The organism is Pseudomonas sp. 8(2025) (assembly GCF_052665325.1).
In genome coordinates this window covers 1-57,671 of the sequence record NZ_JBQOIE010000017.1, presented here as the reverse complement: position 1 = coordinate 57,671, position 57,671 = coordinate 1, and the positions used below count along the sequence as shown (strand labels likewise).

Annotated in this window: 47 protein-coding genes and 2 riboswitches (1 of these 49 running past the window's edge); of the genes, 29 read left to right on the top strand and 18 right to left on the bottom strand. The window is 65.3% G+C overall.

Going from position 1 to position 57,671, the window contains the following annotated elements; all coding sequences use genetic code 11:
- The 4 genes in view from ACUXVH_RS26515 to ACUXVH_RS26500 are tightly spaced (at most 57 nt apart) and all read left to right on the top strand, a layout consistent with a single transcriptional unit that may run on beyond the window.
- Positions 1-76, top strand: the 3' end of a protein-coding gene (locus ACUXVH_RS26515; RefSeq protein ID WP_065364334.1) for a hybrid sensor histidine kinase/response regulator. It extends 2,762 nt beyond the left edge of the window; the window shows 76 of its 2,838 coding nt (coding positions 2,763-2,838); the start codon falls outside the window, past its left edge; the stop codon is at positions 74-76.
- Between the two features lie 2 nt (positions 77-78).
- Positions 79-1,353: an EAL domain-containing response regulator gene (locus ACUXVH_RS26510; protein ID WP_065364335.1), complete on the top strand. Its 1,275-nt coding sequence runs from the start codon at positions 79-81 to the stop codon at positions 1,351-1,353.
- A 5-nt stretch (positions 1,354-1,358) separates the two neighbouring features.
- Positions 1,359-4,511: a hybrid sensor histidine kinase/response regulator gene (locus tag ACUXVH_RS26505; RefSeq protein WP_259699542.1), complete on the top strand. Its 3,153-nt coding sequence runs from the start codon at positions 1,359-1,361 to the stop codon at positions 4,509-4,511.
- A 57-nt stretch (positions 4,512-4,568) separates the two neighbouring features.
- On the top strand, positions 4,569-5,222 hold the full coding sequence (locus tag ACUXVH_RS26500; protein ID WP_011061914.1) for a response regulator transcription factor: 654 nt from the start codon (positions 4,569-4,571) through the stop codon (positions 5,220-5,222).
- Between the two features lie 172 nt (positions 5,223-5,394).
- On the opposite strand, the gene ACUXVH_RS26495 is transcribed toward ACUXVH_RS26500, so the two are convergent.
- The gene (locus tag ACUXVH_RS26495) at positions 5,395-5,892 is read right to left on the bottom strand and encodes an Lrp/AsnC family transcriptional regulator (RefSeq protein WP_065364336.1); all 498 of its coding nucleotides are present in this window, start codon (positions 5,890-5,892) and stop codon (positions 5,395-5,397) included.
- A 124-nt stretch (positions 5,893-6,016) separates the two neighbouring features.
- Between ACUXVH_RS26495 and ACUXVH_RS26490 the strand changes: the two genes are divergently transcribed.
- The 4 genes from ACUXVH_RS26490 (at position 6,017) to ACUXVH_RS26475 (ending at position 11,016) form a co-directional block, all read left to right on the top strand.
- Complete coding sequence (locus ACUXVH_RS26490) at positions 6,017-7,045, top strand: histone deacetylase family protein (RefSeq protein ID WP_176707093.1); 1,029 nt, start codon at positions 6,017-6,019, stop codon at positions 7,043-7,045.
- Positions 7,046-7,103: 58 nt separating this feature from the next.
- Positions 7,104-8,165, top strand: a complete 1,062-nt coding sequence (locus tag ACUXVH_RS26485; protein ID WP_053152469.1) for an ornithine cyclodeaminase — start codon at positions 7,104-7,106, stop codon at positions 8,163-8,165.
- A 160-nt stretch (positions 8,166-8,325) separates the two neighbouring features.
- A complete protein-coding gene (locus tag ACUXVH_RS26480; protein WP_015636067.1) occupies positions 8,326-9,738 on the top strand; it encodes an amino acid permease in 1,413 nt (470 codons plus the stop codon).
- A gap of 117 nt (positions 9,739-9,855) precedes the next feature.
- The gene (locus ACUXVH_RS26475) at positions 9,856-11,016 is read left to right on the top strand and encodes a hypothetical protein (RefSeq protein WP_065364338.1); all 1,161 of its coding nucleotides are present in this window, start codon (positions 9,856-9,858) and stop codon (positions 11,014-11,016) included.
- Positions 11,017-11,019: 3 nt separating this feature from the next.
- On the opposite strand, the gene ACUXVH_RS26470 is transcribed toward ACUXVH_RS26475, so the two are convergent.
- The 8 genes from ACUXVH_RS26470 to ACUXVH_RS26435 all read right to left on the bottom strand — a co-directional run bounded on the left by ACUXVH_RS26470 (position 11,020) and on the right by ACUXVH_RS26435 (position 20,235).
- Complete coding sequence (locus ACUXVH_RS26470) at positions 11,020-12,195, bottom strand: acetyl-CoA acetyltransferase (protein ID WP_011061920.1); 1,176 nt, start codon at positions 12,193-12,195, stop codon at positions 11,020-11,022.
- Between the two features lie 110 nt (positions 12,196-12,305).
- A complete protein-coding gene (locus tag ACUXVH_RS26465; protein WP_047337179.1) occupies positions 12,306-12,818 on the bottom strand; it encodes a hypothetical protein in 513 nt (170 codons plus the stop codon).
- Between the two features lie 81 nt (positions 12,819-12,899).
- Positions 12,900-13,874: a cyclase family protein gene (locus ACUXVH_RS26460; RefSeq protein ID WP_026020115.1), complete on the bottom strand. Its 975-nt coding sequence runs from the start codon at positions 13,872-13,874 to the stop codon at positions 12,900-12,902.
- A 193-nt stretch (positions 13,875-14,067) separates the two neighbouring features.
- Positions 14,068-14,826 (bottom strand): SDR family oxidoreductase, encoded by a 759-nt coding sequence (locus tag ACUXVH_RS26455; RefSeq protein WP_011061923.1) that lies wholly within the window; start codon positions 14,824-14,826, stop codon positions 14,068-14,070.
- Between the two features lie 48 nt (positions 14,827-14,874).
- Complete coding sequence (locus ACUXVH_RS26450) at positions 14,875-16,323, bottom strand: aldehyde dehydrogenase family protein (protein WP_065364339.1); 1,449 nt, start codon at positions 16,321-16,323, stop codon at positions 14,875-14,877.
- 4 nt (positions 16,324-16,327) lie between these two features.
- On the bottom strand, positions 16,328-17,440 hold the full coding sequence (locus tag ACUXVH_RS26445) for a tartrate dehydrogenase (protein WP_041118883.1): 1,113 nt from the start codon (positions 17,438-17,440) through the stop codon (positions 16,328-16,330).
- A 161-nt stretch (positions 17,441-17,601) separates the two neighbouring features.
- Complete coding sequence (locus ACUXVH_RS26440; RefSeq protein ID WP_065364340.1) at positions 17,602-18,504, bottom strand: LysR family transcriptional regulator; 903 nt, start codon at positions 18,502-18,504, stop codon at positions 17,602-17,604.
- Between the two features lie 84 nt (positions 18,505-18,588).
- Positions 18,589-20,235, bottom strand: coding sequence for a phospholipase D-like domain-containing protein (locus tag ACUXVH_RS26435; RefSeq protein ID WP_065364341.1), 1,647 nt, complete (start codon positions 20,233-20,235; stop codon positions 18,589-18,591).
- A gap of 107 nt (positions 20,236-20,342) precedes the next feature.
- Here ACUXVH_RS26435 and ACUXVH_RS26430 point away from each other — a divergent pair, with 107 nt between their 5' ends.
- Positions 20,343-20,435, top strand: a complete 93-nt coding sequence (locus tag ACUXVH_RS26430) for a hypothetical protein (protein ID WP_370505793.1) — start codon at positions 20,343-20,345, stop codon at positions 20,433-20,435.
- Here the strand turns inward: ACUXVH_RS26430 and ACUXVH_RS26425 are convergent.
- From ACUXVH_RS26425 to cobW, 4 genes are all read right to left on the bottom strand, one after another.
- Positions 20,417-21,013, bottom strand: a complete 597-nt coding sequence (locus tag ACUXVH_RS26425; RefSeq protein ID WP_073698944.1) for a vWA domain-containing protein — start codon at positions 21,011-21,013, stop codon at positions 20,417-20,419. The two genes, ACUXVH_RS26430 and ACUXVH_RS26425, sit on opposite strands and share 19 nt — an antisense overlap.
- A gap of 53 nt (positions 21,014-21,066) precedes the next feature.
- A complete protein-coding gene (locus ACUXVH_RS26420; RefSeq protein ID WP_065364343.1) occupies positions 21,067-22,074 on the bottom strand; it encodes an ATP-binding protein in 1,008 nt (335 codons plus the stop codon).
- A gap of 131 nt (positions 22,075-22,205) precedes the next feature.
- The gene (gene cobN, locus ACUXVH_RS26415; RefSeq protein WP_065364344.1) at positions 22,206-25,979 is read right to left on the bottom strand and encodes a cobaltochelatase subunit CobN; all 3,774 of its coding nucleotides are present in this window, start codon (positions 25,977-25,979) and stop codon (positions 22,206-22,208) included.
- Positions 25,980-25,982: 3 nt separating this feature from the next.
- Positions 25,983-27,053: a cobalamin biosynthesis protein CobW gene (cobW, locus tag ACUXVH_RS26410; protein WP_011061931.1), complete on the bottom strand. Its 1,071-nt coding sequence runs from the start codon at positions 27,051-27,053 to the stop codon at positions 25,983-25,985.
- A gap of 98 nt (positions 27,054-27,151) precedes the next feature.
- Positions 27,152-27,363, bottom strand: a riboswitch (cobalamin riboswitch).
- 141 nt (positions 27,364-27,504) lie between these two features.
- A riboswitch (cobalamin riboswitch) is annotated at positions 27,505-27,730 on the top strand.
- Between the two features lie 96 nt (positions 27,731-27,826).
- On the opposite strand from cobW, the gene ACUXVH_RS26405 reads away from it, so the two are divergent.
- From ACUXVH_RS26405 to cobM, 4 genes are all read left to right on the top strand, one after another.
- Positions 27,827-28,015 carry a CbtB domain-containing protein gene (locus ACUXVH_RS26405; protein ID WP_011061932.1) on the top strand — a complete coding sequence of 63 codons (189 nt, stop codon included), beginning with the start codon at positions 27,827-27,829 and terminating at the stop codon, positions 28,013-28,015.
- A gap of 11 nt (positions 28,016-28,026) precedes the next feature.
- Positions 28,027-28,728 carry a CbtA family protein gene (locus ACUXVH_RS26400; protein ID WP_065364346.1) on the top strand — a complete coding sequence of 234 codons (702 nt, stop codon included), beginning with the start codon at positions 28,027-28,029 and terminating at the stop codon, positions 28,726-28,728.
- A complete protein-coding gene (locus ACUXVH_RS26395) occupies positions 28,725-29,138 on the top strand; it encodes a cobalamin biosynthesis protein (RefSeq protein ID WP_011061934.1) in 414 nt (137 codons plus the stop codon). Before ACUXVH_RS26400 ends, ACUXVH_RS26395 begins: the two co-directional genes overlap by 4 nt.
- Positions 29,139-29,220: 82 nt before the next feature.
- On the top strand, positions 29,221-29,967 hold the full coding sequence (cobM, locus tag ACUXVH_RS26390; RefSeq protein WP_019094335.1) for a precorrin-4 C(11)-methyltransferase: 747 nt from the start codon (positions 29,221-29,223) through the stop codon (positions 29,965-29,967).
- A 202-nt stretch (positions 29,968-30,169) separates the two neighbouring features.
- On the opposite strand, the gene nfuA is transcribed toward cobM, so the two are convergent.
- Both nfuA and ACUXVH_RS26380 read right to left on the bottom strand, forming a co-directional pair.
- On the bottom strand, positions 30,170-30,754 hold the full coding sequence (nfuA, locus tag ACUXVH_RS26385) for a Fe-S biogenesis protein NfuA (RefSeq protein WP_011061936.1): 585 nt from the start codon (positions 30,752-30,754) through the stop codon (positions 30,170-30,172).
- Between the two features lie 142 nt (positions 30,755-30,896).
- Positions 30,897-33,188 carry a fatty acid cis/trans isomerase gene (locus tag ACUXVH_RS26380; protein WP_065364347.1) on the bottom strand — a complete coding sequence of 764 codons (2,292 nt, stop codon included), beginning with the start codon at positions 33,186-33,188 and terminating at the stop codon, positions 30,897-30,899.
- Between the two features lie 154 nt (positions 33,189-33,342).
- Here ACUXVH_RS26380 and metH point away from each other — a divergent pair, with 154 nt between their 5' ends.
- Together metH and ACUXVH_RS26370 are read left to right on the top strand one after the other, a co-directional pair.
- A complete protein-coding gene (metH, locus tag ACUXVH_RS26375; RefSeq protein WP_065364348.1) occupies positions 33,343-37,053 on the top strand; it encodes a methionine synthase in 3,711 nt (1,236 codons plus the stop codon).
- 139 nt (positions 37,054-37,192) lie between these two features.
- Positions 37,193-37,414, top strand: a complete 222-nt coding sequence (locus ACUXVH_RS26370; protein WP_015636084.1) for a DUF2970 domain-containing protein — start codon at positions 37,193-37,195, stop codon at positions 37,412-37,414.
- 7 nt (positions 37,415-37,421) lie between these two features.
- On the opposite strand, the gene ACUXVH_RS26365 is transcribed toward ACUXVH_RS26370, so the two are convergent.
- Complete coding sequence (locus ACUXVH_RS26365; protein ID WP_011061940.1) at positions 37,422-38,507, bottom strand: ABC transporter substrate-binding protein; 1,086 nt, start codon at positions 38,505-38,507, stop codon at positions 37,422-37,424.
- Between the two features lie 596 nt (positions 38,508-39,103).
- Here ACUXVH_RS26365 and ACUXVH_RS26360 point away from each other — a divergent pair.
- Both ACUXVH_RS26360 and ACUXVH_RS26355 read left to right on the top strand, forming a co-directional pair.
- Positions 39,104-40,762: a nitrite/sulfite reductase gene (locus tag ACUXVH_RS26360; protein ID WP_011061941.1), complete on the top strand. Its 1,659-nt coding sequence runs from the start codon at positions 39,104-39,106 to the stop codon at positions 40,760-40,762.
- Positions 40,746-41,240, top strand: a complete 495-nt coding sequence (locus ACUXVH_RS26355) for a DUF934 domain-containing protein (RefSeq protein WP_065364350.1) — start codon at positions 40,746-40,748, stop codon at positions 41,238-41,240. Before ACUXVH_RS26360 ends, ACUXVH_RS26355 begins: the two co-directional genes overlap by 17 nt.
- A 309-nt stretch (positions 41,241-41,549) precedes the next feature.
- On the opposite strand, the gene sohB is transcribed toward ACUXVH_RS26355, so the two are convergent.
- Entirely contained in the window at positions 41,550-42,584 is a 1,035-nt protein-coding gene (gene sohB, locus ACUXVH_RS26350; RefSeq protein WP_065364351.1) for a protease SohB, read from the bottom strand.
- 203 nt (positions 42,585-42,787) lie between these two features.
- On the opposite strand from sohB, the gene ACUXVH_RS26345 reads away from it, so the two are divergent.
- From ACUXVH_RS26345 to ACUXVH_RS26335, 3 genes are all read left to right on the top strand, one after another.
- Complete coding sequence (locus tag ACUXVH_RS26345; protein ID WP_019094330.1) at positions 42,788-43,498, top strand: histidine phosphatase family protein; 711 nt, start codon at positions 42,788-42,790, stop codon at positions 43,496-43,498.
- A gap of 51 nt (positions 43,499-43,549) precedes the next feature.
- Complete coding sequence (locus ACUXVH_RS26340; protein ID WP_011061945.1) at positions 43,550-43,864, top strand: SCP2 sterol-binding domain-containing protein; 315 nt, start codon at positions 43,550-43,552, stop codon at positions 43,862-43,864.
- Positions 43,865-44,125: 261 nt separating this feature from the next.
- The gene (locus tag ACUXVH_RS26335) at positions 44,126-45,844 is read left to right on the top strand and encodes a hydrogenase maturation protein (RefSeq protein ID WP_065364352.1); all 1,719 of its coding nucleotides are present in this window, start codon (positions 44,126-44,128) and stop codon (positions 45,842-45,844) included.
- Between the two features lie 49 nt (positions 45,845-45,893).
- Here ACUXVH_RS26335 and ACUXVH_RS26330 read toward each other — a convergent pair whose 3' ends face one another.
- A complete protein-coding gene (locus ACUXVH_RS26330; protein ID WP_065364353.1) occupies positions 45,894-48,527 on the bottom strand; it encodes an MGH1-like glycoside hydrolase domain-containing protein in 2,634 nt (877 codons plus the stop codon).
- Positions 48,528-48,727: 200 nt separating this feature from the next.
- Between ACUXVH_RS26330 and ACUXVH_RS26325 the strand changes: the two genes are divergently transcribed.
- From ACUXVH_RS26325 to ACUXVH_RS26285, 9 genes are all read left to right on the top strand, one after another.
- Complete coding sequence (locus ACUXVH_RS26325) at positions 48,728-49,003, top strand: hypothetical protein (protein ID WP_176707092.1); 276 nt, start codon at positions 48,728-48,730, stop codon at positions 49,001-49,003.
- Between the two features lie 398 nt (positions 49,004-49,401).
- On the top strand, positions 49,402-50,172 hold the full coding sequence (locus ACUXVH_RS26320) for a FadR/GntR family transcriptional regulator (RefSeq protein ID WP_065364355.1): 771 nt from the start codon (positions 49,402-49,404) through the stop codon (positions 50,170-50,172).
- A 102-nt stretch (positions 50,173-50,274) separates the two neighbouring features.
- Positions 50,275-51,477 (top strand): ABC transporter substrate-binding protein, encoded by a 1,203-nt coding sequence (locus ACUXVH_RS26315; RefSeq protein ID WP_015636094.1) that lies wholly within the window; start codon positions 50,275-50,277, stop codon positions 51,475-51,477.
- A gap of 70 nt (positions 51,478-51,547) precedes the next feature.
- Positions 51,548-52,408: a branched-chain amino acid ABC transporter permease gene (locus ACUXVH_RS26310; protein ID WP_011061951.1), complete on the top strand. Its 861-nt coding sequence runs from the start codon at positions 51,548-51,550 to the stop codon at positions 52,406-52,408.
- Between the two features lie 2 nt (positions 52,409-52,410).
- On the top strand, positions 52,411-53,421 hold the full coding sequence (locus ACUXVH_RS26305) for a branched-chain amino acid ABC transporter permease (RefSeq protein WP_011061952.1): 1,011 nt from the start codon (positions 52,411-52,413) through the stop codon (positions 53,419-53,421).
- On the top strand, positions 53,418-54,179 hold the full coding sequence (locus ACUXVH_RS26300; RefSeq protein WP_011061953.1) for an ABC transporter ATP-binding protein: 762 nt from the start codon (positions 53,418-53,420) through the stop codon (positions 54,177-54,179). The genes ACUXVH_RS26305 and ACUXVH_RS26300 overlap by 4 nt, the downstream gene beginning before the upstream one ends.
- Positions 54,179-54,874 (top strand): ABC transporter ATP-binding protein, encoded by a 696-nt coding sequence (locus tag ACUXVH_RS26295; RefSeq protein WP_065364357.1) that lies wholly within the window; start codon positions 54,179-54,181, stop codon positions 54,872-54,874. The genes ACUXVH_RS26300 and ACUXVH_RS26295 overlap by 1 nt, the downstream gene beginning before the upstream one ends.
- A gap of 13 nt (positions 54,875-54,887) precedes the next feature.
- Positions 54,888-56,168: a Zn-dependent hydrolase gene (locus ACUXVH_RS26290; protein ID WP_065364358.1), complete on the top strand. Its 1,281-nt coding sequence runs from the start codon at positions 54,888-54,890 to the stop codon at positions 56,166-56,168.
- Complete coding sequence (locus ACUXVH_RS26285) at positions 56,165-57,577, top strand: amidase (RefSeq protein WP_065364359.1); 1,413 nt, start codon at positions 56,165-56,167, stop codon at positions 57,575-57,577. The genes ACUXVH_RS26290 and ACUXVH_RS26285 overlap by 4 nt, the downstream gene beginning before the upstream one ends.
- Positions 57,578-57,671: the final 94 nt, after the last annotated feature.

Sequence of the window (57,671 nt, the reverse complement as noted above, 5' to 3'; positions counted from 1 at the left end):
TCATTTGCTGATCAAGCCGGTACCCCTGGACGCCTTGAGCGAGGTACTGCAATCCATCAAGAGGAAAGTCATTTGAGCATGCTCAAGCCCCTGCGAGTCCTGGTGCTGGACGACCATCCGATCCACTGCCTGCAGGCCCGGCACCTGTTGCAGGCGGCCGGGTTCGGCCGGGTGGACAGCGCCCTCGATGCGCGCCAGGCCCTGGCCATGCTGCACCGGCAGGTCTACGACCTGGTGCTGGTGGACCTGCACATGCCGGAAATGGATGGAGTGCAGTTCATCCATGCCCTGACCGGTGTCGACCAGGTGCCGATCCTGGCCATCGTCTCGTCCTGCTCGCGGCGGTTGATGAACAGCGTCAGCCTGATGGCCAAGGAGAAGGGCCTGGCGGTACTCGGCACCTTCCCCAAGCCCCTGGAAGCGATCCACGTCGAGCAGATCAGCGCCATCATCGGCAACAGCCAGGACCCGGTGCTGGCAGCCCGGCCCGAGCACGAGGCGGTGTTCGACCGCCAGGTCCTGGAGCGGGCCATCGAACGCCGCGAGCTCAAGGCCCGGTTCCAGCCCCGGCGCTCGCTGAGCACTGGCCGGATCGTCGGCGCCGAGGCCCTGGTGCGCTGGAACAGTCCGTCCTTCGGGCTGCTGATGCCGGACTCGTTCCTTGCCTCCATCAGCCGCTGCCAGCTGGACCATGCGCTGTTGCTGCTGATGCTCGACGACGCCCTCCAGGCGCAGCAGCACTGGCAACGCCTGGGCCACCGCCTCAGCGTATCGGTGAACCTGCCCACCGGTCTGCTGGACGACCCCGGCCTGCCCGACCAGTTGCAGCAGCTCACCCTCGCCTCGGGGCTGGCCACCAGCGATATCTGCTTCGAGCTGCTGGAAACCGAGCGGCCACTGTCCCCCGGGCAGTATCATATGGGCGCCAGCCGCCTGCGCCTCAAAGGCTTCGGCCTGGCACAGGACGACTTCGGCATGGGCTACAGTTCCATGTACAGCCTGATCTCCACGCCCTTTACCGAGATGAAGATCGACCGCCACTTCGTGCATGGCGCCGCAGCCGACGATGCCCGCGCCGCAGCCCTGGTGGCCGCGGTGCAACTGGGCCGGCAACTGGGCCTGGAAGTGGTGGCCGAGGGCGTGGAATCGGCCCGTGACCTGGAATTTCTGCGCCAGATTGGCTGCGACAGTGCCCAGGGGTATCTTATTTCCGCCGCATTGGAGCTGGACGCCTTCACACAACTGCTGGGATGCATTGTTACTCCACCCTTTTCGTCACCTACCCGGCCCGCCTCCTCTCTCCCATGCCAGACATCCCGCTACGCCGCATCGCGAAAAACTTCCGACGATTGAATCTCGTGCTGTTCCTCATTCTGCCGTTGCTGCTGGTCATGGGCGGCGCGCTGTTCTGGGGCGGCCAGCGGATCATCCGCCAGGAACAGGAACGGATTGCCGTGGACTTCCAACTGCTGACCCGCTACATGAGCGAGCAGCAAGCCCTGCTCCAGCGGCTGGCCGGCGAGAAGCGCCTGCAATACAAAGACGCGGACCAGGATCCGGCGCAGCTCTTCCACCTCATGGAGCAACAGGAGGCGGTGGGCGCGACCCTGTTCCAGGGCAACCCCTCCTCGGTGGAAACCCCCTTCACCCTGGTCTGCCAGGACCTGGCCCAATGCCCCCACCAGAGCGCCGCAGCAGCCGGCCTTGGGCGCTACCTGGCCGATCTCTACTCCAGCTTCTGGGTGCGCTCGAGCTTTCCCGCTTCGGCCCTGCTGGTGGTGGACGCCGGTGCCGGCAGCAGCTTTACCGTGCCCACCATCGGCAGCCGCTGGCCGCGGCTGACCACCCCCCTGGTCCTGGCAGGCCTGCATGCGGTGCGCGCCAGCGCTACCAGCAGCGACAGCGACGCGATCCGCTGGATCCGTCTCAAGGACTTTCCCCAGCACATGATCGCCTTCACCGCCCTGCACAACCTTGCCCCCGGCAGCGGCCTGCAGAGTTCCGGCACCTATGCTGCCTGCCTCACCTACAGGGACCGCATCAACGTCTTCACCACGCCGCAGCGGCGGCACTTCTACGACAAGTTCTGGCTGCAGGGCCGGCTCGACGGCCTGCTGCTGGGGGATGAACCGGCGCCCCTGGCGCTGCACGAGGGGGCCAACGTGCGCAGCGACGGCCTGCTGTTCCGGATCAACGACGCCAGTGGCCACTGGAGCGGTTACTACCTGTTGAGCTACCGCACCCTGTTCCTCGGCCACTCCTGGTCCCTGGCGGCGATCTTCCTGCTGCTGTTGCTCAGCCCCCTGGCCGCCAGGGTCTATGCGCGCTGGTACCAGCGCCGGGTCATAGCGCCGGCGCAACAGGCTCACGCCGAGCTGGTGGAAAACCATCAGTTCAGCCGCACCCTGCTGGAGACCACGCCAGTGGCCCTGTGCGTGCTCAGCCGCGAAGACCGGCGGATCGTCTTCGCCAACAACCTGGCCCTCAAATGGTTCACCACCCAGGTCGGCCAGAGCCTGGACGCCAGCGGTCTGGACCCGGCATTGCTGGAGCGCATCGCCCGGGCCCGGGAGCCGGGGGAGATCGAAAACTTCCAGAGCTTCGACGGACGCTCGTTCTACATCGCCTTCGCCCCCACCCGCTACCGCAACCAGGATGTGCTGATCTGCGCCTTTGCCGACCTCAGTGCGCGGGCCCAGATGGAGCAGCAACTGACCCAGGCGAAACAGGCGGCCGACAAGGCCAACGGCGCCAAGTCGGTGTTCCTCGCCACCATGAGCCACGAGATCCGCACGCCGCTGTACGGGGTGCTCGGTTCCCTGGAACTGATGGGCCTGACCGACCTGGACCGCGAACAGCGCCAGTTGCTCGAACGCATCCAGGTGTCGTCCGGGCTGCTGCTGCAGATCATCAGCGACATCCTCGACATCACCCGCATCGAATCCGGCCAGCTGTCCCTGGGGGATCAGCTGTTCGATCCCAGGGCCCTGGTCCAGCGCTGCACCGCAAGCTTTGTCGACAGTGCCCGGAACAAGGGCCTGCTGCTGTTTTCCTGGGTCGATCCAGAACTGCCTCCAGCCCTGCTCGGCGATCCGGGGCGGATCAGCCAGATCCTCACCAACCTGATCAGCAACGCGGTCAAGTTCACCCACTCGGGCCAGGTGATAGTGCGCGCCCGGGCCGAGCCCGGCAGCCAGGGACGGGTGCTGCTGTCGCTGCAGGTGGCGGACACCGGTATCGGTATCGGCAAGGAAGAACAGCAGCAGCTGTTCATCCCCTTCTATCAGATCGACGCCCACTCCCACACAGTGCACGGCGCGGGGCTGGGCCTGTCGATCTGCGCCAAGCTGGCGGCGCTGATGGGCAGCCAGATCCACCTCACCAGCGAGCTGGGCCTGGGCAGCAGTTTCTCCATGCAGCTGGAACTGCCGGTGGCCAGCGACCCCGACGCCGAGCGCCAGCCCGACCTGGGCGGCGCGCGAATCTACGTGCAAAGCCCGCACCACGAACTCACCGACAACCTCTGCCAGTGGCTGCAGAAGTGGCACGCCCAGGCCACCCCGGTGGACGCTACGGCCCCACCTCCCCAGGGCCAGGGCGTTCTCCTGCGGCTGTTCGATGACCGCCCCGAAGCGTCCGAGGCCCTGCCCCCCGGGCTGCTGCGCATCGACCTGGGCGGCCAGCAACGCACCCCCGGTGCGGGCCTGGCCGAGGCCGGCGACTACTATGCCATCGGCCGCTTGCTGGAACGCACCCTGGGCGGCGCGCCCGACGCTCCTGCCGAACCGGAACTGCCGGCCCGGGACATCGCCACTCTGGCCCCCCTGGGCCTGAGCGTGCTGGTGGCCGAGGACAACCCGATCAACCAGGCGACCCTGAGCCATCAGCTGCAGCAACTGGGCTGCCGCAATACCCTGGCCGCCGATGGTGCGGAAGCCCTGGACCTGTGGCGCATCGGCGACTACGACCTGTTGCTGACCGACGTCAACATGCCGCGCATGAACGGCTACGAACTCACCTGCATCCTGCGCGCCGCCGGGGACGACCGGCCGATCATCGGCATCACCGCCAATGCCATGTGCGACGAAGAGGCCCGCTGCCAGGCCTGCGGGATGGACGCCTGGCTGGTCAAGCCAGTGCCGTTGCAGACCCTGCGGGCCAGCCTGGCACGGCTCACCAGCCTCGCCCCGGAGCCGCCCGCCGAGCCTGCAGCCGCGCCTGGCAACGCGCCAGTTGATGGCCTGCCGCCGAACCTGCGGGAACTGTTTGCCCGCACCATGGGCCAGGACGTGGAACACCTGCGCCAGGCCCTGGACGAGGAGGATTACGAGCGCATCTTCCAGTTGCTGCACCGGGTGCGCGGGTCGCTGGCGGTGGCTGGCCAGGAAGCGCTGATCCTGCAGGTCCACGACTTGGGGCAGAGCCTGCGCCAGAGCGGTTTGACGGCTACCACGCGCACGCATAGCCTGATGCTGCTGCACGCCTTGCAAGACATCAGCCAGCTCGAATGAACGCTCCTAGTACCCGCATTTCTGCGCATTCCCTTTTGACAATGGATCGTGTCCACCATGAAAAAAATACGCGTTGCCCTGGCCGACGATCATCCCCTGGTGCTCGCTGCCGTCAGCGACCTGTTGAAAAAGACCCGCCAGTACGAGGTGGTGGCGGCTGTCACCACCCCCAGTGCCCTGGTCCAGCAACTTTCGGATGACCCGCGGATCGACGTGGTCATCACCGACTACTTCATGGAGGGCGACCCGACCTTCGGCGATGGCATACGCCTGGTGACCTACCTGATCCGGCACTTCCCCAGGGTCCAGGTGCTGGTGCTGACCATGATGTCCAACCCGATGATCGTGGCCGCGCTGTATGACATCGGCGTGCGCTCGGTACTGCCCAAGCGCCATGACATGAGCGAGCTGCTCAGCGCCCTGGAGAACGTCCGCCAGGGGCGCATCCACCACCCGCCGAGCCTGGTGCAGAACGAGCTCAACAGCAGCCCGCTGCGCTCCATGGCCGACGGCCTGAGCAGCCTTACGCCCAAGGAATACGAAGTGCTGCGGCATTTCGTGCGCGGCGAATCAATGATGCAGATCGCCGCCAACCTCAAGCGCAGCGTGAAGACCGTCAGTGCGCAGAAGATCTCGGCGATCCGCAAGCTCAACCTGGACAGCGACCAGGCCCTGGTCGCCTTCTGCCTGGAGTCCGGCGAATTTCAGTAGGCCCTGGGGCCGGGGCGGCGCCGCGGCCAGGCGCTGCTGCTTCTGCATCCATGGCCTGCTCAACACTGCTGTTGCCTGCCTCGCTGGAACGCGAGCGCACGACCGCGCCGAAAGTACCTGCAGGGCAATCATTGAATAGCCCGGCACAAAAAATCGGAAATCTGATGCCGCCCTACCTGGGTAGCGGCTGGGGAATCGCCAGGCGGCTGGTGGCCTTGACCTCGCGCAGCGCCAGGCTGGACTGGATCGAGGCAATGCCCGGCTGGCGCCTGAGCACGTGCTCGACAAAGTCGCTGTAGCTGTCCAGGTCTCGGGCCAGCACCTGCAGCAGGTAGTCGGCGTCGCCGGTGATCTTGTGGCAGGCCTGGACCTCGGGCAGGCGCATGATCACCGTCTCGAAATCGTCCGGGGTCTGGTCGGAGTGGGTGGCGAACCGCACATGGACGAAGGCCAGGATGTCCAGCCCCAGCAGGCGCCGGTCGAGGTTGGCCTGGTAGTCCCTGATCACCCCCTCCTCCTCCAGGCGCTTGCGCCGCCGCCAGCAGGGGGTAAGGCTCAGGGACAGGCGCTCGCTGAGCTCGGCGTTGGAAATGCTCGCGTCCTGCTGCAACAGCGCAAGAATCGCCAGGTCGGTGTCGTCGAGGTTAACGCTGCGAGTCTTTTTTTTCACAATCAGCCACCAGCGGGGAAAATATTACCCAAAACTCTAATTGCACCCGAACAAAAAGCAAAGAATTCGCAGCCATGCCGGAACAAACTATTTGCACCGGACAATAACAATGGATGCGTTCAGCATGCTTACCGTCTTCAGCGAATCCCACCGCCTGCACCATGGCACCGAATTGAAGGATGGCGTGCTCAAGCCCTCCTTCGAGCAACCCAGCCGCGCCGACACGGTGCGAGACCGGGTGCGCCACGTGGGGCTTGGCGAGATCATCGGCCCGCGGCGCTTCGACCGCGCCTGCTACGTGGCCGCCCACAGCGAACGTTACGTCAGCTTCCTGGAAAACGCCTGGAGCGAATGGACCGCCACCGGCCGCAGCCACGACGCCCTGCCCCTGGTGTGGCCGGTGCGCGACCTGGCCAACCAGCAGGTGCCCGAATTCATCGACGGCAAGCTGGGTTTCTTCGCCATGGACGCCGGCTCGCCGATCACCGCCACCACCTGGGATGCGGTGCGCACCAGCGCCGATATCGCCCTCACCGCCCTGGCCCTGATCGATGAAGGCCAGGACAGCGCCTTCGCCCTGTGCCGCCCGCCGGGGCATCACGCCGCACGGGAATACATGGGCGGCTACTGCTACCTGAACAACGCCGCCATCGCCGCGCAGCACGCCATCACCCAGGGCGCCAGGCGGGTGGCGGTGCTGGACGTGGACTTCCACCACGGCAATGGCACCCAGAACATTTTCTATGACCGTGGCGACGTGCTCTTCGTCTCGCTGCACGGCGACCCGGCCGTGTCCTACCCCTACTTCTCGGGCCATGCCAGCGAGCGCGGCAGCGGGGCCGGCGAAGGCTGCAACCTGAACCTGCCCCTGCCGAAGAACACCACCTGGCAACACTACCGCCAAGCGCTGGAGCTGGCCTGCAAACAGTTGCGGGCCTTCGCTCCCGAACTGCTGGTGGTGTCCCTGGGCGTGGACACGTTCAAGGACGACCCCATCAGCCACTTCCTGCTGGAAAGCGAAGACTTTCTCGGCATGGGCCAGATCATCGCCACGGTGGGCACGCCCACCCTGTTCGTGATGGAAGGCGGCTACATGGTGGATGAGATCGGCATCAATGCGGTCAATGTGCTGCACGGCCATGCCAACCGATAGCGCGCGCCAGGCGCGCTCCCCCGCAGTGTTCAACGTTCCGACCGAGAGGGAAATCATCATGACCTTGTTTATCGATGTGGATCAGGCAGCGGCGCTGTACAAGCGCCTGGGTGTCGCCAGGGCGATCCGTGAAATGGCCGGTTATATCCAGGCCGACTACCTGCGCTGGCAAGCCTTCGAAAAGTCCCCGCGCACCGCCAACCACTCGCCCACCGGAGTCATCGAACTGATGCCCGCCGACGATGGCCAGCAGTACGCCTTCAAGTACGTCAACGGCCACCCTGGCAATCCGGCCCGGCAGTTGCTCACGGTCATGGCCTTCGGTGTGCTGGCCGAGGTGGACAGCGGTTACCCGGTGCTGCTCAGCGAACTGACCCTGACCACCGCGGTACGCACCGCCGCCACCTCGGCCCTGGTGGCCCGTGCCCTGGCGCGCCCGGACAGCCGAACCATGGCGCTGATCGGCAATGGCGCCCAGAGCGAGTTCCAGGCCATCGCCTTCCACGACATGCTCGGCATCGACGAGCTGCGGATCTTCGACATCGACCCGGCCGCCTCCCGCAAGCTCAAGCACAACCTGCAAGCCTGGCCGGGCCTGAAGGTGCGCATCGCCGAGTCGGTGGCCGATGCGGTCAAGGGCGCCGACATCGTCACCACGGTGACCGCGGACAAGGCCTACGCCACCATCCTCACCCCGGAGCTGATCGAGCCCGGCATGCACCTCAATGCGGTGGGCGGCGACTGCCCGGGCAAGACCGAGCTGCACGCAGAGATCCTGCGCAATGCCCGGGTGATCGTCGAGTTCGAGCCGCAAACGCGCATCGAGGGTGATATCCAGCAGTTGCCGGCGGACTTTGCGGTGACCGAATACTTCCGCATCGCCCAGGGCCTGGAACCGGGCCGCGAGCATGCCCGGCAGGTCACGGTGTTCGACTCGGTGGGCTTTGCCCTGGAGGACTTCTCGTCCCTGCGCTACCTGCACGACCAGGCGCGCGAACACGGCATTGGCGAGCAGATCCACCTGGTGCCGACCCCGGCCAACATCAAGGACCTGTACCAACTGATCGGCCAGGGCCCCGACGCCGCCACAGGCGCCCCGCGCCGGCTGGCCAGCGGCTGAGGCAATACCCCCATGGCCGCTGCACGGGAAAACGCCCCGTGCCCCTGTGCAGCGGCCCAACCCGAACCGGTTGCGCCACCCCGACCTACAACCACAGCGCGCAGCCCCAGCCACCCTGCACTGCCAAAACTCGACAACTATAAAATCAAGAGGTTTTGTGATGACTCCAGATACCCTCGGGGCCCCTGCGCGCCCCGTGCTGCAACGCACCCTGCATAACCGTCATATCCAGCTCATGGCCATGGGCGGCGCCATCGGCACCGGGCTGTTCATGGGCTCGGGCAAGATCATCGCCATGTCCGGTACCTCGATCATCCTGATCTACATGATCATCGGCCTGTTCGTGTACCTGGTGATGCGCGCCATGGGCGAGCTGCTGCTGTCGAACCTGCAATTCAAGAGCTTCGCCGACTTTGCCGGCGCCTACCTGGGGCCGCGCGCGGCGTTTTTTCTCGGCTGGTCCTACTGGCTGAGCTGGAGCGTGGCGGTGGTGGGCGACGCCGTGGTGGTGGGCGGTTTCTTCCAGTACTGGTTCCCCGGGGTGCCGGCCTGGATGCCCGCGGTCAGCATGATGCTGACGCTGTTCGCCCTCAACGTGCTCACGGTGCGGCTGTTCGGCGAAGTGGAGTTCTGGTTCGCCATCATCAAGATCATCGCCGTGGTCACCCTGATCGGCGTCAGCCTGGTGCTGATCGCCAGTTCGTTCGTCTCGCCCTCGGGCGTGACCGCCTCGCTGGGCCACCTGCTGGACCGGCAAGCGGCCTTTCCCCACGGCCTGCTGGGCTTCTTCGCCGGGTTCCAGATGGCGATCTTCTCCTTCGCCGGCACCGAGCTGATCGGCACCGCCGCCGCGGAAACCCGCGACCCTCACAGCACCCTGCCCAAGGCCATCAACGCCATACCGCTGCGGATCATCCTGTTCTACGTGCTGGCCCTGGCCTGCATCATCGCCGTGACCTCCTGGCAGCAGGTGTCGCCGAACAAGAGTCCGTTCGTCGAGCTGTTCCTGATTGCCGGCTTCCCGGCGGCGGCGGGCATCGTCAACTTCGTGGTGCTGACCTCCGCCGCTTCCTCGGCCAACAGCGGCGTGTTCTCGGCCAGCCGCATGCTCTTCGGCCTCGCCGACCAGGGCAATGCGCCGCGCCTGTTCAAGCGCCTGTCGGGCCAGAGCGTGCCGGTCATCAGCCTGAGCTTCACCACCCTGCTGATGCTGCTGGGGGTGTTGCTGCTGTACGTGGTTCCCGAGGTGATGACCGCCTTCACCCTGGTGTCCACGGTGTCGGCGATCCTGGTGATCTTCACCTGGTCGACCATCCTCGCGTCCTACATCGCCTACCGCAAAAAGCACCCGCAACTGCACGCCCGTTCGCGCTACAAGATGCCCGGCGGCGTGCCCATGGCCTGGTTTGCCCTGGCCTTCCTGCTGTTTGTCCTGTGCCTGCTGGCCCTGCGCCCGGACACCCGCCTGGCGCTGTGCGTGATGCCGGCGTGGTTTGTCTGGCTGGGCATTGCCTATCGCCTGACGGCGGGGCGCAAGGGGCGGGTTCATGGCCGGGCGGCATACCCGCGCTGAAGCGCAACAGTGCCAGGGATGGCACTCCCGACTGCGGCTCAAAACGTAAAAACATCGACACACCCCCTGCGGTCTTGGTCTACTCGCGCGCCATCAACGTAGCCAGGGAGTGCTCACATGCAAGTCGCAGGCCCCACCTTTGAAGAGGTGTTAAGGAAGAATTTCAAGCGCGTGCTGACCTATTGGAGCCAGATCGGCACGGTCATGGGCTTGAGCGCCGTCGGGTTGGGGTTGATCAGCCTGTACATGTACACCCGGGCGATTGGCCGCACCGACCTGTTCATGGCTTCGATCGATGCAAAGTCGGCGCTGATGATCTGGCTGGTCATAGTGCTGGTGCTCATGAGCGCGTTTCTGTTTCTGCTGACCGTCACCACTCTGCTGTTCTGGCTGTCCGCCAGCCTGTTTCACAGAACCCCGGGGCGCCTGAAGGATGTAGTGGTGTGGCTGACACTCCCGTTCCTGGTGGGGTTCCTGGGATATGTCGTTGTCATTTACTACACCTCAGGCTGGCTGCCGGTAGGGCAATCCCTGCTTGGGCTGCTAGTGCTGTTTCTGCTCAGTTGCTGGGGGGTACTGTCACGCCCGGCATTCAAAAAGGTAATTGAGGAAAACCTGACACCCACCAGGGACAAAATGGACTTTCTGCTTGTGTTGCTGACCTGCCTGCTTGGCACGCTCTGCGCAGCGCTCTTCCCCAGCCTGGTGACACTCAATGCCTATGTGAGTGAAGTCAGCAGCGACTCCCCGCACTATGTGGCGGCATTGAATCTGCTGATCCTGATCCTTACGTTGCTACCGGTCGTGATTTTCTACCACAAGGCCGGAAGCCTCAATAAACGCATCCTGTATTCGATATTGTCGGTGGCACTGTTTGCCCTGGCGTTTCTGTTTGTACTGCCCGGGGCCATGAGCAAGGTCACCTACAAGGCCGCAGGAGGGCTGGATGTACGCCAGGACGAAATCGAACGCTTCGTCCTGCTGGACGATCTCGAACTGCATGACCTGGACCCGCTGATGTGGAATACCCGCCTGACCTCGCAGCGCCACCTGGAGGTCCAGGGTTTTCAGCTGTTCTCTTTCGGTGAAACGCTGTTGATCTGTCCCAAGGGGCTACGCAACTTGCGGCTCAACCAGATGCACACCTATACCCGCCACTGCATCAAGACCCGCAACAGCTCGGTGACCCGTAAACCGCCAGGACCGCTGTACATCTCTCAACCGGCCTGTGCCAGCCTGGCGCCCCCTGCGACATGCTGGAAGCCGCAGGGCTCCTGACGCTTACACCCTGACGGCCTGCAACACCGAGGCGTAGTTGGCCACCGCCATGCCGCCCATGTTGAACAGCAGGCCGAACTCCGGCGAGCGCGCGGCGAGGCCAATGGGCTCGCCGGTCAACTGGCGAAAGCCCAGGGCATGCATCGACACACCGGTGGCGCCCACCGGATGTCCCTTGGCCTTGAGCCCGCCGGAGAGGTTCACCGGCAGGCGTCCGTCGGCATTCACCCAGCCTTCGTCCAGGGCTCGATGGCCTTCGCCCTTGGGCGCCAGGCCCATGGCTTCGTAGATCAGCAGTTCGGCGATGGTGAAGCAGTCGTGGACTTCGGCGAACGCCAGGTCGTCCAGGCCCAGGCCGGCTTCGTGCAAGGCGCCCTGGATCGCCAGTTGCGGGCCTTCGAAGGCCAGCACGTCGCGGCGCGCCATGGGCAGGAAGTCGTTCACCTGGCTCAGGGCGCGGATCGCCACTTCACGGCGGAACTCCCGGGCCCGGCGCGGCGACGCAAGGAGGATCGCCGCCGCGCCGTCGCTGATCAGCGAACAGTCGGTCAGGCGCAGGGGCTCGGCGATCAGCGGGTTGCCGGGCGAAACGCTGTTGCAGTGGGCAAAATCCATGGCCCGATGCATCTGCGCCAGGGGGTTGGCCATGGCGTTGGCGTGGTTCTTCACGGCAATCGCCGCCATGGCAGCCAGGGGGCTCTGGTAGCGCTCGGTGTAGCGCTGGGCCACTTGGCCGAACAGTTGGGCAAAGCTCAGGCCGGCCTCTTGCGGGTCGTTCTGGTAGCCGGCCCCGGCCAGGGCCCGGGTGACCTCGGCGGTGCTGTTGCCGGTCATCTTTTCCGCCCCCACCACCAACACCAGTTCGGCGGCGCCGCTGCGGATCGCGTTGATCCCGGCCTGGATCGCCGCCGAGCCGGAAGCACAGGCGTTTTCGCAGCGGGTGGCCGGCTTGAAGCGCAACTGCGGGTCGGCCTGGAGCATCAGGGACGCGGGAAAACCATCAGGCACCAGCCCGGAGTTGAACTGGCCGAGAAACAGCGCATCGATCGCCCCGGCGTCAATGGCGGCGTCCACCAGCACGTCGCGGGTGACCTGGACAACCAGGTCTTCCAGGCTGCCATCGAGGCGGCCAAAGCGGGTGTGGGCCGCCGCGACGATGCAAACGGATTCATGGTTCATGGGGGGTTCTCCTGTACTGAAGGCGGGTGGTCCCGGCCAGCGGCCTGCGTGCGCAAGGGCCCTCGGCCGGGGTGACTGCCCATCAGTGTAGGTAGTGTTGCGCCAGGTGCTCAGGTCAGCGCGGCCTGGGCATCCAGGCGCAGCAGTTGCAAGGGTTCCAGCGTGGAACCCTGCAAAGATTCCCCGGCATACAGCGCCTCGTTGGCCATGGCCATTTCAGCGCTGCGGCCAGCAACCATTTCGTAGGTCTTGCGCGGCAGGACCTCGCTCCAGCCGTTTTCAAAGGTGTTGTAGGCCAGGGTCAGCGCGGCGGTGAAATAGTGCTGGCCGGCCACTGGAATCCGGACCTCCTGGCCCGCCTCATCCAGGGCGATGAAGTGATTGGGCAAGTGCTCCACCCCCAGGCGCTTGAGCACTATCCAGGAGAAGGCCGACGGCACGAAGACGTTGAGTTTTTCTGCGGCGATGGCCGAGTAGCCACGCTCCTGCAGCAGTTGGACGATGTCGTCTTCACTGGCCTCGGGGTGGCCGGCCATCAATTCCAGGGTATCGAGCACACCCTGATGGGCACTGGCATGATCCAGGCAGCAACTGCAGTCCGGCGAATGTGAATCGTCATGCATGATCGGTCGATGATCCCTATCGGTCTTGGTGAGGGGGCGCAGGATAAACCCTGCGCCCGCCTCGCCACCAGCAAACAGCGGTTACTTGATGACGATGGGGTTCACCGGCGCTCCGCTGCCGCCGACGATCTTCAGCGGCGCGGCGGTGTAGAGGAAGGTCCACTGGCCATCGGCGGCGCAATCCTCGGCCAGTTCTTCAAGCAGCACGATCTCGGTGAAGGCGATCCCCAGGTTGCGCATCAGCGCGCAATGCAGGGGAATCTGCACCCCGGACACCGGGTCGGTGATCACCTCGTTGGCGATGGTGTCGGTGACCAGATTGGGGATCTCCATCTGGTTGAACCAGTCCACCAGTTCCCGGCTGTAGGTCAGCCCGGGTTCCACCAGGTCCTTGAAGAACTCGGTCTTGCCGTACTCGTAGAAGGCGCCCATGGAACCGGTGCGGATGATGAGGATGTCGCGCTTCTCGATGGCCACGCCCTGGGCCTGGGCAGCGGCCAGCAGGTCCAGGTGGTTGAAGGTCTCGCCGCGCCCCAGGTACTTCTTGCCGCGGTGCCGGGCCATGTCGATCAGCACCGCACGGCCCACCACCCCGCGCTCGGCAATCGGCAACACACTGGCCTTGGCCATGCCGCCGACAGTGCTGCTGGCGTCGTAGCCGTTCCACAGCTGGTTGTCGTACCAGGCATGGCCCAGGGCGTCGTACTGGGTCGAGCCCTGCAGCTGCATGAAGATCACGTCGTCGCAGTACTCGGCGCCACCGGTCATGGAGGGCTGCTTGCCGGCCTGATAGTGGCTGCGGTCCAAGGTATTGAAACGCATCGACGGGTTGCGTGCCGGCCACATCGGGTCGCCGCCGGGATGGCCGATCTGCACTTGCAGGGTGAAGGTCTTGCCCTGGCGCACGGCGGCCACGCCCCGCAGTACCTCGGCCTGTTGCAGGTAGTTGAGGGCACCGACTTCGTCGTCCGGGCCCCACTTGCCCCAGTTCTTGGGCAGGCCTTCAAGCAGTTGCCGGGTATTGGGGTGGTTCTTGTTGTTCTCGATCCCACACATGTCGAATGCACTCCATTGATTGGGTTGAAACGGGCGAAAATGCTCGCGTGGCCTTGCCTGGCGATCAACCGTCAAGCCCCGGCGCCCCCTGGAACCTTGCGGCCCTGCGGGCCGTTCGCAGCCTGCGGCAGCGGCTACACGAAGCGCGGATCACGCGCGCCGGGGGCTCTGGCCTGGAGGGTTTTACAGATCATCAGACGCAACGTCCACCATCCACTTCCAGACAGGTGCCGGTGATGAAGGCCGCCTCGTCAGAGGCCAGGTACAGGCAGGCGTTGGCCACATCCTGGGGGGTGGAGAAGCGCCCCAGGGGAATGGTGGCCATGAACTTCTGGCGGTTTTCCGGGGTGTCCGGCACCCCCATGAACTCGCTGAGCAGGGCCGTGGCGCCCACCACCGGGTTGACGCAGTTGACGCGGATGTTGTCCGGCCCCAGCTCGGCGGCCATGGTCTTGCTCATCACCACCACCGCGCCCTTGCTGCCGTTGTACCAGACCAGCCCCGGACGCGGCCGGATCGCCGCCGTGGAGGCGATGTTGATGAACACCCCGCCGCCCTGGCCACGGAAATGCGGCACGAAGTGCTTGGCGCTGAGGAAGATGCTTTTGACGTTGACCGCGAACACCCGGTCGAACTCGGCCTCGTCCACTTCCAGCATCGGCCGGTTGCGGTGGGTGGTGCCGGCGTTGTTGACCACGATGTCCAGGCCGCCGTATTGCTCCAGGGTGTTGCGCAGCAGCGCGGCAACGCTGGCGTCCTGGGCCACGTTGACCTCGATGAAGTGGGCCTGGCCGCCGGCATCGCGGATTTCCTGCGCCACCCGCTGGCCGCCCGTGGCGTTCATGTCGGCGATTACAACCCGGGCGCCCTGCTGGGCGAAGGTCTTGGCGATGCCTTCACCAAAGCCGGAACCGGCGCCGGTGACGATGGCAGTTTTATGGGCTAGACGCATGCTAGTGACTCCTGTTTTTGTTGTTATTGGCCGCCGTAGTGGCGGCCCTCAGTCGTGACGAATGGCGATGGTCTTCAAGGCGGTAAAACCCAGCAGCGCCTCGAAGCCCTTCTCCCGGCCATAACCGCTGGCCTTGACCCCGCCAAAGGGCAGTTCGACGCCGCCACCGGCGCCGTAGTTGTTGATGAACACCTGGCCACAGCGCAGCTTGTGAGCCATGCGCAACTGACGCGCACCGTCCCGGGTCCAGACCCCGGCCACCAGTCCGAAGGCGCTGTCGTTGGCCAGGCCAATGGCCTCGGCCTCGTCCTCGAAGGGCATCACCGCCAGCACCGGGCCGAACACTTCCTCCCGGGCCAGGCGACTGTCTGGCGGCACATCGCGAAACAGCACCGCTTCGTGGAAGTAGCCGCCGCTGCCGGCCTCGGCCACCACCTGCCCACGCGCCGCCACCGGGATACCAGCGGCCTCGGCCTCGCGGACGAACTCCCGGACCTGGCGCAGCTGTTTCTGGTTGATCAGCGGGCCCATGTCCAGGTCCAGCTCCGAGGGCCCGGCGCGCAGTTGGCCAAAGCACTGGGCCAGGCGTTCCAGCAGCGGTTCATACAGGCTGCGCTGCACCAGCAGGCGGCTGCCGGCGGAACAGGTCTGGCCGCAGTTCTGCACGATGGCGTTGATCAGCACGGGCAGCGCCCGCTCCACATCGGCATCGGCGAAGACGATCTGCGGCGACTTGCCGCCCAGCTCCAGGGTTACCGGGCAATGCCGTTCGGCCGCCGCCTTGGCCACCAGGGCGCCGGTGCCGGTGGAACCGGTGAACGAGATATGCGCGACGCCAGGATGGGCGCACAACGCGGCACCGGCTTCGTGGCCATAGCCGCTGACCACATTCAGGCTGCCCGCCGGGAAGCCGACCTGGGCCGCCAGCTCCGCCAGCCGCAGCAGCGACAGGCTGGCGTCCTCGGCGGGCTTGACCACGCAGGCATTGCCCGCCGCCAGGGCGGCGCCGACGCTGCGGCCGAAGATCTGCATCGGGTAGTTCCAGGGAATGATGTGCCCGGTAACGCCATGGGGCTCGCGCACCGTGAGCACGGTATAGCCGGCCTGATAGGGCAAGGTCTCACCGTGGAGCTTGTCGGCGGCCCCGGCGTAGTACTCGAAATAGCGCGCCAGGGCGGTGGCGTCGGCGCGGGCTACCTTGAGTGCCTTGCCGGTGTCCCGGGCTTCGATCTGCGCCAGCTCTTCGTGGTGCTCCAGCACTGCATGACTCAGGCGCGCCAGCAGACGCCCGCGCTCCAGGGCCGAGAGGCTGCCCCAGGGGCCGTCGAAATTGTCCCCCAGGGCCCGTTGCGCGGCCTGCACCGCCAGGTCGATATCGTCGGCAGTGCCCCGGGCGATCCGCGCGTAGCTGATGCCGGTGCTGGGGTCCTGCACCGGAATGTCTTCGGCCCAGGATGAGGCTTGCCATTGGTTGTCGATGTAGTGTTCGAGGGTCATCTGTTCAGCTCCTGTTTCCAGCCAGACACTCGGCAATCGCCCGCCCGACTTCCACGGTGCTGGCGGTGCCGCCCATTTCCCGGGTGCGCGGCCCTTCGGCGAGCACCGTCTCGATGCTTTCGACAATCGCCGCCGCGGCCCGCTGGTAAAGTTCATCGCCCTGCCCCAGGTGTTCGATCATCAGGGCCGCCGACCAGATCTGGCCGATGGGGTTGGCCACGCCGAGACCGGCGATATCCGGCGCCGAACCATGCACCGGCTCGAACAGCGAGGGGTACAGGCGCTCCGGGTTGAGGTTGGCCGAGGGCGCAATGCCGATGGTGCCGGTGCAGGCCGGGCCCAGGTCGGAGAGGATGTCGCCGAACAGGTTGGAGGCCACCACCACGTCGAACCAGTCCGGGTGCTGGACGAAGTGCGCGCAGAGAATGTCGATGTGGAACTTGCGGGTCGCGACCTGAGGGTAGGCCTGGGCCAGCGCCTCCACCCGTTCGTCCCAGAACGGCATGGTGATGGCGATGCCGTTGGACTTGGTGGCCGCCACCAGGTTGCGCCGGGGCCGGCGGCTGGCGAGTTCGAAGGCGTAGTTCACCACCCGGTCCACACCATGGCGGGAAAACACCGACTCCTGCAGGGCAATCTCCCGCGGGGTACCCTCCCACATGCGCCCGCCGACGCTGGAATACTCGCCCTCGGTATTTTCCCGCACCACGATGAAATCGATGTCCCCGGGCGCCCGGCCGGCCAGCGGGCACGGCACCCCGGGCATCAGCCGCACCGGGCGGATGTTCACGTACTGGTCGAACTGGCGGCGGATCTTCAGCAGCGAATCCCAGACCGCAATATGGTCGGGCACGATGTCCGGCGCGCCCACGGCGCCGAAGAAGATCGCCTCGTGGCCACCGATCTGCTGCGCCCAGTCGTCGGGCATCATGCTGCCATGGGCCTGGTAGTGCTCGCTGCACCAGTTGAAATGATCGAATTGCAAGGCGATGCCGAAGCGCCGGCTGACGGCTTCCAGCACACGCAGGCCTTCGGGGACCACTTCGCGGCCGATGCCGTCACCGGCGATCACCGCAATGCGATGGGGAGGTTTTACAGCGGGATTGATCCTGGACAAGCCGTCTCTCCTGGTCTGACGTGTTGTTGTTATGGAGGCAGGTCAAGCGCACGGGCGAGCCCATTCTGGCCACAGCGCGGGGCCAGTGGGAATTGCTCATTATGGAAACCGCCTTCGCAAAATTCGAAGGCGCGCGGGAAGAGTCCTGCTATGACCGGCGGCTAGCCCGCAGCTGCCGCGGCCTGCTCGCAACCGGCCAGGTAGTCGAACAGCTCGCGGCTGGCCAGGGACGGCTGTTCCTGGCGCCGGCAGAGGTACATCTGGCGGTCGGCCCAGGGGTCGTCGATTTCGATAAAACGCAAGGCCATCTCCTTGCGAAAGATCTGCACCGCCCCCTGGGGCAGCACCCCCACGCCCTGCCCTGCGGCGATCAGCCGGCACACGGCCTCGAAGCTGCGCACCTGCACCCGCAGGCGCAAGGGCATGCTCACCGCCGCGGCCGCCTCGCTGATCAGGGGAGTGATCGCGGCGTTGTCCTCCAGGCCGACGAAGTCATAGCCCAACAGGTCCTGAAAGCGCGCGCGGCTCATCTTGAACGGGTGGTCCTGGGGCACGATCAGGCACAACCGGTCGCGGCAATAAGGGATGAAATGCAGGTCCTGGCCCCGTGGCCGGGTGGTGACGATGCCCACATCGGCCACGCCGTCACGCACCGCCAGGAGGATCTCGCGGCTGCGCTCCTCGCGGATGTCCACGCGAATGCCCGGGTGCAGGTCGCTCCACTGGGTCAATTGCCGGGGCAGTTCCTGGCTCATGGCCGAACTGTTGGCGTACAGGCTGACCCGGCCGGTGGCGCCCTTGGCGAAGTCGGCCAGGTCGGCGTGCATCACATCCACCGCCCGCAACAGCGAGCGGGCGTGCTCGGCCAGGGCCTGCCCCGCCGCCGTCGGCAATACCCCGGTGGAGGTGCGGGTCAGCAGCGCCACCTTGAAATGCTGCTCCAGCAGCGACAGGCGCCGGCTCGCGGCGGACAGCGACAGGTGCGACTGCTCGGCGGCCCGGGACAGGTTGCCCAGGGTCAGGGCCTTGAGAAACAGCTCGATGGAGGTCAGGTCCGGGGCCATGGCAGGGTCCTTGTGCGCGGTCCGTGAAAACTACCCAGTCGGGCGCGCCCTGTCCAACCTTGTGGCGGCTGCTCGCAGCCCCGGTCAGCGCCCGGAAAAACGCAGCCGCGACAGCTGGCGCAGATCCCCTTCCAGGTAGTAGGCGTTGCTCCAGCTGTCGTCCACCGCCAGGGGCTGGACCTGCTTGAGGGCCAGTTGCCTGGCGAAGTAGCGGAAGCGGTAGTGTTCGTAGAACCGCAGCAGCTCCAGGCCGTAGCGGTCCGCCAGGTCGATGTCGCCGCGGATGATCAGGAAGTTCTCGTCATTGCTCTGGCTCGCGCCGACGCTGAGGTTGTGACTGCCGCTGATGATCACCGGCGCCTCGCTGGTGAAGTCGGTGACGATGGCCTTGGTGTGCACCAGCAGGTTGCCCTTCTGGCCTTTGAGCCCTTCCTTGAGCCAGCCCTCCAGGCCATTGTTGAGCAAGGCGGTGGCGGCGAACTCGGCCGTGCGGTCGGCGTGAAAACCGGTGATGCGGCTGGCGGTGTTCTGCAGGCCGTAGCGCAACACATCGTCGTGGGGCTGGCCGAGCAAGGCATCGAGAATGCTGTCGGGCAAGGCGAAGGCGGTGACGAACAGCAGGTCGCGGCGGGCGCCGTTGATGATATCGACGAACTCCGCGAGGTCGCCCTGGCCGCTGCGCGGGGAAAACCCGGCGAACAGCGGCGCCTGCGGCTGCATGGGGTTGTTCCGGGTCAGCCAGGTGCGCGTGGCGCCGACATCCGCCGGCGTCGCCCAGACCTGCTCGAACACCTCCAGGTAGCGCGTGGCGATGTCCACGTGGTCGAGGCTGTGCAACACGTTGGCCTGACGGTAGACACCATTGGCGGTGAAGTTGGTGCTGCCGCACAGCACCGATTGCGGCTGGCGCTGGCCGGCGGCGTCGAGGCGGCCGAGGACGATGAACTTGTCGTGGAAGATCGCGTGGGTCACCCGCCCGCACTTATTGGCCTCGGGCAGGTGCTGCAGGCTGGCCTGGTTCATCGTGGTGTCGGCATCGCCGGGGGCGGCGTGGTACAGCACCCGCACCTGTACGCCGCGGTCGAAGGCCGCATTGACGGCATCGATGATCGCCTGCAACTGGTACTCGTAGATGGCGATGTCCAGGCTCCAGCTGGCGTCCGTGGCGCGCTGAATGAACCCCAGCAGCGCCTCCAGCAGGCCGTTTTCCAGCCACTGGCGGGGCGCGTCCGGCCATTTTTCGATGGGCAGGTTCTTGTTGGCGCTGAGCAACGCATCGAGCTCGGGAAACTTGCGCGAGAACGCCTGGCTGGCAGCCACCGCACGGTTGAAGATCACCCGCTGGCCGGGAGGCTGGCCGTTGTCGGCGGTGATGCTCAACTGCAGGGACTCGCCCAGTTGCGGCGCGTCCGGGCTGCCATAGGCCAGGTGCACCCGGTAGTTGAGGGTGGCACCGGGGTTGACCGCGTAGTCGGCCCAGCGGAATTTCTGCAGGGGCGCCTGATGGCTGGGGGTGGCGTTGTATTGGGGGAAGGTATGGGCCTTGCCGGGGAAGGTCAGGCTGTTGAACAGAAACAGCCAGGGCTTGCTGCCGGTCTGTTTTTCGATGGCAAAACCCAACAGGCCCTGGCGCCGCGACGCATCCAGGTCCATGGCCAGCAGCACCCCGTTGGTTCCGGCATAGGCCTTGACCCGGAAATCGTCCTTGTCGTTACGCACCAGTACCCGCATGAAGTCACTCCTGTGAAAGACAGCGCAAAGCGTAGCCGCTTCCCGCTCCGGCATGCCAAGGCAAAACCCTGTAGGAGCCGGCTTGCCGGCGAAGAGGCCCTTGTGACTTGCACCGCCAGGCCGGACGCTTTCGCTGGCAAGCCAGCTCCTACGGGGGATGTGCGGTGTGTCGGGGAGGTAGTCAGTCGATAGGCTGGTAGACAGCGTTGAGCCGAGTCGCCAGTTCGCGGGCGCGGCCCAGGCGGATCGGGCCTCGTTCGATGTCGAGCAGCAAGGTCGGGCAGTTCAGGGACCTGGGCGGTGGCAGGTTCTTCAGCCGGCCATCGGTGATCAGCAGCACGCGCTGCTGCTCCGCCGGCAGGCGCCGTTGGCGTTGTTCCAGCCACTGGGCCGCTTCGTTCAGGGCTTGGGGCAAGGGCGTGCCGCCGCCGGCACCCAGGCCGTCGAGCCAGTGCCGCAGGTCCCTGGAGGCCTTCAGGCCCTGGACCTGCCAGCTCGGCGCACGGCCGCTGGCAGTGAGCAGGGCCAGGCGTGCACGCTGGCGGTAGGCGTCGTCGAACAGTTGCGCCAGCAGGCCCTTGGCATCGCTCAGGGCGCTGTGCCGGCGGGTCGAGGCCGACGCGTCGACTATCACCAGCCACAGCTCATGGGGCGAGCGGCTGCGCAAGCGAAACAGCAGGTCTGCACGCAACCGTGGACGGCCTTTGAGCAAGGTGCCGGGCCAGTTGACCGAACCGGCGCTGGCCTCGCGGCTTTTGCCTTGCCGGCCGTGATCCAGGTGCCCCGCCCGGGGCTTGGCATCCGCCCCCCGGTCAGTGCGGGGGCGGATGCCTAGGGCTTTTTTGGCCAGCTGGGCACTTCACGACGGGCGCCGGTGGGCAGGGCCTGGGCCGGCATTTCGCCCCATTGGCCCTGGCCTTCGCTGGGGTTGGCGTTGGATGCCGCCGGTGCCTGGGGGCTTTGCCCGGACTGTGGCGCGCTGGGCGGTGTCTCCCGCCGCCGGTGGCGCAAGGCGAACTCGGCCACGGCGTCGATATCCTCCTCGGCAATCGCCGGGGCGCCACGCCAGGCGGCATGGGCGCGGGCCGCGCGCAGCCAGACCAGGTCGGCGCGCAGGCCGTCCACGGCAGCAGCAAAGCAGCGCTCGGTAATCAGCGCCAGGGCCTGGTCGTCCAGCGGGATGCTGGCCAGGGCGGCCCGCGCCTGTTGGCAGCGCTCGCGCAATGCCGTCTGGGGTTCGGCCCACTGGGCGCAGAAGCCCTGGGGATCGCTGTCGAAATCCAGGCGGCGGCGAATGATCTGCCCGCGCTCCTGGGGCGCGGGCTGGCCGCTGAGGGCGACGTTGAGGCCAAAACGGTCCAGCAGTTGCGGACGCAGTTCGCCCTCCTCCGGGTTCATGGTGCCGATCAGCACGAACTTCGCCGAATGGCGGTGGGAAATACCGTCGCGCTCGATCAGGTTGGTGCCGCTGGCGGCCACGTCCAGCAACAGGTCCACCAAGTGGTCAGGCAGCAGGTTGACTTCATCGACGTAGAGCACGCCGCCGTCGGCCTTGGCCAGTACCCCCGGAGAAAATTGCGCCCGGCCCTGGCCCAGGGCGGCGTCCAGGTCCAGGGTGCCCACCAGACGCTCTTCGGTGGCGCCCAGGGGCAAGGTGACGAACTGCCCGCTGGCCAACAGGTCCGCCAGGCCCCGGGCCAGGGTCGACTTGGCCATGCCCCGTGGGCCTTCGATCAGCACGCCGCCGATCTTCGGGTCGATGGCGGTCAGGCACAGGGCCAGTTTCAGTGCTTCGGCGCCGACCACGGCGGACAGCGGGAAATGTGGGGTGTCGCTCATGTCAGGGTCTCGCTTGGGTCGGGGGGGGGTGTCCCGCAGGACGCTTTCGCGAGCAAGCTCGCTCCTACAACGGCAATGCCAGCCCTGTAGGAGCGAGCTTGCTGGCGATCGAGTGCGCAGCACTCGCCGCCTCAGGAATCTTCTTCTATATCCAGCAGCAGGTGTTCCAGGGCTTCACGATAATCGCCAGGCTCTTGCCACAGGCCACGCTGCTGAGCTTCCAGCAGGCGCTCGGTCATGTCCCGCAGGGCGTGGGGATTATGCTGGCGGACGAACTCGCGGGTCGAGCCATCGAGCAGATAGGCATCGGCCAGCAAGGCGTACTGGTGATCGTCGATCAGTTCGGTGGTGGCGTCGAAGGCGAACAGGTTGTCCAGGGTCGCGGCCATTTCGAAGGCGCCCTTGTAGCCATGGCGCTTGACCCCTTCGATCCACTTCGGGTTGGCCGCCCGGGAACGGATCACCCGGTTCAGTTCTTCCTTGAGGGTACGGATCTTCGGCAGGTCCGGCTGGCTGTGGTCGCCGTGGTAGCTGGCGGCCTTGGCGCCGCTGAGGCTTTCCACCGCCGCCAGCATGCCGCCCTGGAACTGGTAGTAGTCGTTGGAGTCCAGCAGGTCGTGCTCGCGGTTGTCCTGGTTCTGCAGCACCGCCTGCACCCGGCTCAGGCGGGTGGCGAACTGCTCGCGGGCGGCAGTGCCTTCGTCGCTGCCACCATAGGCGTAGCCACCCCAGTTCAGGTAGACCTCTGCCAGGTCCTCGCGGCTCTGCCACAGGCGGCCGTCGATGGCGCCCTGGACCCCGGCGCCATAGGCCCCCGGCTTGGCGCCGAAGATCCGCCAGCCGGCCTGGCGCGAGGCGGCGTCGGCATCCAGCCCCGACGCCTCCAGGGCCGCGCGCTCGGCACGCACCCTGGCCGCCAGCGGGTTCAAGTCCTCGGGTTCATCGAGAGCCGCTACCGCCTGCACCGCCGCATCGAACAGGCGGATCAGGTTGGCGAAAGCATCGCGGAAGAACCCGGACACCCGCAGGGTTACGTCGACCCGCGGCCGGTCCAGCAGGCTCAGGGGCAGGATCTCGAAGTCATCGACCCGCTGGCTGCCGGTGGCCCACACCGGGCGTACCCCCATCAGGGCCATGGCCTGGGCGATGTCGTCGCCACCGGTGCGCATGGTGGCGGTGCCCCAGACCGACAGGCCCAATTGCAGCAGGTGGTCGCCGTGATCCTGCAAGTGGCGTTCGAGGATCAGGTTGGCCGACTGGAAACCGATGCGCCAGGCGGTGGTGGTGGGCAGGTTGCGCACATCCACCGAGTAGAAGTTGCGCCCGGTGGGCAGCACGTCCAGGCGCCCGCGGCTTGGCGCGCCACTGGGGCCGGCAGGCACGAAACGCCCGTTCAGGGCGTCCAGCAGGCCGCGCATTTCCGCCGGGCCACAGGCGTCCAGACGCGGTGCGACCACCTCGCGCAGGCCGTCGATGATGCTCTGCACCGGCTCCCAGCCGGGCTCGTCCAGCTGTGGGACGGGCCCTTGCAGCGCCGCTTCGATCAACCCGGCGGCGTAGAGCTCCAGGCGCTCGCGAACGTCACCGGCGGTGCGCCACAGCGCCTCGCTCAACTGTTGCAGCACGGGCGGGCGGCGCCCGGTCCAGGGCTCGGCCAAGGCACAGTCCAGGGGGTCGAAGCCCAGGCCGAAAGCCTTGGCCAGGGCCCGCAGCAGGCTGGCATGGGCGCCCTTGCCGTCGCCCCGGGGAATGCGTAGCAGGGCCAACAGGGTGTCGATGCGCAAGCGCCCCTCGGGGGACTCGCCGAACAGGTGCAGGCCATCGCGGATCTGCGATTCCTTGAGGTCGCACAGGTAGGTGTCCAGGCGCGGCAGCCAGAGCGCGGCGTCGGCGTCGCTGTCGAGCTGTTCGCCCAGTTGCAGCTCGCGGTCGATATGGGTCTCGCGCACCAGCTTGAGGATGTCCCGCTGCAGCTCCCGGGCCCGGCGCGGGTCCAGCAACTGGGCTTCGTAGTATTCGTCCGCCAGCAGTTCCAGGTTGCGCAGCGGGCCATAGGTCTCGGCGCGGGTCAGGGGCGGCATCAGGTGATCGATGATCACCGCCTGGGTGCGGCGCTTGGCCTGGGCGCCCTCCCCCGGGTCGTTGACGATAAAGGGGTAGATGTTCGGCAACGGCCCCAGCAGCGCATCCGGCCAGCATTGCTCGGAAAGCCCCACGCCCTTGCCCGGTAGCCATTCCAGGTTGCCGTGCTTGCCGACATGGATCAGCGCGTGGGCGCCGTAGGCCTGGCGCAGCCAGAAGTAGAACGCCAGGTAGCCATGGGGCGGCACCAGGTCCGGGTCGTGGTAGACCGCGCTGGGGTCCACCTGGTAACCCCGGGCCGGCTGGATACCGACGAAGGTCAGGCCAAAGCGCAGGCCGGCGATCATCATCCGCCCGTTGCGGCACATCGGGTCCTGCTGCGGCGTGCCCCAGCGCGCCAGCACCGCTTGGCGGTTGGCTTCGGGCAGGGCCTGGAACAGCGTCAGGTAGTCGGCCATGGCCAGGCTTTGCTGGCAGGGGCGCTGGTCGAGGCTGTCCAGGTCGTTGCTCACCCCACCCAGCAACTGCTGGATCAACTCGGTGCCGCTGGCCGGCAGTTCGGCCGGCAGCGGATAGCCTTCGGCGTGCAGTGCCTTGAGGATGTTCAGCGCCGCCGCCGGGGTGTCCAGGCCCACGCCGTTGCCGATGCGCCCGTCCCGGGTCGGGTAGTTGGCCAGTACCAGGGCCACGCGTTTGTGGCCGTTGTCCAGGCGCCCCAGTTCGACCCAGCGCCGGGCCAGTTCGGCGACGAAATCCATGCGTTCGGGCTGGCCGCGATAGCAGACCACGTCCGACTGGCTGCGCTCGCTGCGCCAGGCCAGGTCCTTGAAGCTGATGGGCCGGCTGATGATGCGCCCGTCCAGTTCCGGCAAGGCGATGTGCATGGCCAGGTCCCGCGGCCCCAGGCCCTGCTCGCTGTCACGCCAGCCCGGTTCGTTGTCCTGGGCGCAGATCGCCTGGATCACCGGAATATTGCGGCGGAACGGCCGCAGGTGCGGGGCTTCGGGGCTGGACTGGGCAAAGCCGGTGGTATTGAGGATCACCCCGGCCGCGGTTTCATCCAGCCAGTCTTCCACCTGGCTCAGGCAGCCCGGTTCCTTGAGGCTGGCCACCGCTATCGGCAAGGGGTTGAGGCCCGCCGCCAGCAAGCGCTGGCAGAACAGGTCGATAAAGCCGGTGTTGGCCGCCTGCAGGTGGGAGCGGTAGAACAGCAGCGCCGCCACGGCTTGCCCCGGCTGCCAGTCGGCCTGCCAGTCACTGAGGGCAGCCTGGCTTTTGTGCGGGTGGTAGATCGCCGTGCGTGGCAGGGCCTGCGGTTCGCTCCAGGGGTAGTCGCGCCCCAACAGGCCGCTGGCCAGGCAGCGGTAGAAATTCAGCGCGTTGTCACGCCCGCCCTGGCGCAAAAACTGCCACAGGCGGTCGCGCTCGCCGGCAGCCACCGTGCTCAAGTCGCTGAGTTCCGGGTCCGGGCGGTCGTCCCCCGGCACCAGGATCAACTGCACCCCGCGCCTGGACAGCTCCACCAACTGCTCGACGCCGTAGCGCCAGTAGGCGATGCCACCGTGCAGGGAAATCAGGATGACCTTGGCGTGGCGCAGCACCTGGTCCACATACAGGTCCACCGAGGCGTGGTTCTGCACCTGCATCGGATTGGCCAGGCGAAAGCTGGGGTAGTCCTCGGGCAATTGCTCGGCGGCGTCCGCCAGCAGCGCCAGGCTGGAATCGCCGCTGCACAGGATCACCAGCTCGGCGGGGGTTTGTCCCAGGTCGGCAATGTTGTCATCCGACACGAAACCGCCGGGCTGGGTCCTGAGCAGGTGCATGGCTTAGACGCTGAGTGCGGCGCGCAGTTGCGCTTCGAGCTGGGCGGCGTCCAGTTCCTGGCCGATCAGCACCAGGCGCGTGGTACGGGCCTCGTCGGCGCCCCACTTGCGGTCGAAGTGCTTGTCGAAGCGCGTGCCCACGCCCTGGATCAGCAGGCGCATCGGCTTGTTGGGGATCGCGGCGAAACCCTTGACCCGCAGGATGCCGTGCTTGACCACCAGTTGGGTCAGGGCGTCCAGCAGCAGGCTTTCGTCGGCCTGGGGCAGCTCGATGGAGATGGAATCGAAGGCGTCGTGATCGTGGTCGTCGTGATCGTCATCGCCGTCATGGTGATGGTCGTGATGGCTGTGGCGGCCGTCGATGTGTTCCTCGGAACCGGCACCCAGGCCCAGCAGCACATCCAGGGGCAGGCGACCGCTGCTGGCTTCGATGACCTTGACCGCCGGCGGCAGCTCCTCGGCCACTTCCAGGCGCACCTTGGCCAGGTCTTCGGGGCTGATCAGGTCGGTCTTGTTGAGGATCACCAGGTCGGCGCTGGACAGCTGGTCGGCGAACAGCTCATGCAGCGGCGATTCGTGGTCCAGGTTGGGGTCGAGCTTGCGCTGGGCGTCCACTTGATCGGGGAAGGCGGCGAAGGTGCCGGCGGCCACGGCCGGGCTGTCGACCACGGTGATCACCGCATCGACGGTGCAGGCACTGCGGATTTCCGGCCACTGGAAGGCCTGGACCAGAGGCTTGGGCAGCGCCAGGCCGGAGGTCTCGATGAGGATGTGGTCCAGGTCGCCACGGCGCGCCACCAGTTCGCGCATCACCGGGAAGAACTCCTCCTGCACGGTACAGCACAGGCAACCGTTGGCCAGCTCGTAGACTCGGCCGCTGGCCTCTTCCTCGGTGCAGCCGATGGCGCATTGCTTGAGGATTTCGCCGTCGATGCCCAGCTCGCCGAATTCGTTGACGATCACCGCAATGCGCCGGCCCTGGGCGTTGTCCAGCATGTGCCGGAGCAAGGTGGTCTTACCCGAGCCAAGGAAGCCGGTGACGATGGTGACGGGAAGTTTGGCCAGTGTTTTCATCGGATGCCCTTTGGCAAAAGGAGGCGGGCAAACGGGACGAGAACCGCAACGCCGGGCGCGCGGAGATTTCGCCACCGGATCACCCCGCCCGGTTGTAGTGAGAATCTTGGATCGAGGCAGGTCTCCTGGCTGAGGGCTTGCCAGTCGTCGGACCGGCGATTGCTGCGCCTTCCCACCGGCGTCGTCGACGCCCATGCAGTGGCCTTGCAGCAATCGAACCCTTCACAGTTGCGGGGGCAGCCGCGGCATCGACCGCGTTCCCTTCTTAGCTTCGACCCGTGGCCGAAGAACCTCGAAAGCGCAAGGCTACGCAGAGCCAGGGGGACGGTCAATCGACAATGCGCCCGTAGCAGCCGGCTTGCCGGCGAAAGAGCCATTGAACCTTGCGCGAGCGCGGCGCACACCTGCGCAGCGGTCACGGCAATTGACGCCCCTGCCCCGCCCATGATCTCCTACACACCTTGTTACGGGTGCCCCTTACAGGGTGAAACGGGAAACCGGTGAATCACGTGCTTAACTAAAAAGCCGTGGCCAGTCCGGTGCTGCCCCCGCAACGGTAAGCGAGCGAAGTGTCAGATCCACTGTGCCAAGGCATGGGAAGGCGACACTTGCTGGCACGGCATGACACAGCCCTGCCCCTCGCAAGCCCGGAGACCGGCCCGCAACACTTACATAACAACCCGCGGTGGGCGGGCGCTGTTGCAAACCCTGCGTGGCCATCACGCGGGGTTTTCCTGCGCCTCTACCCCGCTGACACTCCAGAGGGAAGCGCCATGTCGATCATCAGCAGCACCAGCCACTCCGCCAGCACGACCTCCACCCTGAGCCAGCGCCTGGTGGCCGCCATCGGCGCCTCGATCCTCGGCGCGTGCCTGGTGTACTTCGCCGGCTTCTCCCACATCGAGGCGGTGCACAACGCGGCCCACGACACCCGCCACAGCGCCGCCTTCCCTTGCCATTGAGACCTGCCGACATGATCAAGCGTATCGCGCAAACCGCAGGTTTCACCGGCCTCTTGGCCGCCCTGCTGCTGACCCTGCTGCAAAGCTTCTGGGTCGCCCCGTTGATCCTGCAGGCGGAAACCTATGAAAAGGCCCCCGCGGCCGAAGTCCATGAGCACGTCGAAGGCGCCATGGCCGCCCACAGCCACGATGCCGAAGCCTGGGAGCCGGAAGACGGCTGGCAGCGCGTGCTGTCCACCACCGGAGGCAACCTGGTGGTGGCCGTGGGCTTCGCCCTGATGCTGGCCGGCCTCTACACCCTGCGCGCGCCGAACCGCACGTCCCAGGGCCTGCTCTGGGGCCTGGCCGGCTATGCCACCTTCTGCCTGGCGCCGACCCTGGGCCTGCCGCCGGAACTGCCGGGCACCGCCGCAGCCGACCTGGCACAGCGGCAGATCTGGTGGGTCGGCACCGCCGCCTCCACCGCTGTGGGCATTGCCCTGATCGTGTTCGCCCGCAACTGGCTGCTGAAGGTCCTGGGCGCGGCCATCATCGCCGTACCCCACGTGATCGGCGCGCCGCAGCCGGAAGTGCATTCGATGCTGGCCCCGGAAGAACTGGAAGCGCAATTCAAGATCGCCTCGCAGCTGACCAATGCGGCCTTCTGGCTGGCCCTCGGGCTGATCAGCGCCTGGTTGTTCCGGCGCAAGAGCGCGGGCCAGTACTCGGCATGATCGAAGTGAGCGCAGCGCCGACCCTGGTGGTCGGCCTGGGCTGCCAGAAAGGCTGCCCGGTGACCACGCTGCGCGCCTTGCTCGACCAGGTCCTGGCGGCGCACCAGTGGCAGGCCCGACAGGTCCTGGCCCTGGCCAGCATCGACCTCAAGCGCAACGAACCCGGCCTGCTGCAACTGGCGGAGCAACTGGAACTGCCGCTGACCTGTTTCAGCAGCGGCCAGCTCGCCCCCTTTGCCCTGCGCCTGAGCCACCGCTCGCAAATCGCCTTCGAACGTACCGGCTGCTACGGCGTGGCCGAAAGTGCCGCCCTGGCCCTGGCCGAACAGCTGTCACCCGGCCCGGCCACACTGCTTGTTCCCCGGCAGAAATACGCCCAGGCCACCCTGGCATTGGTCGCCGCCCGGTAGAATCCCCGATAATTCCCGCCTTCGATCATGAGCAATCTTCATCTGAAGCACGGCTCCCGACCTTTTTTCACAGGACACAGCCATGACTGTCTATTTCATCGGCGCCGGCCCCGGCGACCCGGAACTGATCACCGTCAAGGGCCAGCGCCTGATCCATCGTTGCCCGGTGATCATCTACGCCGGCTCCCTGGTCCCCCAGGCAGTGCTCGACGGGCACCGCGCGGAGCGGGTGATCAATAGCGCCGAACTGCACCTGGAGCAGATCATCGAGGCCATCAAGCAGGCCCATGCCCGGGGCCAGGACGTGGCCCGGGTGCATTCCGGCGACCCGAGCCTGTATGGCGCCATCGGCGAGCAGATCCGCTGCCTGCGGGAGCTGGGCATCCCCTTCGAGATCATCCCCGGGGTCACCGCCACCGCCGCCTGCGCTGCCCTGCTGGGGGCCGAACTGACCCTGCCGGACGTCTCCCAAAGCGTGATTCTTACCCGCTACGCGGACAAGACCGCGATGCCTGCCGGCGAGGATTTCGCCAGCCTGGCGGCCCACGGCGCCACCATGGCCATCCACCTGGGGGTCAATCACCTATCGAAGATCGTTGCCGAGTTGCTGCCCCACTACGGCGCAGACTGCCCGATTGCAGTGGTGCACCGCGCCACCTGGCCGGATCAGGACTGGGCCCTGGGAACCCTGGCGGACATCGTCGATCAGGTGGCGGCCAAGGGTTTTCGGCGCACGGCACTGATCCTGGTGGGCCGGGTGCTCGCCACGGATGCATTCAGCGAATCGTCGCTGTACCGCGCCGGGCACGCACACCTCTATCGCCCCTGACACACACCCTGTGTAGGAGCTGGCTTGCCAGCGAAGGCGATCTTGGCATCGTGCAAGGCTTGAGGGCCCATTCGCCGGCAAGCCGGCTCCTACGAGGTGGGAGTTCCTATGTTGCCGCGCTGGACGCTTTGTAGGAGCTGGCTTGGGGGCATAAAAAAACGGCGCTCACGGGGCGCCGTTTTTTCAAGTCGCAGCGAACGCCTTAGTAGTAGGCGTTTTCTTTCTGCGTGTGGTCGGTGACGTCACGTACGCCCTTGAGCTCCGGAATGCGCTCGAGCAGGGTGCGCTCGATGCCTTCCTTCAAGGTCACGTCGGCCTGGCCGCAGCCCTGGCAACCGCCGCCGAACTGCAACACAGCAATGCCGTCCTCGACCACGTCGATCAGGCTGACCTGGCCGCCGTGGCTGGCCAGCCCCGGGTTGATCTCGGTTTGCAGGTAGTAGTTGATGCGCTCGTTGACCGGGCTGTCGGCATTGACCATCGGCACCTTGGCGTTGGGCGCCTTGATGGTCAGCTGGCCGCCCATGCGGTCGGTGGCGTAGTCGACCACCGCATCATCGAGGAAACCTTCGCTGAAGGCGTCGATGTAGGCGGTGAAGCTTTTCAGGCCCAGGGCCTTGTCTTCGGGTTTCTCTTCGCCCGGCTTGCAATAGGCGATGCAGGTCTCGGCGTACTGAGTCCCTGGCTGGGTGATGAAGATGCGGATGCCAATCCCCGGGGTGTTCTGCTTGGATAGCAGATCAGCCAGATAATCGTGGGCGGCGTCGGTAATGGTTATGGCGCTCATGGTGGTTCCTCGCAGACGTGGGCGCAGTTTACGCCAATCCAAGCCGCTGACAAAGTCCTAGTATTTTTGTCGGGATAGACTTTGGTATAGAGCGTCCCCGGACCGCGCCAAGGCGCAGTCCGGGGACGATCACAGCTCTATGTCAGAGGTTTTCGTAACGGTTCATGTCCAGGACCCCGGCTTCCACCGGGTCGGTTTCCTGCAGGTAGCGGGTCTGGTCATGGAAGTACTGCCAGAACTGCGGATGGCTGCGGCGGATGCCCCAGCGCTCGACGATCTTCTCGAAGCTGGCGGCGTCCCGGGCCGCCTGCATGGCGTCGACGAACTCCGGCACTTGCCCGGCCGGTACGTTGAACATGAAGTTCGGATAGCTGCTGAGAATCCCCGGGAATATGGTCAGGGTGTCCAGCCCCGGCTGATAGCGCAGCGACTCGCCGAGCATGAAGGCCACGTTACTGTGGGCGCGGTTGCGCAGCATGCTGTAGAACTCGCGCTTACCGCTGGCGGTCTGGACACGCAGCAGGGTCGCTTCCGGCAACTGTTCGATGACCTTGAGGCCCGCCGCCGGGCGCGATGCCAGGCGGCTCAGGGCCTGCTCGGCATCCTGCAGCGCCGGGTCGATGTTCGGGCGTGAGCAGTAGGCGCTGTCACAGCGGTTGATCGGATCCGGCTTGGCGTTGAGGTCGCCATAGCGGGCCAGCAACTGGTTGGCGAAGTCCTTTTTCGGGTCCTTGAGGTCGAGCTTCAGCGCGCTGCGCTTGTCGTCGTCGATGGACTCGTAATCCAGCCACATCTTGAACTTGCCACTGTTCTGGTACCAATCGTCGAGGAAATCCTCGCGAGTGCCGGTGGGCATCAGGCGCAGGAAGTTCTGCTCCGCGCCATTGCGGATCAGGTCGAAGTACAACCGGGTCTGGGCCTGGTGGGAGACGTTGCCGAACACGTCGAAGTTCACCGCCAATTGATAGTAGGTGCGCTCCAGCAGCGGGTAGTCGAACAGCCACATCGTCTGTGGCACTTCGCCGATCAGGCCCTTGGTCACCGAGGCGCTGTCGAAGTGGCGGAAGATGCTCAGCAGCGCGTTGTCGTTGCCGGCCCACAGGGTCGACCAGCTGGGCGCCGGCGAATCGGCATAGGAATCGCGGCGCAGGGCCTCGTACTCGTTGCGCTTGTCGCGATAGGCCAGCCACAGGCTGAGCACGCTGCCGACGTCGTCGTTCTGCCCGGGCATGGCCAGCAACGGCGTGGCCTGGCCGCGATAGGCCGGGTCGGTGATGTACAGGTCATGTTCGGGGGCCTGGAACAGCGCCCAGAAGTTGTCGCGGATCACGTCGGTGGCGATCTGCCCGCGGCACACCGGGCCACGGATAAAGGTGCGCACGAAGTATTCGGCGTTATCCAGCATGAACTGGTAGCGGGCCTTGGCCGGAATCGCCTCGAAGGTCTCGAACGGGTTGGCCCGGCGCGCCGGCCCGTAGCCCGGCAGGGCCGTGACCTGCCAGTCGCCGCTGTAGAACAGGGTCTTGACTCGGGCCATCTTCGCCGCGCTCAGCGGGTAGGTGATATGGGTCTTGTGCACGATCACCCCTTGCACCGGCCACAGGCGGTAGTACACCTGGGTGCCCGGGTCGTCGTTGGGGCGACGGGTGTTGATCAGGTCGATGGGCTGGCCACTGGGGGTACGGGAACGCACCCACTGGAAGAAATGCCCCGGCTCTCCGCCTTCAAAATAGAGATGGGCGAGGAACAAGTGTTCGTAGAGCCAGCGCGCCACCAGGCTCTCCCGGGCGCCAGGGGCGTTGAGCAGGTTTTCCCACTGAGCCACTTGCAGGCTTTCCCGGGCACTGGGGGCCAGGCCTTGCTCGTCGATGGGCGCGCCCGAGGCCAGCCAGCGTTGCAGGGTCAGGTATTGCTGATCGGTCAGGCCGGTGACCGCCAGGGGCATGCCTTCCTTGGGGTGAGCCCCGGCATAGGCGTCGAACTCCGCCGGCTGCGGGCACATGTTCTCGCGGCTCAGGCCCAGGGCGATCTCGCTGGGCAACTTGGCGTTGGGTTGCAGCGGGGTGCGATGGCCCAGTTCCAGCATGCGCGCCATCAGCGCCGCCTGGCTGCCTTGGGCGTCAAGCACCGAATAGAAGCCCTTCTGCTGCCAGGCACGCTGGCCAGTGGCGTCATAGAACAGCCGCGTAGGCGCTTGGGCCTTGCTGCGCTCGCCGTCGTACACCGGAATCTTCGAAGCACCGCGGCTGGCCCCTTCACCACTGCCCAGGTTGAGCTGACAGGCGGAGTCGTAACAGGCATGACAGGCCACGCATTTCTCGGTAAAGATCGGCTGGATGTCGCGGGTATAGGAAATCGCCGGCGCCGGACCTTGTGCCAGGCACACTGAACTCAGAAGCAGCAGCGCGCTGCTGACGATAAAACGAAACGGCATGTCCCTGGTCCCGAAAGAAAAAAACGCCGCGATTCTACCGGTCTCACCCCTCGACCAACATGAACGATATTCATGCAAAAACCACGCATGCCGCAAAACCATGCAGGTTTGCTATGATCGCCGCCCTTCGTAATGGCCTTACTAGGTAGTTCTCATGTCCGATCGCAGTGCTCGCCTCCACGCCCTCCAGCAAGCCCTCAAAGAGCGCATTCTGATTCTCGATGGCGGCATGGGCACCATGATCCAGAGCTACAAGCTCGAAGAACATGACTACCGTGGCAAGCGCTTCGCCGACTGGCCCAGCGACGTCAAGGGCAACAACGACCTGTTGGTGCTGACCCGCCCGGACGTGATCGGCGCCATCGAAAAAGCCTACCTGGATGCCGGTGCCGACATCCTCGAGACCAACACCTTCAACGCCACCCAAGTGTCCCAGGCCGACTACGGCATGGAAGAACTGGTCTACGAATTGAACGTAGAAGGCGCCCGCCTGGCGCGCAAGGTGGCGGACGCGAAAACCCTCGAGACCCCGGACAAGCCACGTTTCGTCGCTGGCGTCCTGGGCCCGACCAGCCGCACCTGCTCGCTGTCGCCGGACGTCAACAACCCCGGCTACCGTAACGTCACCTTCGATGAACTGGTGGAAAACTACACCGAGGCCACCAAGGGCCTGATCGAAGGCGGTGCCGACCTGATCCTGATCGAGACCATCTTCGACACCTTGAACGCCAAGGCCGCGATCTTCGCCGTGCAGGGCGTGTTCGAGGAGTTGGGCTTCGAACTGCCGATCATGATTTCCGGGACCATCACCGATGCTTCCGGGCGCACCCTCTCCGGCCAGACCACCGAAGCCTTCTGGAACTCCGTGGCCCACGCCAAGCCGATCTCGGTGGGCCTGAACTGCGCCCTGGGCGCCAGCGAGCTGCGCCCCTATCTGGAAGAGCTGTCGAACAAGGCCAGCACCCACGTCTCGGCGCACCCCAACGCCGGCCTGCCGAACGAGTTCGGCGAGTACGACGAGTTGCCGGAACAAACCGCCAAGGTCATCGAAGAGTTCGCCCAGAGCGGCTTCCTCAACATCGTCGGCGGCTGCTGCGGCACCACCCCGGGGCATATCGGCGCCATCGCCAAGGCCGTGGCCGGTTATGCCCCGCGACAGATCCCGGACATCCCCAAGGCCTGCCGCCTGTCGGGCCTGGAGCCCTTCACCATCGATCGCAACTCGCTGTTCGTGAACGTCGGCGAGCGCACCAACATCACCGGCTCGGCCAAGTTCGCCCGGCTGATCCGCGAGGACAACTACACCGAAGCCCTGGAAGTCGCCCTGCAGCAGGTGGAAGCCGGCGCCCAGGTGATCGACATCAACATGGACGAGGGGATGCTGGATTCGAAGAAGGCCATGGTGACCTTCCTCAATCTGATCGCCGGGGAGCCGGACATCTCCCGCGTGCCGATCATGATCGACTCTTCCAAGTGGGAAGTGATCGAGGCCGGCCTCAAGTGCATCCAGGGCAAGGGCATCGTCAACTCCATCAGCATGAAGGAAGGCGTCGAGCAGTTCATTCACCATGCCAGGCTGTGCAAGCGCTACGGCGCCGCCGTGGTGGTGATGGCCTTCGACGAGGTCGGCCAGGCCGATACCGAGGCGCGCAAGAAGGAAATCTGCAAGCGCTCCTACGACATCCTGGTCAATGAAGTGGGCTTCCCACCGGAAGACATCATCTTCGACCCGAACATCTTCGCCGTAGCCACCGGCATCGAGGAACACAACAACTACGCCGTTGATTTCATCAACGCCTGCGCCTACATCCGCGACGAGCTGCCCTATGCCCTTAGCTCCGGCGGTGTGTCCAACGTGTCGTTCTCGTTCCGCGGCAACAACCCGGTGCGCGAGGCGATCCACTCGGTGTTCCTGCTGTATGCAATCCGCAACGGCCTGACCATGGGCATCGTCAACGCCGGCCAGCTGGAGATCTACGACCAGATTCCGCAACAGCTGCGCGACGCCGTGGAAGATGTGGTGCTCAACCGCACGCCCAACGGCACCGACGCGCTGCTGGCCATCGCCGACCAGTTCAAGGGCGACGGTAGCGTCAAGGAAGCGGAAACCGAGGAATGGCGCGGCTGGGAAGTCAACAAGCGCCTGGAACACGCGCTGGTCAAGGGCATCACCACCCATATCGTCGAAGACACCGAAGAGTCGCGCCAGAGCTTCAGCCGCCCGATCGAGGTGATCGAAGGCCCGCTGATGTCCGGCATGAACGTGGTCGGCGACCTGTTCGGCGCCGGCAAGATGTTCCTGCCCCAGGTGGTTAAATCCGCCCGGGTCATGAAACAGGCGGTGGCCCACCTGATTCCCTTCATCGAGCTGGAAAAAGGCGACAAGCCGGAAGCCAAGGGCAAGATCCTCATGGCCACGGTCAAGGGCGACGTGCACGACATCGGCAAGAACATCGTCGGCGTGGTCCTGGGCTGCAACGGCTACGACATCGTCGACCTCGGGGTGATGGTGCCGGCGGAGAAGATCCTCCAGGTGGCCAAGGAGCAGAAGTGCGACATCATCGGCCTGTCCGGGCTGATCACCCCGTCCCTGGACGAGATGGTCCACGTCGCCCGCGAGATGCAGCGCCAGGATTTCCACCTGCCGCTGATGATCGGTGGCGCCACCACCTCCAAGGCCCACACCGCGGTGAAGATCGAGCCCAAGTACAGCAATGACGCGGTGGTCTACGTCACCGACGCCTCCCGCGCGGTGGGCGTGGCCACCCAATTGCTGTCCAAGGAGCTCAAGGCCGGCTTCGTGCAGAAGACCCGCGAGGAATACGTGGAAGTGCGCGAGCGCACCGCCAACCGCAGCGCCCGCACCGAGCGCCTGAGCTACCCGGCGGCCATCGCCAAGAAGCCGCAGTTCGACTGGAGCAGCTACCAGCCGGTCAAACCGGCCTTCACCGGCGCCCGGGTGCTGGACAACATCGACCTCAAGGTGCTGGCCGAATACATCGACTGGACGCCGTTCTTCATCTCCTGGGACCTGGCCGGCAAGTACCCGCGCATCCTTGAAGACGAGGTGGTGGGCGAAGCTGCCACCGCGCTGTACAAGGACGCCCGGGAAATGCTCGACAAGCTGATCAACGAAAAGCTGATCAGCGCCCGCGCCGTGTTCGGCTTCTGGCCGGCCAACCAGGTGCAGGACGACGACCTGGAAGTCTACGGCGATGACGGCCAGCCCCTGGCGCGCCTGCACCACCTGCGCCAGCAGATCATCAAGACCGATGGCAAGCCGAACTTCTCCCTGGCCGACTTCGTCGCGCCCAAGGACAGCGGCGTCACCGACTACGTCGGCGGCTTCATCACCACCGCCGGAATCGGCGCCGAAGAAGTGGCCAAGGCCTACCAGGATGCCGGCGACGACTACAACTCGATCATGGTCAAGGCCCTGGCCGATCGCCTGGCCGAAGCCTGCGCCGAGTGGCTGCACCAGCAGGTGCGCAAGGAGTACTGGGGTTATGCCAAGGACGAACAACTGGACAACGAGGCGCTGATCAAGGAGCAGTACAGCGGTATCCGCCCTGCCCCGGGCTACCCGGCCTGCCCGGACCACACCGAGAAGAGCACCCTGTTCGCCCTGCTCGACCCCGAGGCCAGCGAAGGCCGTGCCGGCCGTAGCGGCGTGTTCCTTACCGAGCACTTCGCCATGTTCCCGGCGGCCGCCGTCAGCGGCTGGTACTTCGCTCACCCACAGGCGCAGTACTTCGCCGTGGGCAAGGTCGACCAGGACCAGGTCCAGAGCTACACCGAACGCAAGGGCCAGGACCTGGCCGTGAGCGAACGCTGGCTGGCACCCAACCTGGGCTACGACAACTGACCCACGTTGTGCAGGAGCCGGCTTGCCGGCGAAGGCGGTCCCCGGGGCCTCTTCGCTGGCAAGCCCATTCCTGCAACCGCCCGCCACCCCGGGCGGCATTGTCTATGCTCTGTTGACACCCAACCGTGTCGAGGGATTTATGGACGATCCAAGCAAGGACAATCAGCCTCCGACCTTCCTGCAGATGCTGCAAAGCGTGCTGGCCGCCGCCTTCGGCGTACAGAGCGGGAAGAACCGCGCCCGCGACTTCAGCCACGGCAAGCCCAGCCACTTCATCGTGCTGGGCATTCTGTTCACCACCCTGTTTGTTCTGGTGCTGCTGGGCATCGCCAACCTGGCGATGCACCTGGCGGGGGTCTGAAGCGGCGTCAGCGCAGCAACAGCTGCAAACCGAAGGGATAGCGGTAGCTGTCCGGCTTGCCTTGGGCGGACAGCCCGCGAAAATCGACCCTGGTGCCCACCTGATCCCCCAGGCGCAACAACTGCCGGGCCTGGGCCGGGGTCAATGCCTGGAACAGCGACAGCTGCCAATCCGGCCCGCCCAGGCGCCGGGCGTCCAGCCCCAGGGCATCATCGTGCAACGCCACCAGGGCCCAGCCCCCCAGGGTGAAGTGCCCCGCCTCCAGCACCGACAACTTGCCGTCGATCAGGGCCTGCAAGGCCTCGGGCGAACTGTTGACTCCACTGAACAGCAGATCCGTTCCCGGCTTGCGGCCCAGTTCCCGGGCCGCTTGCATGGCCCCCAGGGCCATTTCGTCATTGGCCGACCAGACCAGTTGGGTTTTCGGGTAGCGCTTGAGCAACTGTTGCGCCTGGCGGTAGGCGCGCTCCCGGTTCCATTCGCCATAGACCAACTGACGCAAATGCACCTGCGGATGTTCGGCCAGGGCCCGGCGCAAGCCGCGCTCGCGCAACTGCGCCGCAGGTGTGACCTTGAGCCCGGAAAATGCAAGGAGTTCGATGCCGTGCCCTGCCGGGACCGGCCCAAGCTTGTGCAGCAGCTCCTTGAGCATGCGGTAGCCGGCTTCCTCATCGTCGCCCACCATGCTGCCGATCCAGTCCGAATAGTTCTGCCGGCTCTGCCCGATCAGTTCCCGCTGGTCCAGGGTCAAAGGGCTGTTGACGATAAACAGCTTGATCCCGGAGCCCTGGGACAGACGCAGGATCTGCGGAGCCACGTACTGTTCGTTCACCAGCATCAGGTAATCGGGTTTGTCGCGGCCCTGGAACAGCTCCCGGGCCTGCTGCAGAGTGTTCTGCGGATCGCGCTCGGCATAGAGGATGCGCAGGTCAAGCCCCAGGTCCCGGGCCGCGGCCTGCATGAACTGCGAATAACTGACCCAGAAGGTCTCCGTGGAATTGCCGGGATTGAGAAACACCACCGATGTGGCATGAGCGACCGCCCAGAACGGCAGACTCAGGCACAACAGCCACTTGCACAGACGCTTGAACATTACGAGAAGAGCCCCAGAATTTCGCCCAGGCAGTATAACTGGCAAAGTGCTGGCCAACGGCGGCAAATTGTCATGATTGTCCGACAATTCAGGCTCTTTTTTATCGCTCGACTACTGGTGACTGACCCAGAACACGGCCGTACCCACGACCAGTATGATCAGAAAGAGAATGGCCCAAGCATCAACGCTACTGTCACTTTTCCTTACTTTGGTTGGATGGCTCATAGCATCGCCTCTAGTAGATTTTGTCGGTGACTGCTCAAAGACACGTCCACAGTTAAGACCAGGATTGCCCCTACCACAAATGGGGTTACTCTCACGCCCCTACCGTTAGTCGTTTTGGTTCTGTGCATATACTCAAACATCACTTTTGCGCATAACCGCAAACTGGTATCGTTCGGCGGCTCCGTTGGGAGTGCGCGGCCGTGCGCGCAGATTTGCTTACATGGGTGGCGTGAAGCGTGAACGAAGGCAAGACGAGGTGAGACCGGCGAAAACCGCGCTGGACGCCAGTCCGAGCAGCGTACCGAAGCCGTTCACCGCAGTATTTGCCAAGTGCGCTTGAGCGCCGCCTGTAGCCTGAGAACTGGACCTATATGTACGTATACGACGAGTACGATCAGCGGATCATCGAGGACCGCGTCAAGCAGTTCCGTGATCAGACCCGACGCTATCTGGCAGGCGAGCTGAGCGAAGAAGAATTCCGCCCCCTGCGCCTGCAGAATGGCCTTTATATCCAACGTTTTGCCCCGATGCTGCGGGTCGCCGTGCCTTACGGCCAACTGACCTCGCGCCAAGCGCGGATGATGGCCAAGATCGCCCGCGACTACGACAAGGGCTACGCGCACATCAGTACCCGGCAGAACGTGCAGTTCAACTGGCCGGCCCTGGAAGACATCCCGGACATCCTCGCCGAACTGGCCACCGTGCAGATGCACGCGATCCAGACCAGCGGCAACTGCCTGCGCAACGTCACCACCGACCAGTTCGCCGGTGTTGCCGCCGACGAGCTGATCGACCCACGCCCCTGGTGCGAGATCGTCCGCCAGTGGACTACCTTCCACCCGGAATTTGCCTACCTGCCGCGCAAGTTCAAGATCGCCATCAACGGCTCGACCTCTGACCGCGCGGCCATCGAAGTCCATGACATCGGCCTTGAGCCTGTGTACAACGCCGCCGGCGAGCTGGGTTTCCGCGTGCTGGTGGGTGGCGGCCTGGGCCGTACCCCGGTGGTCGGTGCCTTCATCAACGAGTTCCTGCCCTGGCAGGACCTGCTGAGCTACCTCGACGCCATCCTGCGGGTCTACAACCGCTACGGCCGGCGTGACAACAAGTACAAGGCGCGGATCAAGATCCTGGTCAAGGCCCTGACCCCTGAAGTGTTCGCCGAGAAGGTCGAGGCCGAGATGGCCCACCTGCGCGGCGGCCAGACCACCCTGACCGATGCCGAAGTGCATCGCGTGGCCAAGCACTTCGTCGACCCGGACTACAAGACCCTGAGCAATCAGGACGCCGAACTGGCCGCCCTGGACCAGCAGCACCCGGGCTTTGCCCGCTGGCGCACGCGCAACACCCTGGCCCACAAGAAGCCGGGCTACGTGGCCGTGACCCTGTCGCTCAAGCCCACCGGCGTAGCGCCGGGAGACGTTACCGACAAGCAGTTCGACGCCATCGCCGACCTGGCCGACCGTTACAGTTTCGGCCAGCTGCGCACCTCCCACGAGCAGAACATCATTCTCGCCGACGTCGAGCAGAGCCAACTGTTCACCCTGTGGGGCGAGTTGCGGGAGAACGGCTTCGCCACGCCGAACATCGGCCTTTTGACCGACATCATCTGCTGCCCGGGCGGCGACTTCTGCTCCCTGGCCAACGCCAAGTCGATCCCGATCGCCGAATCCATCCAGCGCCGTTTCGACGACCTGGACTACCTGTTCGACATCGGCGAACTGGACCTGAACATCTCCGGTTGCATGAACGCCTGCGGCCACCACCACGTGGGCCATATCGGCATCCTCGGGGTGGACAAGAAAGGCGAGGAGTTCTACCAGGTGTCCCTGGGTGGCAGCGCCAGCCGCGATGCCAGCCTGGGCAAGATCCTCGGCCCGTCCTTCGCCCAGGACGACATGCCCGACGTGATCTCGAAGCTGATCGACGTGTACGTGGAACAACGTACCGAAGACGAACGCTTCATCGACACCTATCAACGTATTGGCATCGACCTCTTCAAGGAGCGCGTCTATGCAGCGAATCATTAAGAACAACGAGGTCATCGACGAAACCTGGCACCTGCTGCCCAAGGACGCGACCCTCGACGGCATTTCCAACTGCGACGACCTGATCGTGCCACTGGCCCTGTGGCGCGAGCATGCTAACGCCCTCAAGGCCCGCGATGGCGGCCTGGGCGTATGGCTGGATGCGGACGAAGAAGCCGAGGAAATCGGTGACGACGTCGAGCAGTTCCAGGTGATTGCCCTGAACTTCCCGGCCTTCACCGATGGCCGCAACTACTCCAACGCCCGCCTGCTGCGTGACCGCTACGGCTACAAGGGCGAGTTGCGAGCGATTGGCGACGTGTTGCGCGACCAGCTGTTCTACCTGCACCGTTGCGGCTTCGATGCCTATGCACTGCGGGCCGACAAGGACCCCTACGAAGCCCTGGAAAGCCTCAAGGACTTCTCGGTGACCTACCAGGCCGCCACAGACGAACCGCTGCCGCTGTTCCGTCGCCGCTAAGCCCTGGCGCCAACAAAAAGCCCTGGAACGGTTTCCCGCTCCAGGGCTTTTTTGTTTCCGCGCCTCCCACCTACCGCAGGAACCGGCTTGCCGGCGAAGAGGCCCTCGGGCCTTGTGCAAAGCTTGCAACCGCCTTCGCTGGCAAGCCAGCTCCTACAGCAGACGCCCGCAAACGACGCACTCCTGTAGGAGCCGGCTTGCCGGCGAAAAGGCCCTCGGGCCTTGTGCAAGTCTTGCGATCGCCTTCGCTGGCAAGCCAGCTCCTACAAAGCCAGCTCCTACAAAGCCAGCGCCTACGAGGCCGGGGGGTTACCAGAAGCGCTGTTGGGTCAGGCGGCTCCACCAGGTCAGCAGCACGCGGTCGATGGAGCCGCTGGCCGCCAGCCCTACCCGCTCTTGCAGGCTCTTGCGCTCGGCATAGTGCAAGTGGAAGACCTCGGCACTCTTGGCCTTGTCCGCCAGGTATTCGTCACTGGTCTGCAACTCGTCCACCAGCAGTTTTTCCTGCGCCGCCACGCCCAGCCAGACTTCACCAGTGGCCACTTCATCAATGGCCAGTTGCGGGCGATAGCGGGAAACGAAGTTCTTGAACAGTTGATGGGTGACGTCCAGGTCTTCCTGGAATTTCTCCCGGCCCTTCTCGGTATTTTCGCCAAACACCGTCAAGGTGCGCTTGTACTCACCGGCGGTCAGCACTTCGAAATCGATGTCGTGCTTCTTCAGCAGGCGATTGACGTTGGGCAACTGGGCCACCACGCCAATGGAACCGAGGATGGCGAACGGCGCGCTGATAATCTTTTCACCGATGCAGGCCATCATGTAGCCGCCGCTGGCCGCTACCTTGTCGATGCACACCGTCAGCGGCACGCCAGCCTGGCGGATACGCGCCAGCTGCGACGAAGCCAGCCCGTAGCTATGGACCATGCCGCCACCGCTCTCCAGGCGCAGCACCACTTCATCCTTGGGCGTTGCCAGGCTCAGCAGGGCAGTGATTTCATGGCGCAGCCCTTCGGTGGCCGAAGCCTTGATGTCGCCATTGAAGTCCAGCACGAAGACCCGGGGCTTGGCCTCGGCCGGCTGTTTCTTTTGCTTCTTCTGGCTCTTTTCGGTCTTGCTCTTGGCCTTGCGCAGGGCCTTGAGCTGATCCTTGTCCAGCAGGCTCTGCTCCAGGCGCTCGCGCAGCTCCTTGTAGAAATCATTCAGCTTGCTGACCTGCAACTGCCCCACACCCTTGCGCCGCCCCTTGCTGCGCAGCGCAGCGGCGGTGATCAGTACCACCAGGATGGCGACCACCAGGGTCACGGTCTTGGCCAGGAAACTGGCATATTCGGCGATAAACTCCACAGGGACTCCTCAAACATGGACCGCTGCCAACGAGCGGCGTAATGGGCTAAAGCATACCGGCGCGACTGGTCGGCCACCAGTCGGGAAACCTTGTGTAACCAAGCTCCAACAATCATTTCAAACAAGCGTATGTTTTTTCATTGACAGCTCACCGGCATCCTCATAACCTCGCAAAACTTTCAACGTACCGGGATGACGCGGACGTGGGCAGCATCTACTTGATTCGACATGGCCAAGCCTCCTTCGGTGCAGACGACTACGACGTGCTGTCGGCCACTGGCGTGCGCCAGGCGGCGGTGCTCGGCGAGCACCTGGCAGCGCTGGGCATCGGCTTCGATCGCTGCCTGTCCGGCGATCTGCGGCGCCAGCAGCACACCGCCCAGGCCGCTCTGGAACAGATGAGCGCCGCAGGCTTTGACAGCCCGGCCCTGGAAATAGATTCCGCCTTCAACGAATTCGATGCCGACGCCATCATCCGCGCCCTGTTGCCCGACCTGCTGCCCCAGGAACCCGAAGCCCTGAACATCCTGCGCAACGCCGCGCAGAACCGCGGTGAGTTCCAGCGCATCTTCGCCCTGATCATCCAGCGCTGGCTGGCCGGCACCTACGACCCGCCGGGCCTGGAAAGCTGGCTGGGTTTTGTCGAACGGGTCCAGGGCGGCCTGCAACGGATTCTCGAAGCAGCCAACAACCAGCAGAAGATCGCCGTGTTCACCTCCGGCGGCACCATAACCGCCCTGCTCCACCTGATTACCCGGATGCCCGCCCAGCAGGCTTTCGAACTCAATTGGCAAATCGTCAACACCTCGCTCAACCAGCTGAAGTTCCGCGGTCGCGAGGTGTCCCTGGCTTCCTTCAACGGTCATGCCCATCTGCAACTGTTGAAGGCCCCGGAGCTCATCACCTTCCGTTGAGCCCGGCTTACTGTGACCCTTGCTGTAACCACCCCATAAAAGGATCAAACCATGACCTCCGTAGCTGACGCCGTACAAGCCATGCAAGCCAAGTTCAACCCAGCTGCCGCTGCCGGCCTGGACCTGGTTTTCGGTTTCCGCATCGATGACTCCAAGCATTTCTCGCTGGTCGTCAAGGACAGCACCTGCGAACTCAAGGAAGGCGAGAACCCGGACGCCCAGGTCACCCTGGTGATGGACGGCGAGACCCTGGACGGCATCGTCAGCGGCGAGACCGACGGCATGCAAGCCTTCATGGGCGGCAAGCTGCGCGCCGAAGGCGACATGATGCTGGCCATGAAACTGAGCGAGCTGTTCCCAGCCTAAGACCGCGCAAGGTCCGGCTGTACCCGAATCCCGCCCCTGTGGCGGGATTCGTCGTTTCTGGCTGCCGCAACCGCTCTGGCCCGTGCCTTTGCCCTGAATCAATACCGCTGGGCGGCTGGCATTTCAGGCGAGACGCTTGATTGATCTCGGTCAGTTCCCACCCCGCAACGCCCCTCTACTCTTGCGCCTTCCATCGCGGCCAGGGACGGCTCAGCCGGAGCCACCTGCCATACCGCCATCACTCACGGAAGAGTCTGCATTATGCGATCACTGAAGATCATCCTGCTGTCTACCGCCTTCAACGGCCTGACCCAACGCGCCTGGCTCGACCTGCGCCAGGCCGGGCATCGCCCCAGCGTGGTGCTGTTCACCGGTGAAGAAGAGGTCTGCCGGCAGATCGAAGAAGCCCAGGCTGATCTGGTGATCTGCCCGTTCCTCAAGGACCGTGTTCCGCAGCAGCTGTGGAGCCACCCCAAGCGTCCAGTGGTGATCATTCACCCGGGGATTGTCGGCGACCGTGGCGCCAGCGCCCTGGACTGGGCCATCAGCAAGGAACTCAAGCGCTGGGGCGTCACCGCGTTGCAGGCGGTGGAAGAAATGGACGCCGGGCCGATCTGGTCGACCCACGAATTCAACCTGCCCGCCGGGCTGCGCAAGTCCGAGCTGTACAACGGCCTGGTGAGCGACGCGGCGATTCACTGTATCCGCGACGTGGTGGAGAAATTCCGCAACGGCTACACCCCCCAGCCCCTGGACTACGACAAACCCTCGGTCCTCGGGCGCCTGCAACCGAACATGAAGCAATCCGACCGCACCTTCAGCTGGCACGACAGCGCCCAGTTCATCAAGCGCAGCATCGACGCCGCTGATGGCCAGCCCGGCGTCCTGGCCAGCCTCGCCGGCAGCCAGTACTACGTCTACGACGCCCACCTGGATTCACGCACCGGCATGCCCGGGCAACTGCTGGCGGTGCACGACGATGCAGTGCTGGTGGCCTGCGGCGATCACAGCCTGTGGATCGGCTCCCTGCGCCAGAAGCCCCAGCCTGGCGAAGAAACCTTCAAGCGCCCCGCCCGCCACGTGCTCGGCGAGCGCCTGGCCGATGTCCCGGTGCTGGACTGGTCGGTGGCCAACAGCCCGTTCAGCACCGAGGCCTACCAACCTATCCGCTACCGCGAAACGGGCAAGGTCGGCGAACTGACCTTCGAGTTCTACAACGGCGCCATGAGCACCGAACAGTGCCAACGCCTGGTCAGCGCCCTGCGCTGGGCCAAGGCCCGGGACACCCAGGTGCTGCTGGTGCGTGGCGGCCGCGGTGCCTTCAGCAACGGCGTGCACCTCAACGTGATCCAGGCCGCCGAAGTACCGGGCCTGGAAGCCTGGGCCAATATCCAGGCCATCGACGACGTCTGCCTGGAGCTGCTCACCGCCCGCCAACTGGTGGTCAGTGGCCTGACCGGCAATGCCGGCGCTGGCGGCCTGATGCTGGCCCTGGCGGCGGACGTGGTCCTGGCCCGCGCCGACACCGTCTACAACCCCCACTACAAGAGCATGGGCCTGTACGGCTCCGAATACTGGACCTACAGCCTGCCCCGCGCCGTCGGCCAGCCCATGGCCAAGCAACTGACCGAAGCCTGCCTGCCCATCAGCGCGCTCCAGGCCCTGCAGATGGGCATGGTCCAGGAAATCGGCCCACGCTGCCCGGACGAATTCGGCCTGTGGCTGCTGCAGCGGGCCAACGGCGTGCTCAACGACCCGCGCTACCAGCACCTGCGCCAGCGCAAGCTGGATGCCGACCCACAGTTGATACAGCACTGCCGCAACGCCGAGCTGGAAGAGATGCACATGGACATGGTGCAGAACCGCAAGGGCTTCGCCGAGAAGTGCAGCAACTTCGTCTACAAGCGCAAGACCTGCTGCACCCCGGAGCGGCTGATCGAAGCCTGGGCCAAACCCCAGGACATCGCCCTGGTGGGCTGACCCAAAGCCTCCCCCCCTGAACCGTCGCCCGGTTCGCCGGGTGACAACTTCAGCGCTGTGGCTGCAACAGCAACGCCACCAGCGCCGTCCAGCCGGTCTGGTGGCTAGCCCCCAGGCCGCGCCCGGTTTCGCCATGGAAGTATTCATGGAATAGCACCAGCTCGCGGTCCTCGGCCTCCACCTGCAACTGCGGGTAGCCGCTCATGGACGGCCTGCGCCCGTCCTCGTCCAGCAGAAACAGTCGCGTCAGGCGCTGGCTCAAGCCGTCGGCCACTTCCTCCAGGGACGCCAGATACCCGGAGCCCCGCGGGTACTCCACCGAGAAGTTGACGTCGTAGTAGCGGTGAAACTCGCGCAGGGATTCGATCAGCATGTAGTTGATCGGCATCCACAGCGGCCCGCGCCAGTTGGAGTTGCCGCCATACAACCGTGAATCGGACTCCGCCGGCACATAGCGGGCACACAACTGCTTGCCGTCCACCTGCATGGCGAACGGCTGCTCGAAGGCCTTGGACAGGGAACGAATGCCGTAGGCAGACAAGAACTCGCTTTCGTCGAGCATGCGCTTGAGCAGGTCCTTGGTACGCTCGCCGCGCAACAGCGCCAGGAGCATGCGGTTACCCTTGCCCGGCTCGTACCAGCGCGACACCAGGCTCGCCAGGTCCGGCCGGTGATGCAAGAAGCCCAGCAGGCGCTGGGCCAGCCCCGGCAGGTTTTCGTGCTCATGCTGCTCCAGCACCTGCACCGCGAACAGCGGCATCAGGCCGACGATGGAGCGCAGGCGCAGGGGTTCGTTCTGCCCATCAGGGCGGTGCAGCACGTCGTAGAAGAACTGGTCCTGTTCGTCCCACAGCCCCTCGGCGCTTTCATCCACGCGGTTGATGGCCCCGGCGATATACAGGAAGTGCTCGAAGAACTTCACCGCAATGTCCACGTACACCCCATTGCGCTTGGCCAGTTCCAGGGCGATACGCATCAGGTCCAGGGCATAGGCCGCGACCCAGGCCGTGCCATCGGCCTGATCCAGGGCGAAACCTTCGGGCAAGGCGGCGGAGCGGTCGAACAGGGCGATATTGTCCAGGCCGAGGAAGCCGCCCTGGAACAGGTTGCGGCCTTCTGCGTCCTTGCGGTTGACCCACCAGGAAAAATTCAGCAGCAGCTTGTGGAATATGCGTTCGAGAAAATCCAGGTCACCGACGCCAGTCAGGCACTTTTCCTGCTGGTAGACCCGCCAGCAGGCCCAGGCGTGCACCGGCGGATTGGCGTCGTCAAAACGCCACTCGTACGCGGGTAACTGGCCGTTGGGATGCATGAAGCGATCCTTCACCAGCAGCAATAACTGCTGCTTGGCAAAGCCGGGATCGATCAGGGCAAAGGCTACCGCCTGGAAACCCAAGTCCCAGGAGGCATACCAGGGGTACTCCCAGGTGTCGGGCATGGAGACGATGTCGCAGTTGGACAGATGGCGCCAATGGGTGTTGCGCAGATGCTCGCGTTCACTAGGGGGTACCGGCTGGCCGGGATCACCATCAAGCCACTGGTTGACGTCGAAGTAGTACAGCTGCTTGGACCACAGCAACCCCGCCAGGGCCTGGCGCTGGACATTGCGCGCGTCGCTACTGGCGATACCTTGCTGCAACGCCCCGTAGAACTCATCGGCCTCGCGCCGGCGCTGCTCGAACAGGCGGCGGGCGCTGACCGGTTCGCTACCGGCCGGGGCAAAGCGCAGGAACAGGCGCTTGCTCTCGCCGCCCGCCAGATCCAGGACGAAGTGCGCCGCCACCCGGGTGCCACCATCGAAACTCACCGCACTGGCCTGTCCATCCACCAGGTAGTCGTTGAAACCATCCTTGAACGGCCCGGGTGACGCCAGCCCGTCCAGCTTGGGGAAATTGCTGTCGTTGTTGCAGAACAGCCACTGGCAGGGCTCGGCCCCCCAGGCGGTGATCTGCCGGTCGGGCAGTTGCCCATGCCGCGCCAGCACCTTGTCGCCCTCCAGGCGCAGGCTCGGCCGCGGTGCGTCGCCGCCCCAGCTCCAGGTGTTGCGCGCCCAGACCTGGGGCAGCACCCGCAGCCGCGCCGGCTGGTGGAAACGGTTGTGCACGGTGATGTGCATGAAAATGTCATCGGCCGTGTGCTTGGCGTATTCCACCGTCACGTCGAAGTAGCGGTTGTCCTCGAAAACCCCGGTATCGAGGATCTCGTACTCGGTGTCGTTCAGGCCGCGACGGGCGTTTTCCGCCACCAGATCGGCATAGGGAAAGGCCGCCTGGGGGTACTTGTAGAGCATGCGCATATAGGCATGGCTGGGCACGCCGTCGAGGTAGAAGTACAGCTCCTTGACGTCTTCGCCATGATTGCCTTCGGCGTTGTTCAGGCCGAACAGGCGCTCCTTGAGAATGCTGTCGTGTTCATTCCACAGCGCCAGCCCCAGACACCAGTACTGGGCCTTGTCGGAAAACCCGGCCAGCCCGTCCTCGCCCCAGCGGTAGGCGCGGCTGCGGGCATGTTCGTGGGGAAAGTAGCTCCAGGCATCGCCATCGGCGCTGTAATCCTCGCGCACCGTGCCCCACTGCCGCTCACTCAGGTACGGCCCCCACTGGCGCCAGTGCTCGGCGTCGCTGCCTTGCAGGCGCCGGCCCTCAACCGTATCGAGAATGCTGGTGGTGGATTTTGCCGGCATCGGGGAGTGTCCTTGGCCATGGAGGTGACTTGCAGTGTAGGAGCAGCCCGTCTCGCTGCCCCGTGACAAATGTTTCACGGTACGAAGGCCCGAGGTGCCTAAAAACCCACGAGGCATCCGGGCCAGAGCCATTACGGCTAAATTTTTCGCCCCTGGCTCGTTATAATCGGCAACCCTTTTATGGCAATGCGGATTCAATGATGTTCAGTTGCAAAGCGTTTTTCCCGGGCGCACTGCTCGCGGCAGCCTTCTCGACCCAGGCTGAAGGCCTTGACCTGAGCTACCCGCAGCCCCCGTTACCGGCCACCCCCATCCAGACCCCGGCGCCCCAGAGCGACATGCCCACCTTCAAACTGCAATTCAAGCCAGGCATCAGCTACGAGCACCATTGCAGCGGCCAATGCACCTACGAAACCAATATCGACCAGTTGCACGACCGCGAAACCCGCCACAGTTCAAGCATCGGCTTCGACTGAGCCCGGCCATTAAACCTGCGGCGCGCTTGATCCACACTCGCGCTCCTGAGTCCTACAGCAAACTCAGGAAGTCCTGCCCTGCCGGCGAAGTGGCCCGCAGCCTTGTGCAAGCCTTGCGACCGCCTTCGCTGGCAAGCCAGCTCCTACACAAGCGTCCGGCATCGCGCAAAATTCCGTAGGGACCGGCCTGCAGGCGAAGAGGCCCTGAGGCCTTGTGCAAACCTTGAAGCCAGCTCCTGCGGGTTTCGTGAGGGTTGGACGGGGGTGGAGGCCGCTCGGTTGTCCAGCTACGACCCCTCAACACCAAAAACGACACCCCATTCCCTCAGGCGGTTGACGCGCCGCCCCCATCTCTATTTATTACTATTTATCCGCATTAATACGATAAATAGCCGCCCATGCTGAAACGCCCCGTTCGCCGCAAACGCCAGAAGCTTTCCGACGTGATTGTCGAGTCGGTGAAGCGTTCCATCGTCACCGATGCCCTGCGCCCCGGGGATCGCTTGCCCACCGAGAAGGAGTTGATGGAAAGCTTCCAATGCTCCAAGGGCTCGGCCCGGGAGGCGCTCAAGGCGCTGGAGGTGGAGGGGCTGGTCAACACTCGCACCGGGCCCAACGGCGGCGCTTACCTGAACCAGGCCGGCACCGAACCGGCCAGCCGCGCGCTGCGCAACTACCTGCACTTTCAGCACATGGACGGCGAGCAGGTCTATCAACTGCGCAAGGTGATCGAGGTGGAGCTGGCGGTGTCGGTGATCGGGCGCTTGAGCGAGGCAGATTTCAAGGCGCTGCAGGACAACATCGAGTTCTGCAGCCACCCCGAGGACAGCGAGGCCGGCCAGCGCGAGCAGCGCATCGCCGAGCTGGAGTTCCACAACCTGCTGGGGCGGGCCTGCCCCAACCCGCTGCTGAGTTTCATGGCGCAGTTTCTCAACGATTTGCTGCGCGACCTGGTGGTGCTGAAGAAGGCCTACAAGCCCAAGCGCAAGCAGTTCGACGCCGCCAACCTGGATTACCACAAACGCTTGCTGCTGGCCTTGCGCGCCGAAGATGAAAGCGCAGTGCGCCAGCTGATGCACGAACACATGTGCGACGCCGAGCACCACATGACCGCCCTGGAAGGCGAAGTCACCCAGCACTTCCTGCTGGAGTTCGACCACCACCGATAGCGCCCGCCGTCCACCGCGTTGCCAATAACAAGCCTGAACACAGGCTGCTACGTCGATTCGCCATTGCCACTCCTGCCAATAACTAAACCAGGGAGTTACCCCATGCAGCGTCGTACGTTGTTGAAAGCCGGTCTGGCCGTTAGCGGTGCCCTCAGCCTCGGGCTGGGGGTGCGCAACGCCTTTGCCGCCGAACCCTTTACCTTTTACGGTTTGAAGTCGATGTCCGGCGCCTTTGCCAGCTACGGCAAGTTCGCCGACATGGGCTCGCGCCTGGCAGTGGAGCAGTACCCGACCCTGCTGGGGCGACCGCTGCACTACAAGGTGATCGACACCGAGGGCAACGCCGGCAAGGCGGTGCGCCGGGTCCAGGAGGCGATTGCCCAGGACGGCGCGCGGTTCTTCCAGGGCTGCACCCTGTCGTCTTCGGCGCTGGCGGTGGCCAAGGAGGTGGGCAAGGTCGGTGGGGTGTTCATGACCCCGGTGGGGGCCGATGAGGTCACCGGCAAGGACTGCAACGCCTCGACCTTTCGCTGGTCGGTGCCAACCTACGGTGCCATCCGCGAAACCATGGTGCCGCTGATCAAGTTGCTGCCCGAGGCCAAGCGCTGGTACACCATCACCCCGCAATACGTGTTCGGCGAAGCCTTGCTGGAAGGGGCGAAGCAGGTGTGTGCCGAACATGGCATCGAGCACATCGGCAACAGCTACCACTCCTTGCAGGAGCAGGAATTCTCCGGCTACCTGACCAACGCCATCGCCGCCCGCCCTGATGTGCTGGTGCTGTTGAACTTCGGCAGCCAGTCATCCAACGCCCTGCGCCAGGCGGTGAACTTCGGCATCAAGGAACGCATGAAGGTGCTGCTGGTGTGGTCCGCCGGGCTCGACCAGTTCCAGGAGCTGGGCAGCGACGTCTTGGAAGGCGTCTACCTCGGCGCGCAGTACTGGCACCAGGTGGACACCCCGCTCAATCGCGAACTGGTGAAGCTGACCCAGGCCAAGTACGGCATCAACCCCACCTACCCGCTGGCCGCCGACTACATCGGCAGCAAGATCATCCTCGACACCATTGCCGCCACCGGCAGCTTTGACGGCGCTACCGTGGCCAAGGCCATGCAGGGCCTGACCTACCAGGGCCCCACCGGCGAGGAGAGCATCCGCGCCGGCGACCATCAGGTGATCAAGGATTACTACCTGCTGGTGGGCAAGGCCGCCGCCACGATGCGCGACAAGGACGACCTGGCCGAAGTGCTCAGCGCCGGTCGCTCGTTTCCGGATGTCAGCGCCACCGGCTGCGCCCTGGCCTGACGCTCGACACTTCTATCGCTGGCTACAGGCAGCGGGCTCCGTCCAAGGGCTCCCTGCCGAGGGTTCCTGCATGCTTAATTTGTACCTGTTCCAGATCCTCAACGGCCTCGGGCTGGGGATGATCTACTTCCTGATCGCGGTGGGCCTGACGATCATTTTCGGCCTGCTGAACTTCGTCAACTTCGCCCATGGCGCGTTCTTCGTGCTCGGCGCCTACATCTGCTACACCGCCGTCAGCCTGACCGGCAACTTCTGGCTGGCCCTGGTGCTCGCGCCCCTGGTGGTGGCGGCCCTGGCCTGGATCATCGAGCGCCTGTTGATCCAGCGCATCTACCACTTGCCGCACATGTTCCAGATCCTGGTGACCCTGGGCATCGCGCTGATCATCCAGGAAGCCAGCGTGATGATCTGGGGCCCGGTGGGCAAGGCCGTGGCGGTGCCGGAACTGCTGCGCGGGGTGCTGGTGATCGGCGACTTCGTCTACCCCTACTACCGCCTGTTCCTGATCCTGTTCTCGGCCCTGGTGGGGCTGGGCCTGTGGCTGCTGCTGGAGCGCACGCGCTTCGGTGCCCTGGTGCGGGCCGGCAGTGAAAGCACCGAGACCGTGTCGCTGCTGGGCACCAATATCTTTCGCCTGTTTTCCATGACCTTCGCCCTCGGCGTGGCCCTGGCCGGGATCGCCGGGGTGCTGTTCGCGCCCTTGCGCGGCGCCCAGCCCTTTGTCGGCCCGGAGATTCTCGGGGTGGCCTTCGTGGTGGTGGTGATCGGTGGCATGGGCTCGTTCGGCGGCGCCCTGGTGGGCGGCCTGCTGGTGGGGGTGGTGCAAAGCCTGATGACCAGCCTCTGGCCCCAGGGCGCCAGCCTGATGATCTACGGCGCCATGGCGGCAGTCATTCTGGTGCGCCCTTACGGCCTGTTCGGGAGAGCATGATCATGAGCGAGAAAAATCCCCTGCCCTTTGCCAAGACTCAATCGCGCGGCCTGCTGTGGCTGGTGATCGCGGTACTGATCGGCCTGCCCCTGGTGCTGCCGTCGGCGACCCTGGCCAGCGAGATCCTGATCTTCGCCCTCGCCGCACTGGCCTGTAACCTGCTGCTGGGCTACACCGGGCTGCTGTCGTTCGGCCAGGGCATCTTCTTCGGCGCCGGTGCCTACTGCGCCGCCCTGTTGATGATCCATCTGCAGCTGGGGCTGTTCAGTGCCCTGCTCGGCGCGGCGCTGGTGGGAGCCTTGCTGGCACTGCTGGTGGGCGCCCTGGCGATCCGCCGTACCGGCATCTACTTCGTGATGCTGACCCTGGCCTTCAGCCAGATGGCCTACTTCATCGCCTACACCCTCAGCGACTGGACCGGCGGCGACAACGGCCTGCTCAGCGTGCCGCGCCCGGAGATCCGCATCGGCGACACGGTGCTGCTGTCCCTGGCCGACGCGCGCTATTTCTACGGCTTTGTCGCGGTGCTGTTCCTGCTGATCTTCATCGGTGCTCGGCGGGTGATCGCCTCGCCGTTCGGCAGCACCCTGATGGCCATCCGCGAGAACGAAACCCGCGCCGCCGCCATCGGCTACGACACCCGGCATTTCAAGATCCTGGTGTTCATGCTCTCCGGCGCGGTCACCGGGATTGCCGGGGCGCTGTACGCCATGCTCCTGCACTTCGTGCCGCTGTCGAACATCGACCTGGCGATGTCGGAAAACATCCTGATCATGACCATCGTCGGCGGCACCGGCTCGCTGTTCGGTTCCCTGCTCGGCGCCGGCGCCATCGTGCTGCTGGGCGAGTTCCTCTCCGAGCTGTGGCCACGCTGGCTGATTCTGCTGGGGGTGATCCTGATCCTGGTGGTGGTGTTCATGCGTGGCGGTTTGTGGGGCGGCTTGTCGAGCCTGGCGGAACGCCTCAAAGGTTCACGCAAGACGGCCTTGCTGGCCGAGGAGAAACGCTCATGAGCAAGCCTGCGCAGTACCTGCTGGAAACCCAGAACCTGGAGCTGGCCTACGGTGCCTTCCACGCGGTCAACGGGGTCAACCTCAAGGTCGAGGCCGGCACCATCCACACCATCATCGGCCCCAACGGCGCCGGCAAGACCAGCCTGTTCCACTGCCTGACCGGCGAACGCCAGGCCACCGCCGGGGCCATCCGTTTCAACGGCAAGAACATCATCAAGAAACCCGCCCACGGCCGGGTCGGCCTGGGCATGGCGCGTTCCTTCCAGCTCACCAGCCTGTTCCAGAACCTCAGCGTGCGGGAGAACCTGCGCCTGGCCGCCCAGGGCCGCGACGGCCTGGGGGCCCTGAACTTCTGGCGCCACGTGGACAGCCGCCGCGAGCACCTGGAGGTGGCCGACCAGGTGCTGGAGCGCCTGCAACTCACGGCCCGGGCCCAGACCCTGGCCGGCGAGCTGTCCCACGGCCAGCAACGGGTGCTGGAAGTGGGCATGTCGATCTGTTCGAAACCGCAATTGCTGATGCTCGACGAGCCCACCTCGGGCATGGGTATCGATGACATTCCGATCATGACCCAACTGATCAGCGACCTGGGCCGCGACCACACGGTGCTGCTGATCGAACACAACATGAGCATCGTCATGTCCATCAGCCAGCGCATCACCGTGATGAGCCACGGCCAGATCCTGGTCGAGGGCACGCCGGATGTGGTACGCGCCGATGAGCGTGTGCGTGTCGCCTACCTGGGAGAAGCCGCCTGATGCTGACCGTCGAGAACATCCATTCCTACTACGACAAGAGCCACGTGCTCGAAGGCGTCTCGCTCAAGGTGGAGGCCGGTGAACTGGTGACCCTGCTGGGGCGCAACGGCGCGGGCAAGACCACCACCTTGCGCAGCATCCTGGGGATCATCTGCCCGCGCCAGGGCCAGATCCACTTCAACGGCCAGCAACTGGTGGGCCAGAAAATCTTCGAGATCGCCCGCCAGGGCCTGGCCCTGGTGCCGGAACACCGGGGCATCTTTCGCCTGCTCAGCGTCGAGGAAAACCTGCACATCGCCCAGCGTAAGACCAGCCGCTGGCAGCTGGACGACATCTACCGAATGTTTCCGCGGCTCAAGGAACGCCGCAAGAACGCCGGCCACGCCCTGTCCGGCGGCGAACAGCAGATGCTGGCCATCGCCCGTGCCCTGCTCAATGACCCCAAGCTGCTGATCCTCGACGAACCCACCGAGGGCCTGGCGCCGGTGATCGTCGACGAGTTGGTGAAGATCCTGCGCACCCTCAAGGAAGGCGGCCTTCCGGTGCTGCTGGTGGAACAGAACCTGATGGTCTGCGACAAGCTCGCCGACCGTCACTACGTGCTCGAACAGGGCCGCGTGGTCTACCAGGGCAGCGCCGCCGAATTTCGCGCCGACCCGACCATCAAGAACCGCTACCTGGCCCTGAGCGCCTGACGGGAGAAATGCCATGAACAGTCGACTGGACCCACTGCAGTCCTTGCAAAGCAATGCCCCGCTGATCAACCGCGAGCGCCTCTGGCAGTCCTTGATGGACCTGGCCCGACTGGGCGCCACCGCCAAGGGTGGCGTGTGCCGCCTGGCCCTCACCGACCTCGACCGCCAGGCCCGGGACCTGTTCGTGCGCTGGTGCGAAGAGGCCGGCTGCAGCGTCAGCGTGGACGGCATCGGCAATATCTTCGCCCGCCGCGCCGGGCGTGACCCGAACCGCGCCCCGGTGATGACCGGCAGCCATATCGACACCCAGCCCACCGGCGGCAAGTTCGACGGCTGCTACGGGGTGATGGCCGGGCTGGAGGTGATCCGCACCCTGAACGACCTGGGCCTGGAAACCCAGGCGCCGATCGAAGTGGTGGTCTGGACCAACGAGGAAGGCTCGCGCTTCCCGCCGTGCATGATGGGTTCGGGGGTGTTCGCCGGCAAGTTCGACCTCGCCGAGACCCTGGCCAAGCAGGACGAACAGGGCCTGTCGGTGGGCGCCGAGTTGCAGCGCATCGGCTATGCCGGTCCGCGTGCGGTACTCGGCCATCCGGTGGGCGCCTATTTCGAAGCGCATATCGAGCAAGGGCCGGTACTGGAAGACCGCCAGACCACCATTGGCGTGGTCATGGGCTGCCTGGGCCAGAAGTGGTTCGACCTGACCCTGAGCGGGGTCGAGGCCCACGCCGGGCCGACGCCGATGCACCTGCGCAAGGACGCCCTGGTGGGCGCGGCGCAAGTGGTCAGCGCGGTCAATCGCATCGCCCATGCCCATCAGCCCCATGCTTGCGGCACCGTGGGCTGCCTGAGCCTGCACCCAGGCTCGCGCAATGTGATCCCCGGGCAGGTGCAGATGACCCTCGACCTGCGCCACCTGCACGCCGACCGGTTGCAAGCCATGGTCGATGAAGTGCGCCAGGTGATCGAAGACAGCTGCCGCCAGCACGGCCTGAGCTTCGAGCTGACCGCCACCGCCGATTTCCCGCCGCTGGACTTCGACCCCGCCTGCATTGCCGCCGTGCGCCAGGGCGCCGAGCACCTGGGGCTGAGCCATATGGACATCGTCAGCGGCGCCGGGCACGACGCGATCTTCATCGCCGAGCTGGGCCCGGCAGGGATGATCTTCGTGCCCTGCGAGGGCGGCATCAGCCACAACGAAATTGAAAACGCCGCGCCCCAGGACCTGGCCGACGGCTGCGCGGTCCTGCTGCGGGCCATGGTCAATGCCGCTCAAGGAGCTCAATCGCTATGAAGCAAGCCACTGACATCGCCGCCCTGAGCGGCGTCGAACTGCTGCGCCATTACCGTGACAAGCGCCTGTCACCGGTGGAGGTCACCGAGGACGCCCTGGCACGTATCGAGCGCTTCAATCCGCTGGTCAACGCCTATTGCCATATCGACCACCAAGGGGCCCTGGACGCGGCACGGGCCTCCGAACAGCGCTGGCTCAAGGGCCAGCCCTGCGGCGCCCTGGACGGCTTGCCGGCGTCGATCAAGGACCTGACCCTGACCCGTGGCATGCCCACCCGCAAGGGCTCGAAAACCACTGCGGCCACCGGCCCCTGGGAGGTCGATGCGCCCTTCTCCGGCTTCATGCGCGCGGCCGGCGCGGTGCTGCTGGGCAAGACCACCACTCCGGAATTCGGCTGGAAAGGCGTGACCGACAACCCTTTGTACGGCATCACTCGCAACCCCTGGGACACTCGCCTGACGGCCGGCGGCTCTTCCGGCGGCGCAGCGGCGGCGGCCTCGCTGAACCTCGGCGTGTTGCACCAGGGCAGCGATGCCGGCGGATCGATCCGCATTCCCTGCGCCTTCACCGGCACCTTCGGCATCAAGCCGACCTTCGGCTACGTGCCGCAGTGGCCGGCCAGCGCGATGAACATCCTCTCGCACCTGGGGCCGATGACCCGCAGCGTCGATGACGCCGTGCTGATGCTGCAGACCGTGGCCCGCCCGGATGCCCGTGACGGCCTGCTCGGCGCACCGCGCAGCACGCCCTGGTTACCGGAAAATGCCAGCCTCAAGGGCCTGCGCATCGCCTACAGCCCGGACTTCGGCTACGTCAAGGTCGACCCGCAAGTGGCGCGAGTGGTGGCCCGGGCGGTGGAGCGCCTGGCGCAACTGGGGGCACAGATCGAGCAGGTCGATCCCGGTTTCAGTGATCCCCTGGAGATGTTCAATACCCTGTGGTTCTCCGGAGCGGCGCGCCTGACCGCAGCCCTCAGCCCCGCCCAGCGCGCCTTGCTGGACCCGGGCCTGCTGCGCATCGCCGAACAGGGCGAAGGCATCAGCCTCAGCGACTACAGCGCCGCCCTGGAGGCGCGCGCCGCCCTGGTGGCCCACATGGCCGCCTTCCATGAGCGCTACGACCTGCTGCTCTCGCCCATGCTGCCCCTGACTGCGTTCGCCGCCGGACACAACGTCCCACCGGGCTCGGGCCTGGGGGAATGGATGGAATGGACGCCCTTCAGCTACCCCTTCAACCTGACCCAGCAGCCGGCGGCTTCACTGCCCTGCGGCTTTGCCGACGACGGCCTGCCCGTGGGCCTGCACGTAGTCGGCGCACGCTTTGCCGACGAGCAAGTGCTGCGCTTGTGCCGGGCCTATGAGCAAGCGTTCCCCAGCCCCCACCCCCAAGCCCCCGTCCTGCGACACTGACCCGCACAAAATCCCGCAGGAGCCGGCTTGCCGGCGAAGAGGCCCGCGGGCCTTGTGCAAACCCTGAGGCCGCCTTCGCGGGCAAGCCCGCTCC

Bases quoted from the DNA above. Each gene is read 5' to 3' on its own strand.
- ACUXVH_RS26400 (WP_065364346.1), top strand. From the start codon at position 28,027: ATGATCAAGCGTATCGCGCAAACCGCAGGTTTCACCGGCCTCTTGGCC.
- ACUXVH_RS26465 (WP_047337179.1), bottom strand. From the start codon at position 12,818: ATGCATGACGATTCACATTCGCCGGACTGCAGTTGCTGCCTGGATCAT.
- ACUXVH_RS26370 (WP_015636084.1), top strand. From the start codon at position 37,193: ATGGACGATCCAAGCAAGGACAATCAGCCTCCGACCTTCCTGCAGATG.
- ACUXVH_RS26330 (WP_065364353.1), bottom strand. From the start codon at position 48,527: ATGCCGGCAAAATCCACCACCAGCATTCTCGATACGGTTGAGGGCCGG.
- ACUXVH_RS26365 (WP_011061940.1), bottom strand. From the start codon at position 38,507: ATGTTCAAGCGTCTGTGCAAGTGGCTGTTGTGCCTGAGTCTGCCGTTC.
- ACUXVH_RS26475 (WP_065364338.1), top strand. From the start codon at position 9,856: ATGCAAGTCGCAGGCCCCACCTTTGAAGAGGTGTTAAGGAAGAATTTC.
- ACUXVH_RS26485 (WP_053152469.1), top strand. From the start codon at position 7,104: ATGACCTTGTTTATCGATGTGGATCAGGCAGCGGCGCTGTACAAGCGC.
- ACUXVH_RS26310 (WP_011061951.1), top strand. From the start codon at position 51,548: ATGCTTAATTTGTACCTGTTCCAGATCCTCAACGGCCTCGGGCTGGGG.
- ACUXVH_RS26305 (WP_011061952.1), top strand. From the start codon at position 52,411: ATGAGCGAGAAAAATCCCCTGCCCTTTGCCAAGACTCAATCGCGCGGC.
- ACUXVH_RS26405 (WP_011061932.1), top strand. From the start codon at position 27,827: ATGTCGATCATCAGCAGCACCAGCCACTCCGCCAGCACGACCTCCACC.
- ACUXVH_RS26290 (WP_065364358.1), top strand. From the start codon at position 54,888: ATGAACAGTCGACTGGACCCACTGCAGTCCTTGCAAAGCAATGCCCCG.
- ACUXVH_RS26300 (WP_011061953.1), top strand. From the start codon at position 53,418: ATGAGCAAGCCTGCGCAGTACCTGCTGGAAACCCAGAACCTGGAGCTG.
- ACUXVH_RS26470 (WP_011061920.1), bottom strand. From the start codon at position 12,195: ATGAACCATGAATCCGTTTGCATCGTCGCGGCGGCCCACACCCGCTTT.
- nfuA (WP_011061936.1), bottom strand. From the start codon at position 30,754: ATGAGCGCCATAACCATTACCGACGCCGCCCACGATTATCTGGCTGAT.
- ACUXVH_RS26355 (WP_065364350.1), top strand. From the start codon at position 40,746: ATGCAGCGAATCATTAAGAACAACGAGGTCATCGACGAAACCTGGCAC.
- cobW (WP_011061931.1), bottom strand. From the start codon at position 27,053: ATGAAAACACTGGCCAAACTTCCCGTCACCATCGTCACCGGCTTCCTT.
- ACUXVH_RS26320 (WP_065364355.1), top strand. From the start codon at position 49,402: ATGCTGAAACGCCCCGTTCGCCGCAAACGCCAGAAGCTTTCCGACGTG.
- ACUXVH_RS26510 (WP_065364335.1), top strand. From the start codon at position 79: ATGCTCAAGCCCCTGCGAGTCCTGGTGCTGGACGACCATCCGATCCAC.
- ACUXVH_RS26420 (WP_065364343.1), bottom strand. From the start codon at position 22,074: ATGAGCGACACCCCACATTTCCCGCTGTCCGCCGTGGTCGGCGCCGAA.
- ACUXVH_RS26285 (WP_065364359.1), top strand. From the start codon at position 56,165: ATGAAGCAAGCCACTGACATCGCCGCCCTGAGCGGCGTCGAACTGCTG.
- ACUXVH_RS26435 (WP_065364341.1), bottom strand. From the start codon at position 20,235: ATGCGGGTACTGGTGCGTAACGACAAGGACGATTTCCGGGTCAAGGCC.
- ACUXVH_RS26360 (WP_011061941.1), top strand. From the start codon at position 39,104: ATGTACGTATACGACGAGTACGATCAGCGGATCATCGAGGACCGCGTC.
- cobM (WP_019094335.1), top strand. From the start codon at position 29,221: ATGACTGTCTATTTCATCGGCGCCGGCCCCGGCGACCCGGAACTGATC.
- ACUXVH_RS26340 (WP_011061945.1), top strand. From the start codon at position 43,550: ATGACCTCCGTAGCTGACGCCGTACAAGCCATGCAAGCCAAGTTCAAC.
- ACUXVH_RS26490 (WP_176707093.1), top strand. From the start codon at position 6,017: ATGCTTACCGTCTTCAGCGAATCCCACCGCCTGCACCATGGCACCGAA.
- ACUXVH_RS26480 (WP_015636067.1), top strand. From the start codon at position 8,326: ATGACTCCAGATACCCTCGGGGCCCCTGCGCGCCCCGTGCTGCAACGC.
- ACUXVH_RS26460 (WP_026020115.1), bottom strand. From the start codon at position 13,874: ATGTGTGGGATCGAGAACAACAAGAACCACCCCAATACCCGGCAACTG.
- ACUXVH_RS26395 (WP_011061934.1), top strand. From the start codon at position 28,725: ATGATCGAAGTGAGCGCAGCGCCGACCCTGGTGGTCGGCCTGGGCTGC.
- ACUXVH_RS26380 (WP_065364347.1), bottom strand. From the start codon at position 33,188: ATGCCGTTTCGTTTTATCGTCAGCAGCGCGCTGCTGCTTCTGAGTTCA.
- ACUXVH_RS26325 (WP_176707092.1), top strand. From the start codon at position 48,728: ATGTTCAGTTGCAAAGCGTTTTTCCCGGGCGCACTGCTCGCGGCAGCC.
- ACUXVH_RS26315 (WP_015636094.1), top strand. From the start codon at position 50,275: ATGCAGCGTCGTACGTTGTTGAAAGCCGGTCTGGCCGTTAGCGGTGCC.
- ACUXVH_RS26500 (WP_011061914.1), top strand. From the start codon at position 4,569: ATGAAAAAAATACGCGTTGCCCTGGCCGACGATCATCCCCTGGTGCTC.
- ACUXVH_RS26295 (WP_065364357.1), top strand. From the start codon at position 54,179: ATGCTGACCGTCGAGAACATCCATTCCTACTACGACAAGAGCCACGTG.
- metH (WP_065364348.1), top strand. From the start codon at position 33,343: ATGTCCGATCGCAGTGCTCGCCTCCACGCCCTCCAGCAAGCCCTCAAA.
- ACUXVH_RS26455 (WP_011061923.1), bottom strand. From the start codon at position 14,826: ATGCGTCTAGCCCATAAAACTGCCATCGTCACCGGCGCCGGTTCCGGC.
- ACUXVH_RS26335 (WP_065364352.1), top strand. From the start codon at position 44,126: ATGCGATCACTGAAGATCATCCTGCTGTCTACCGCCTTCAACGGCCTG.
- ACUXVH_RS26450 (WP_065364339.1), bottom strand. From the start codon at position 16,323: ATGACCCTCGAACACTACATCGACAACCAATGGCAAGCCTCATCCTGG.
- cobN (WP_065364344.1), bottom strand. From the start codon at position 25,979: ATGCACCTGCTCAGGACCCAGCCCGGCGGTTTCGTGTCGGATGACAAC.
- ACUXVH_RS26440 (WP_065364340.1), bottom strand. From the start codon at position 18,504: ATGGCCCCGGACCTGACCTCCATCGAGCTGTTTCTCAAGGCCCTGACC.